A 56,264-nucleotide genomic window follows, 5' to 3' on the forward strand; every position below is an offset into this window, starting at 1 on the left:
GCCGCATCGTCGCCTCGCTCACCGTCGAGGCCGAGAAAGAGTGGCCGCACAATTCCTCCGTCACCGCCTTCACCTTGCGGGTCGAGACGCCCTGCACGTACATCTCGACCAGCGCCGACACCAATGCCTTCTCCGAACGCTGGTAGCGCTCAAACAACTCCGTCGAGAACCGGCCAGCCCGATCCTGCGGAACGCGAAGCTCCAGCACCCCGACCCGCGTCACCAGCTTGCGTTCGTAATAGCCGGACCGGTAACTCGTCCGCTCCGCCGTCCGCTCGCCTTTCTCGGCCCCGATCGCCTCCGTCATCTCGGCTTCAAGAACCTCCTGCACGACACTCTGCAATGCCTGGCGAAAGCCGTCCTCATCCGACAACAGCAACGCTTTCAACTCGCCTCTGCTCAGTCTAACGTCTCGATTGGTCATGGCACTTCCCCTTCCACGGGAATCGGTGATCGCAACGTCACCACCGTGCCATGGCCGCTCGGCCCTCAGAGCAAGCCCCGTTCTCTCTCCAAAACTTTTTGCAGAACCTTCAGCACACTATCACCGCCGGCAGCACTGGCAGCAGCGTCGGCCAGCCAGGACAGGCCTCAAGCCGTCAGCCAAGTGGCCACATGTCGGGCTGGAAGCCAAGGCTTTTCAGTGTCGAGATGAACGACACGATGAACGTCGTCAACAACGACAGCACCAGCGGGTCGAGCACGGCGGCATAGCGCACAGGCAGCCTGCTGCGCGGGGTTTTCATGGTCATTTGGATTTCCCTGAAGCATCCGGTTCGTCGCCTTGCACCCATTCGCCGGTATTGTCGGCGTAACTGCCCGGAACGACCGGGGTGGATGCGTTGCTTCACGTCAGACGCTTACGGAGCGGCCTTCGGCCCTCATGCACCGTCTAGCTGCCCTCGCTGGCGAACTCAATCCTGCTGGTGCCATTTTCAGATACATCGTAAGATATATCTTGACTCGGCCGTGGCGGGCACTTAGTTGAGATATATCGTAAGACATAACTCAAGGAGCAGACAATGCACAAAGACAATCATTTCAGCCATCATCGTTTCGGCGAACGCGCCGAGCGCGTCTTCATGCATATGGCCGGCAAGTTCGGCGGACGTGGCGGCGGCTTTGGCCCGTTCGGGCATGGCATGAGAGGCGGCGGACGCGGCGGGCCGGGCGACATGTTCCGCGCCGGCCGCATGCTGGCCGACGGCGATCTCAAGCTGATCACGCTGTCACTGCTGGCCGAGGCGCCGCGGCACGGCTACGACATCATCAAGGCGCTGGAGGAGCGCACCAGCGGCGTCTACAGCCCGAGCCCCGGCGTGGTCTATCCGACGCTGACCTTCCTGGAGGAGGCCGGCTACGCCGTTTCTGCGGCGGAAGGCAACAAGAAGGTGTTTTCAATCACCGAGGCTGGGCAGGCGCACCTCAACGAAAATCGCGAGATGATCGACCACGTGCTCGAACATCTCGAGCGCTTCGGCCGCAAGATGGCCAAGGCGCGCGACTGGTTCGGCTGGAACGATGACGGCGACGGTGGCCGGCGCGGCCGCGGCCGCTCGGAAAAGCGCGACGAGTTTCGCGCCGTGCGCCACCGGCTACGCGCCGCGCTCGGCGAGATCGTCGATGCGCCTGAAGCAAAGCAGGCCGAGGCAATCAGCATATTGGAAGCTGCCGCGGAAGCCCTGGAAGCACTGACGCGCGACTGACCTCTAACGGCAAGCCGCAGGCGGCCCTTGCCGGTCCAGCCAAGGACCGGTACTGAAAATCATCCTGCGTCGCGCTATGTGGTGCAGGATGATTGCCGTTGGAGGATACCCCATGTCTTTTCTGAAGCGTCTTTTCGGCGGAGGCAACGAAGCCGCCGAGCCAAAGACAGCGGCGCCTGTAAAGCAGATCGAGCACAAGGGATTTTTGATCAGCGCCACGCCCTACAAGGCGGAGGGCCAGTACCAGACCTGCGGCGTGGTTTCGAAAGAGATCGACGGCGTGATGAAGGAGCACAAATTCATCCGCGCCGACCGCTTTGCCGGGCTTGATGATGCCGTCGACATCTCGATCAAAAAGGGCATCCAGCTGGTCGACGAGCAGGGCGAAAAGATCTTCGGATAGATCGGCTACTACAGCCTTGGGTCGATTGGCTCGCTTTCCAACGCCAGCACGGCGAAGACACACTCGTGAACCCGGCGTAGCGGCTGCTTGGCGACAAATCGCGTTAGCGCTTCGTGGCCAAGCGCGAACTCCCGGAACGCCAGGCTGCGCTTGCCGGCCAGGCCGCGTTCTCGGAGGCGGATGAGATTGTCGGGTGCATCATATTCGGGACCATAGATGATGCGCAAATATTCCGGGCCGCGGACCTTCAGCGCCGGCTGGATGAGCCCCTTCTCGCCACGGCTGACGAAGTCGCGTGGTTTGACCACCATGCCTTCGCCGCCTGAGCCGGTCAGTGCTTCCCACCAGGCGACGGCCTCGGCACACGCGCTGCCGTCGGCGAGGTCAACCATACGCCATCGAGTCGGCGTGACCACGCCGCCACGGGCAGCCAGACGGTCCGCGAGCGACATGTGCCAGACATGGTCCTGGTCAAACCAAACACGTCCCTCGCTGGCCAGCAGGTGGAAAGGCGCGGCCTTAAGGTCCTCGACGCCCGAAACTGGCCATACGTAGGGCGCCCAGGCGGTGGCGTATTTGGCTGCGCGGACGGCCCGGTCTTCAAGGCGTGCGTTCAGGCCGGCTGCATCGACGCCGCGCGCCATCGCACGGGCCAGCGCCTCGTTGCTGGCCTTGAAACCGGCGGCAGAGGATATCGCCACAGGCGCATACTGGCTTTCGATCAGACTGCCGGCCTTGGCGGACCAAGGCATTATCTCGGCGTCCAGCAGCAGCCAGTCGCTGTTCAATTCCTTCCACAGATCCGCCGCGTCGACCTCGGTGCGAAGACGGGCGAGCAGGTCCTCCGTCATGGCACTGTCATTGAAAAAGGAGCGTCCGGTGCGGGTCCAGATTGCGCCGGTTTCGTCGCCAGGGACCCCGAAGCGGCTGCGTGCCGCCTGCGCGTTCCGGCAGAGCGCGATCACTGCCCGCGAACCCATGTGCTTCTCCTCGCACACGATCTGCGCAACGCCGCGCTCGCGGAAGTAAGCGAAGGCATCCTCCGGACGTTCCAGCCAGCCGTCCTGGCTGCTGGTCTCGGACGGCGACATGGTCGGCGGCAGATAGATCAGCCATTGCGGCGAGAGCGCGAAGCGGCTCATCACCTCCAGTGCTGCCGACGCGTTCTCCTCGGCCACGACAATCCGGCCCCTCAGTCCGGTCTCGATCCAACGGCGACCGGAGACATCCTGATAATCGAGCACGCCGTCGGCGTCGGCCTGTGCCGATTTACCGGGACCGGACCCGCCCAGCGGACGTATCGGCTCCGACCAGGTCTCGATTGCCGGCACCTCGACCAGTTCGCGTTCCGGCCAGCGCAAGGCCGTCAGCTTGCCGCCGAATACGCATCCGGTGTCGATGCACAGGGTGTTGTTGACCCATTCGGCCGATAGCGTGGGCGTATGTCCATAGATAATGCCCGTCTTGCCACGATAGGCCGCAGCCCAGTCGGCACGGACGGGCAGCCCGAACTCGTCGGTCTCGCCTGTGGTCTCGCCGTACAGAGCGAACTCGCGCACAGCGCCGGAACCGCGTCCGATCATCTCTTCCTTGAGGCCGGCATGGGCGACGGCGAGGCCTCCGCCATCGAGCCAGACATGGCTGCGCAGGCCGTCGAGAAAGGCCGGCAGCGCCTCGCGCAGGCCTCGGTCCTGTGCATTTAGCTGATCGACAGTCTGCTGGAGGCCGTGAGCGACCGTGACCTTGCGGCCTTCTAGCCAGCGGCTGAGTTTGCGTTCATGGTTGCCCTGGACACAGTAAGCCGTTCCAGCCGCGACCATGCTCATGGCAATGCGCAGCACGTCGGGCGAGTTGGGGCCGCGATCGACGAGGTCGCCGACAAAGACGATCTTGCGGCCCTCTGGTGGAACCACGGTGACCATTCGGTCGCCCTGATGCTCAGACCAGGCGACGCTGTAGCCCAGTCGAGCGAGCAGGATATGAAGCTCATCCGAACAGCCATGGATGTCGCCAATGATATCGAACGGGCCATGGTCGTCGCGCTTATCGGTCCACAGCGGCTGTCGCGACACCTCGGCCGCGTCGATGCTGGCCTCGCTGGTAAGCTTCCAGACCTGGCGGAAGCCCTCGCGTTGGAGGCCGCCAAGACCCTTGCGGACCTCGGTTGTCATGCGCCGGGCGACCCCGGCGCCGAACTGCCGGTCGGCTCGCACCGCATTGCGTGCGACGCACACCTCGACGCCTGGATCGAGGACCACGGCGACGGGCAAAGCGTGCCACTTGCGCGCCAGCTCAATCCAGGGCTTGCGGTCGGCGGCTCGCACATTGGTGGCATCGATGACGGCCAGCCTGCGGTGTTTGAGCCGCTTGCCGGCTATTTCGCGAACCAGATCGAAGGCATCCGCAGAGACGTCCTGGTCGGTTTCGTCGTCGGAGATCAGCGCCCGGCACTGGTCCGAGGAGATAATCTCAGTCGTCAGGAAATGCCTGGCCGCGAAAGTCGACTTGCCCGATCCGGTCGAGCCGATCAGCACGACGAGGGCGAAGTCAGGAATGGTGAGGTTGGTCTTATCAGGTTCTCTCATCGGGTGAACACTGCCATCTGGGTGGGGGCGCCGAGGGTCGGGTCCTCGGCTCCGATACCGCTGAAGGTGGCTGCATAGCCATAGATCTCGCCGATTTTGGCCGCCCAGGCTTGGAACTGAGCCCGGCTCCATTCGAAACGGTGATCGGGATGGCGAAATGCGCCAGGGACCAGTCTTGGAAACAGAGCGTTGTAGTCCGCATTCGGAGTGGTCACAATGACGGATTTGGGCGCCGTCTCACCGAAAACGATGCGTTCGACCAGGGGCAGCCTGTCCTCGTCGAGATGCTCGATGACCTCGACCAGAACGGCGACGTCGGCTGCGGCCCAACGGCTGTCGCGGTAGGTCAGCGATCCATGCAGCAGCGTGACCCGGCCCTCGGGCGGCCCGCCTAATTCGTTCAGCTTGAGACGCTTTGCGGCCCATTCCAGTTCGCGCGCCGCCGGATCCAGACCGAACAGCTTGTGAATCCATCGCTCGCGCACCAGCCTGTCGAGCAGCTTGCCTTCACCGCATCCCAGGTCCGCAACCGTGGTTGCACCCGTTGCCTGGATGGCTCGGACAACAGCTTCCATGCGCAGATCGTTGAGCCGGATCGGCGTCTCCAGCGCTTCCTCAGGTGTGACACGCAGTTCGGGCGGCAAAGTCTCCCTGGCCGTTTCAGGAACCAGTCGTTCCAGAGCGATGCGGGCCAAGGCACCGCGGTTGCGCAAGTATCGGCGAACTATCAGGTCCTTGGCGGGATGTTTTTCCAGCCAGCCCTCTCCCTTGGACAGCAGCTTGTCGACCTCTGCTTCGCCGACCCAATAATGCTTGGCATCGTCCATCACCGGGATCAGTACGTAGAGGTGGTTCAACAAGGCGCTGAGCCGGCCCGTGCCGGTCAGCTTCAGATGGCCGTACCGGGACTCGCCTGCACCAGACCCGATTCCCTCGATTGGCGTCAGATCGACTGTCCAGCCCAAGGGTTCGAACAGGCTTCGAACCAGAGCCTCACCGCCGCGCATCGGCAGTGGAGTCACGACTGCCTCCAGCGGCAGTTCGCCGCTAGCCAGTTCCTGGCGCTCCTTTGACATTCCGGTCATCGCCGTCCGCAGCATTTTGTTTAGCGCCACGGACAGGAAAGACGATGCCGCGTAAGGCCGGTCGTTCACATATTGGTCCAGCAAGCCTTCCGCCCGCCCCTTGCCGCGCACTAGCCCTATCGGGTCGACATCGAGCAGGAGTGCTGCCTCGCAACGCTCTTCGGTCGCTTCGGGATAGAATAGCCACCCTTTGCCAAAGGAGAGGTCGGTCTCGTGCAAACGATCGGGATGCTTGTGCAGCAGGAAACCGAGATCGGTGGCCGGACGGTGCGTTGTGGCAACGGACAGGAACATCCGCGACCGATAGCGCAGACAAGCGGAATAACCGATGGCAGTTGTTGGCCCACCACAATAGGTTGTCGCCAACGACAGCAAGGGCAGGCACCGAGCGCCTGCCCTTGTTCAATTCAAACGATGCTGGCTTTACGCCGCGGCGGCGACGCGCTCGGCGCTTCCGGTTGCAGCCACAATGGCGTCGACCTTGGTCGAGGCCTTGGCCAGCGCTGCTGCTACCGCATCGGCGCCCATGCCGACTCCTTCGATGCGGATGACCTCCACATCGGTCATGCCGAGAAAGCCGAGCACGCTGCGCAGGTAGGGAATGGCATGATCGAACTGCACGGCCGCACCTTCGGAATAGATGCCGCCCGAGGCCAGCACGATATAGACTTTCTTGCCGGTGACGAGGCCTTTCGGGCCAGCATCGCCATAAGCAAAGGTTTTGCCGGAGCGGGCGACGTGGTCGACCCAGGATTTCAGCGTCGACGAGATGTTGAAGTTGATGAAGCCAGTGGCGAGAATGACGGTGTCGGCCGCAAACAGCTCGTCCAGTACAGTATCGGAAACGCCGACGACCTCAGCCTGGCGCTGGGTGCGCGCTTCGGCCGGCGTATAGATGCCGGTCGAATAGTCGGGGTCGATATGCGGCAGCGGGTTGGCGACGAGGTCGCGGGCGACAAGCTTGGCCGAAGGATCGGCGGCAAGCAGTTTGTCGGCGAGTTCGTTGGCGACGCGGGTCGAGTGCGAGGCGGCGCCGCGTGGGCTGGATGTGACAAGAAGGATGGACATGGTGACTCTCCAGGGTTGGATTAAAATCTCCCGCCAAATATGTGTGCGCAGACCCATTTGAAAAACTGGTATATTTTGTATATGATCCATCTAAATTGTGGATTGAAAGATGCAGCCCAACCCGACGCTTGACCAACTGCAGATCCTGGTTGCGGTGGCCGACACCGGTTCCTTCTCGGCTGCCGGCCGTAAGCTCAACCGCGCGCAGTCGGTCATCAGCTACGCCATTGCCAACCTCGAAGCGCAGCTTGGGCTGAAGCTGTTTGAGCGTGAGGGCACGCGTGAGCCGCAACTGACCGATGTCGGCAAGGCGACGCTGGAAGATGCGCGGCGCATGGTCGGCGTGCTGCAACGCATCCGCTCGCGTATCGACGGATATCGGCAGGGATTGGAGGCGGAAGTTGCGCTGTCGGTCGACGTGACGCTACCGTCGCCGGTGCTGGTTCGGGTGCTAAAGGCATTCGAGGTGCAGTTTCCGGCCGTGACACTGCGTCTGCATATCGGCTCGCTTGGCCTTATCCTCGATCATGTTGTCCGCGGACAGGCCGATCTCGGCATCGGAGGGCTTCTGGGCGAGGCGGACGTGAATCTGCTGCGCATCGGTTTCTTCTCCCTGGTGCCGGCCGCAGCGCCTGATCACCCGCTGGCGCTGCTGCCCAGACCAGTGGCGCTGGAGGATGTCCGCGAACACATCCAACTGGTCGTCTCGGACCAGTCCGAGCGTACGCGCGGGCGCGACTATGGCGTCTTCGCCTACCGCACTTGGCGGCTGACGGATGTGCGCACCAAGCACGTGCTGATGCGCGAGGGGCTGGGCTGGGGCGGGCTGCCGCGATGGCTGATTGCCGATGATCTGGCGAACGGCCGGCTCGTCGAACTCGATCTCGAGCCTTACAGCGAAGTCCGCTCGCCGCTTTATGCCATGCACCGCGCCGATCGCAGCCCGAAACCGGCGGCCGCCTGGCTGATCGATCAGTTCAAGCGCCAGCTTGGTTGTTTCAACGAATTCGAGCCGGGTGAGGTGCCTAAGGAGGAGCCGGAGACAGACCGTCGATCAGCGCGATGAGAACGGCGCGATAGTCCTCGATCGATGCTCCAGCTTCAATGGCGAGCGCTGCGCGGTCGAAGGCAGCGGCGAGCAAAGCGGTCAGAGCTTCCACAGGCAATCTCGTCATAGAGTGCGAGCGCATCGCGGCAACAAGGCCCTCACGCAGCGAACGGTTGCCATGGCGATTGTCGATCGCATCCATGGCGGCGCGGCCGAGCACGGCGGGGCCATCAAGCAGCAAGAGCCGAGTTCGGCCGGGGGCGCGCATGGCAGCCAGATAGGCATCCGAGCCGGCAATCAGCGCATCGCGGGCAAATAGCGAAGGCGGCGACGCGCGTTCGATCTCTTCCGCCACGGCTTGCGCCTCCTGTTCGACCACAGCGGCAAACAGCGCCTGTTTATCTGCAAAGTGATGATAAAGCGCGCCGCGCGTTACGCCGGCAGCGGCGACGATCTCGGGTGTGCTGGTCTCGGCATAGGATTTTTCGGTGAACAGTTTTCGCGCCGCGGCGATGAGCTCGGCGCGTGTCGCTTCGGTGCGATCACGGTTGGAGCGGCGAGCGGATCGCTGTTGCATACATTCAGCCTGTATGTTAGTTACATTTACATGCAGATTGTATGTTGTTCGCCGGGAGAAGGAAAGATGAGGACGACGAGCTATTATCCGGTGCTGATGACGGGCGATGTTGCCGGCACTGCAGCCTTTTATGTCGCGCATTTCGGCTTCAAGCCGCTGTTCGAGGCCGACTGGTACATCCATCTGCGCTCAGCCGAAGATCGCCGCGTCAACCTCGGCATCGTCCAGGGCGATCATGAGACGATCCCGGAGGAGGGGCGGGGCCGCGCGTCTGGCGTGCTGATCAATTTCGAGGTCAGGGACCCGGATGCCGTCTATGAGCGGATCACCGCCGCCGGCCTGCCGATCCTGCTAACGCTGCGCGACGAACCCTTCGGCCAGCGCCATTTCATCACCAAGGATCCCAACGGCGTGCTGATCGACGTGATCAGGCCGATCCCGCCGAGCCCGGAATTCCTGGCGCAATATGCGCAGGGTGCTGCAGCGAGCTAGCTTGCCCTCGCCAACGGCATCACCGTGACCTGGGCAATGCCGGAGCGGCGCACCACCGTGCACAGTGTCTCGCGGCCGATGCGCTCGGCGTCGAGCATGCGCACAAGATCGTCGACGCCGGTGACCGGGCGGCCGTCGATGGCGGCAATAATGTCGCCTTCCCTGAGACCGGCCTTGTCCGCCGGGCTGTTCTTCTCGACGCTGCGCAGGCGCACCGCCGTGATGCTCGACACTTGCGACAAGAGTGCTGCGCGGCGCGGCAGGTTGGTGGTGTCGGCGGAAACGCCGATGAAGGCGCGGCGCACGCGGCCGAAGCGGATGATCTCCGAGATGACGAAATTGGCGGTGTTGGAGGCAACCGCGAACGCGATGCCTTGCGCTCCGTGGATCATCGCGGTGTTGACGCCGATCACCTCGCCGGCCGAGGACACCAGCGGTCCGCCGGAATTGCCGGGGTTGAGCGCGGCGTCAGTCTGGATGACGTCGTCGATCAGCCGGCCGGTGGAGGCACGCATCGAGCGGCCGAGCGCCGAGACGACGCCGGTGGTGACGGTCCATTCGAAGCCGAGCGGGTTGCCGATGGCAATTGCAATCTGGCCGCGCCTCAAACGCTTGGAATCGCCAAGCGGCGCAACGTCGGCAAAGTTGCCGTCGGCGCGCACCAGCGCAATGTCGGTGTCGGGGTCGCGGCCGAGCACGCGGCCTTCCCTGGAGGCGCCGTCCGGCATCGACACGCGCACACTGCGCGCATCGCCGACGACGTGGAAGTTGGTGACGACCAGCCCGTCCGGCGCGATGACGAAGCCTGAGCCATGGCCGCCCGGGCCACCGACACGCTCGATGCGGCAGACGGCGGGCCCGATGCGGTCGACGGCATCGGCGACCGTCGCCGAATAGGCATCGAGAAGGGCATCGTCATATTGCAATTGCTGGGCGGGCAGGGCCATCTGCGGGGCTCCGTAGCTTTTGGAACAAGATGAACAATGCCTATATGTGCGGAGCGGCCGGACCGGCCGCGACCTGACCAGATGGCCAGTCAAACGCCCAACTAGCCGTCAGGCGAGTATCCGCCAACGCCCTGCCGGGCGATATCTGGGTCACGAGGAACCCAGGAGACAAATCATGAGCGATTTCAATCTGAGCACATTTTCCGACGCCATTGCCGACATCGCCGCAGCCGCGGCTCCAGCGACGGCCAGCTTCGCGACGCACCACCACCGCACGTCTACCGCTTTCCACTGGCAGGACGACTATTTCGTCACTGCCGAGGAGGCGGTCGAGGCCGGCGAGGAGATCGAGCTGACGTTTCCTTCGGGCGAAACCGTCAAGGCCGAGCTGGTCGGCCGCGACCCGTCCACCGGCACGGCCGTTTTGAAACCCACCGGCGCACCAAGCGTGCCGTCCCTGGTGAAGGCGGATGCAGTGCGGCCGGGCAATCTGGCGATCGTCGCGGGCAATAGCGACGGCACCTCGCTCGCTACCTTCGGCACGGTCGGCGAGGTCGGCCCGGCCTGGCGTTCAATGCGCGGCGGCACGATCGACCGGCGCATCAACCTTGCCGTCAATGCCGGCGGCCGTTTCGAGGGCGGCCCTGTGCTCGACGCCAAGGGCGGACTGATCGGCATGCTGCTGTTCGGGCCACGCCGGCGGGCGCTGGTCATGCCTTACGAAACGATCGAGCGGGCAGTCACGACGCTGCGCGAGAAGGGTCATGTGGCGAGGGGCTATCTTGGTGCCGGCCTGCATCCGGTCCGCAATGGTGATACACAGGGCGCCATGGTGATGAGCCTTGACGATAGCGGCCCGGCGAAAGCCGCCGGTCTCAGTCTCGGCGACATCATCGTATCGTGGAACGCAGAGACGGTGCATGGCCCGCGCGAGCTGATCCGCAAGCTCGGGCCGGACAGCGCCGGTGCCTTGGTGACACTCGGCGTGGTGCGCGGCGGCGAGAACCGTGAGGTCTCACTGACCATCGGTGAAAAACCACTGAGCTGAGGGATAGATGGTAAGCGGTGAGGTCGCTGGCAGACGGCTGACGGTGCTGATCGTGCTCCGTGACGTCGAGCGCGCGCGAAGTCTGTCCGCGGCTCTCGCTGCGACCGATGACCTGCAGCCTTTTCTGGCGGGCGAAGTCGACGGGCGTTGGGCGGCGGATGTCGCCATCGTCGATGATCATGGGGTGCAAGGCGGGCTCGTCGACGCCGCTATGCCTCGAGTGCTGCTATCGTCGCGAGCGGCCGGGGAGCGGCCGGCCGATACAGTGTTTGCCGTGCTGCCGGTGGCAGCGGACGACGTGCTGATCGCCGCTGCGGCGCGGCTGGCGGCGGCTGGCTACCGGATTTCGCGTGACAGCCACGCTCTGTCAGACGGGCACGATTTTACCTTTCATGACAGCGACCGGTTCGACGAGGAACCGAGTAACGAGCAAATCGTCCGGCCGACGCTTTCGCCGCGCGAAAGCGAGGTGCTGGCACTGCTCGCCGAAGGCGCGCCCAACAAGGTCATCGCGCGGCGGCTGAACATCTCCGTGCATACGGCGAAATTCCACGTCGCAGCGATCCTGACGAAGCTCGGTGCCGCCAACCGCACCGATGCGATCGCCATCGCCATGCGGCAGGGCCTGGTGCTGGTCTAGCCGTGGATCAAACAGCCGGTTCGATGTCGGTCAGCCGGAAATCGTCACCCTTGAACAGCAACGGCATGGCTTCGATACGTGCCGCAGCATAGGCAATGCAGTCGCCGAAGTTGAGGGCGGCCGGATGCCGGCCCTTGCCATAGCGCAGGAACGCCTGACGAGCGACCGCGGCGTGGTCGGCCGTGAAGGGGATCGTCTCGATCGAGGCGGTGCGCAAAAAAGTTTCGAAGCGATCGATAATCTGGTCCTGCCAGCGGCCGACGAGCACCATTGTCGTTTCAAGCAGTGTCGGTGCCGGAAGCAAACGTCTTTCAGCCTGGGTGATCGCCAAAACGAAGCGGTCGTAGCCCGGCTCCGTGCGTAAAATGGCGACCAGCGCCGAGGAATCGATGATCATCGCGTCGGGATACCCAGTTCGTCATAACCGAGAATTTCATCGTCGCTCATCGCGTCTTTGCGCTCCGGTATTCGTGCAGCTCGTTCCGCAATCGCCATCAGACGTTGAAAAAGGTCACCGGTCTCGTCGCGCGGCACAAGCCGCTCGCGCGCAACCTCGCGCTCGAGGCTTTGACGGATGGCCTCCGTCACCGATACCTGGCGCCGGCGGGCGAGCTCACGTGCCAGTTGCTCGACTGCCATATTCTTGATCGATAAGGCCATTTATATATTCTCCCTTTTCGTATAGAATATATACCAACTTGCCCGACAGATTCAACGCGCGCTCCCGCGAAATCCACGACCCTCCGTAGCGTCACACCACCGCTGCGGGTTAAGGGCGCTTGTATCCGCCGGCGGTGCAGGCAAGGATCGCAAGGAGAAAAGATGGTAGAAAAGAGAGTAGCACAGGGAGGGGCGAGGATGTCGCTCAAGGGAAAGACGCTGTTCATCTCTGGCGGGTCACGCGGCATCGGGCTGGCGATTGCGCTGCGCGCCGCGCGCGACGGCGCCAATGTGACGATCGCGGCCAAGACCGCCGAGCCGCATCCGAAGCTGCCGGGGACGATCTACACAGCGGCGCAAGAGATCGAGCGGGCCGGCGGCAAGGCGCTGCCGGCGCTGTGCGACATCCGCGATGAAGCGCAGGTCGCCGAAGCCGTCGCCAAGACCGTGGAGACGTTCGGCGGCATCGATATCTGCATCAACAATGCCAGCGCCATCCAACTCACCGGCACGCTGGAGACCGACATGAAACGCTACGACCTGATGCACCAGATCAACACGCGCGGTACTTTTCTCGTCTCCAAAATGTGCATTCCACACTTGAGGTTGGCGGAAAATCCTCACATTTTGAATCTGGCGCCGCCGCTCGACATGAAGGCCAAATGGTTCAAGAACCATGTCGCCTACACGATGGCGAAGTTCGGCATGTCGATGTGCACGCTGGGCATGAGCGCCGAGTTCGCCAGGGACGGCATTGCGGTCAATTCGCTATGGCCGATCTCGACCATCGACACGGCGGCGGTGCGCAACCTCCTGGGCGGGGCGACGGTGGCGGCGATGAGCCGTTCGCCCGACATCATGGCCGATGCCGCACACGCCATCCTGGTCAGGCCGTCGCGCGGGGCAACCGGTAATTTCTACATCGACGAAGAAGTGCTGCGCGCCGAAGGCGTCAGCGATTTCTCAGCCTATGCGCCGGGCGCGACAGGCCCGCTCGCCGGCGACTTTTTTGTGCCGGACGAGGTGTTCGAGCGGACTGATACCAAAATCAAAGGTATTTACTGACGGAAAGCATCTAGCTGACAGGCGTATCTCTTAAAGACCGGCACAGACGCGTGCTCAGCCTTCGGCTTTCTTGGCTTTGCCAAGACCCATCAGCCGGTCGATATAGGCAAGCATCAGTGCCGACAGAACGAAGGCCAGATGAATGATGGTCAGCCACATCAGCTGGTCGGTCGTGTAGGAGACCGAGTTCAGGAAAACCTGCAGGAGGTGGATCGAGGAGATGGCGACGATTGTCGAGGCGACCTTGACCTTCAGCGAGCCGACATCGATCGTGCCCAGCCAATGCACCTTGCCGTCATTTTCATCGAAGCGGCTTACGAAGTTTTCGTAGCCCGAGATGATCACCATCACCACCAGTGAGGCGACCAGCGCGGCGTCGATGAGGCCGAGGATCTTCAGGATGGTATCGGTGTCGTCGAGCGTGAAGGCCACGAAGACGAACTCGAACAGCTTCTTGCCGAAGGACACGGCATAGATGGCAAGCGCCGCGCCCAGTCCGAGATAGAAGACGACCAGCAGCCAGCGCGAGGCGAGAATGATCGATTCGATGGCGAGTTCGAGGCGCTTCATGCGGCGATTCCGGGCTCCGTTGTCGGAGTGCCGTATTTCGGGCAGGCTGCGGCGGTTTGCAAGGTTCTAAAAAACGAAACCCCGCCGGGGAGGGGAACCGGCGGGGCTCGTGTGTCCCGCTGGAGTCGGGACGGGGCAGGGACGCCCTTTCCAAAATTTGGGATTGGTGACCTCGCGTTTCAAGATTGGTGACCGCGCGATTCAATGGTTGATCGGATCGCGCGGTTCACATTCCGCTTATTGGGCGCTGGCCACCGGCGCCACCAGCGAGGTGATGCGGCGGATGGCGACGCGGCGGTTCTCACGGTTGGGTCCCGACGTGTCTACCTTGAGATACTCCTCGCCATAGCCCTGTGTCGTCAGGTTCTCCGGCGGGATGCCGAAGGCATTGGTCAAGGCTTCGGCGACTGCCTCGGCGCGGCGGTCGGACAATGCAAGGTTCGCTTCCGGCTTGCCGACTGCATCCGTGTGGCCTTCGATCAGGAAGGTCTCGGCCGGGTTTTTCTTCAGCAGCTTGTCCATGGCGTTGGCAACACCCTCCAGCTTCTGGACCTCGGTGTCGGAAATCGAAGCCGAACCGAATTCGAAGTTGAGCGTATCGAGGTCGATGCGGCGGGCAATGTCGCGCACGCGGGCCGAGCGTTTGACCTCGTCGATCGAATAGAGGCGCTGGACCTTCTCCACCGGCGGTCGTTCGAGGAAGGTGTAGTAGTCGTCCGGATCCTCGACCTCTTCGGAATCCAGAATGTATTCCTCTTGCGGGATGGTAAGGCGCATCGGCGGCAGGTCGTCGCCCGGGTCGCGCCAGTCTGCATCACCGTCATAGTTCCGCTCGTCGACATAGCTCAGCACATATTCGCGTCCGTCAGGCGCGATGCGTGAACGCTGGATCACGTCGCCGTAGCGGTTGCGGATGGTGACGATCCGGAAACCGTTGTCACGCTCCACGATTTCCCGGGTGCGATCGCCCGACAGGTCCTCATAATAGACATTCCTGGCGCCGCGGTGCATACGCGGGGCGTCGCTGCTTTCGACGAACGTCTGGTTGTTGAACTGGAGGATGACGCGGTCGCCGAATTCCCTGAGGACATTGGTGCCTTGCGGGCGCCGCCGACGACGAACATCCTCGAAATCGGCTGAGCGCTCGACGCGCTTGCCTTTTTCCTCGGTCACGGGAGCGATCTTTTCAGGTTTGATCTCCTGCTGCGCTGCCCGGTCGTCGGTCGGGGGCGGCCCCTGGTCGACCGGAGCCGGTTTCGAGACTTCCGCCTGGTTGCCGTTCTCCTCGACGGGCTGGTTGCCTTCCTGACCACCCGTTTTGCCGCCATTTTGGCGACCCGCGTTTTGGCCGCCTTGGTCCTTGCCGTGCCTGCGCCTGACATCCTTCTGACTGTCCAGTATGGGCGCCTCGTTCGGGTTGGCCGCGGCTTCGCCCGAAGCAGGGGGCCCACCCTCGGCGGGTGCTGCCTGTTCGCCGGTGGCGGGTTGCTCACCGGTTGCGGGCTGCTGTTCGCCTGTCACCGGCTCTTCCCCAACGGGCTTCTTGCCGCGTTTCTTCGTCTGGTCCTGGGGCTGTTCGGCTTGAGCAGGAGCGGCTTGCTTGTCGGTTGGAAGTGGCTCGGCCTGTGGGAGAGCCGGCGCCGCCTGCTGGTCCTGCTTATTCTTCCTCTTGCGCGGATTGCCCTGCTCGTTGTCGTTTGCAGGGGCAACCTGCTCGGCCGGCTGTTCAGCAGGTGCGGCTTCCTGCTGTTGCTGGTCGCGCTTCTTCCTGCGCTGCTTGAGCTGCTGCTGAACGTCGTTCGCGGGCGCAGCCTGCTCGGCCGGCTGTTCAGCAGGTGCGGCTTCCTGCTGTTGCTGGTCGCGCTTCTTCCTGCGCGGCTTGAGCTGCTGCTGATCGTCGCTCGCGGGTGCAGCTTGCTCGGCCGGCTGTTCAGCAGGTGCGGCTTCCCGCTGTTGCTGGTCGCGCTTCTTCCTGCGCGGCTTGATCTGCTGATCGTCATTCACGGGTGCAGCCTGCTCGGCCGGCTGTTCGGCTTCGATCTGCTGTTGCTGCCTCTTTTTCCTGCGTTGATTGCCCTGCTCCTCTCCGCCCGAGGGCGCGAGTTGTTCGGCGGGCGCGGATTCGGTCTGTTGCTGCTCGCGCTTGTTCCGGCGCGGCTTTTGCTCGGACTCGCCCGATTGTTCGGCGGGTGCTTCGGTTCGCTCCTGCCGTTCGCGCCTCTTGCCGGGCTTCTGTTCCGGCTCCGCCTGCCCGCCTTGGGCACAGGCTTCGGCCGACTCGCCTTCGGCGCAATTCGACTGCGCCGGGATAAGCACTGCGCTGTTCCGAGCGGGGCCGAATGCGGCGCTGCCTTGCAGCGGGAACGCGCCTAACGGCGCGGACGCCATCAACAGGCCAAGCGCCGTGCCTGCCAGAATCCGTGGTTGGCGTTTCATCATAAACACTCCTTGTGGCGTCCCATCCCTGCCCAAACTTTCAGCAACCATGTTTGGTTCCTGTTTGTAGGTCTTAGCGGTGGCACAGGGCGATTGACCGGCGTTTTGAAGGCGACTTCATGTCATTCGTATGGTCTTGGCGTATGGTCCCGGCGTATTGTTCGGACGAGGGTGCATGGGTTGCTGCGCTTGACCTTGACGCCTCCGAGGTCCACATGCCGACGATGGAAAAGCCGTTCTGGAAAACCAAGACGCTGGAGGCGATGACCCCGGCCGAGTGGGAATCGCTCTGCGACGGCTGTGGCAAATGCTGCCTGTCCAAACTCGAAGACGAGGACACCGGAGATATCTACTGGACCAGCGTCGGCTGCCGGCTGTTCGACGCTGGAAGCTGCCGCTGCTCCGATTATACCAACCGGCTGGCGCGTGTTCCGGATTGCGTCGGGCTGACGCCGCAGAATGTGCGCACCATCAGCTGGCTGCCCAAGACCTGCGCTTACCGGTTGGTTGCCGAGGGCCGCGATCTCTATTGGTGGCACAGGCTGGTGTCGGGAAGCGACGAGACTGTGCACGAGGCCGGCATCTCGATGCGCGGCCGGGTCAGCGCCAGCGAGACGGAGCTTGCCGAGCCGGAGGATTATTTCGACCATATGCTTGCAGACGAGCCTTAGGATTTACTCCGGAATCGAGGACCCAGAACCGACAGCAAAACGGACGTTGCCTATCCGCCCATGCCGGTCCACCCTATGTAGGACCGCCGTCCATAGCACCGGTTCCGGAAGCGAGAGACTATCCCGGTTCTGCCGCATGAACCGGAGATGAACGGCCGGTTCGCAAAAAATTCAGACAGGCGGGTGCATTCTCCTCCCATCGGTTCGACGAAAACGGGTGGAAACCCTCAAACAAGGAGAGAAGACAATGTTCAACACCATCAAGACGGCGGCTCTTTCGGCTCTTGTCGGCCTTGGCACGCTTGCTGCCATCCCAGCCCATGCAGAGAGTATCTATCTCGGTTTCGGCAACAACCAAGATCCGCGCGTCGGCGTCTATACCGGCGACGAAGATGATGGTTACTATCGCGAACACCGCCGTGAGCGCAACTGGCGCCGCTCCTGTTCGCCGGAGCGTGCCCTCGACAAGGCCGAACGTATGGGCCTGCGTCGCGCCCGCATCGTCGACATCAACCGCCGCACGGTCAAGGTCGCTGGCCGCCAGTACGGCGACCGCGTGGTGATCGTATTCGCCAACGAGCGCGGTTGTCCGATTATCTATCGCTAAGCCCGTCGAAGCTTTGCGGCCGGCGTCTTTCAGCCGGTAAAGTAGCGGAGCCTCTTTCCGCCAGGACGGAAAGGTGCGGCTCGAAAACCCCGGAGGATCGGTCCTCCGGGGTTTTTCATGCGCTGCGATCGACGATCACTTCAGTTCGAAAGTCACCGTCACCTGCGCGGTATAGGAATTCTCGCCGGCCTGCACGGGGACCGATGCGCCGGCCGCATCGAAAGCCTTGGCGTCGATTGGCATCGGCGGCGGTGCGAAATTCTGGTCGGTGATTTCCAGAACCCGGCCGATGCCGACGCCGGCCGCTTCGGCCAGCGTCTTGGCCTTGGCCATGGCATTGGCGACGGCCTTCTTGCGCGCTTCAGTGACGGCTGCCGCCGGATCGTCGTTGGAGAAGGAGATGCCGCCGCCCTGGTTGACGCCGAGCGACACCGCCTTGTCGAGAATGTCGCCGGTCTTGTCGATGTCGCGGATGCGCACCGAAAGCGTGTTGGTCACCTGATAGGCGACAAGTTCGGCCTCCTGGCTGCCGTCGGGCTTGTTGGTGTAGTTATAGCGCGGGTTGATCTGGATGCCCGCGGTCTGCAGGTCGCGCTCCTTGATGCCGGACGATTTCATTGCCGCGATCACCGCGGCCATGGCGTCGTTATTGGCATCGAGCGCGGCACGCGCCGTCTTGGCCTCGCGCATGACGCTGAGCGTCAGCAGAGCCAGATCGGGTGCTATCGCCGCCTCGCCTTCGCCGGTGACGACGATGCGCGGCGGCGGCGGCGAATCGGCGGCGCCGGCGATCGCCGGAAATGCGATTGCGGCGGCAATCGCCAGTGGCAAAATACGTCTGGTCATGAAATCTCCTCGATCTGCGATCCCAAGACTGCCGAGTGTCGAGCGGCTCCAATGGGGGACGTGCAATAGGTTATCAATATGGGCTGATTTGGGCGGTCTCGGCCAGCCCCCTCGGAAAGCCGCTCTGAAAGCCTTGTGCGGTTCAGGGAAAAACACTAATCCAACGCCGTGGGGCCTGTAGCTCAATGGTTAGAGCCGGCGGCTCATAACCGCTTGGTTGGGGGTTCGAGTCCCTCCGGGCCCACCATTGGCTTTTGTGGCCGTTGATTTAATTGGATTTTTTGGCCATTTTTGTCCCACCTCTTTCAACCCCCTCAGAAAGTGGGACAATTTTGTTCTCTTTTCGATCGATAACCAGCAGGTATTTCGCCGCTCTCGCTACCTTCCGGCGACGCGCTTTCTTGATGTAGTGGTCGGGCTGCTGGTACGTAGTCCACCCATATATCGCCTTCAGCTGCTCGTGCGTCGCGCCGTTCTCAGCGGCGATCGTCGCGCCGGCCTTGCGAATTCCATGAGCACTGCAGTGCGGCAGCTCAGCTTGATCACACCACTGGCGCATCTTGTTGCCCAGACCGTTCTCCGAGAACGGGCGACCATACTCATTGACCAGGAAGGTCATCTGGTCGGAGGGCGTGTGCTCAAGTTCCGCCTCTAGTTCGGGCAGAAGCGGGAGCTCCACCAACACCGCATCCTTGTTACGACTGGTCTTCCCAGGCTTAATTCTGATCCAGTTCTCCCACTGCTCGGTCTCCTCGTTGTAGACGAGCGTGATGTGCTGTCGACCGAAGATCGCGACGTCGGACAACCGCAGGCCAGTAAACATGAAGATCGAGAGCGCACGTCTGGCTGCGGTACCCAGCGGATGCCGCTTCTCATATTGAACGATCTCCGACACGTCCCATGGGTGCCAGCCGTCGCCGCTCTTTAGCCGTCTGATGCCGCGGGCGGGATTGGAGTCGACGCCCGGAATCTCTGTGTCCTTTGCCCACTCAAACATCGCGCTGATGGCTTTTACGATATTGTTTGCCGCGCCAAGGGCGTCGAGCCTGGTGTCCCTGATCTCCTTAACATGAGACCGTTTCATACCGGCGAATGGCAGAGATCCCTTGGTGGGATACTGAGGATCCGGGTCACCTTCGAGGGGATGAGGTAATTCGCATACGCGCTCCAGAATTGCTCGTCGGCGCGCCATAGTGTCTTGGGTGATTTCCGTGCCGCCCCGACGGTAATACTCCTGGCAAAGCCACAGCAACGTGCCTTTCTTCGCTGGCTCGGAAGGCTTGGGGAGGCGCCGGCAAATCTCGGGAAGAGTGCCGGGCCGAACATAAGTGACCTCGGCGCGCGCGCACCGCAGTTCCTCGAGGAACTCGTCGCTGCCGGTCGGTTCACGGAGCCGGACCTTCTTCCGACCCGGTGCGCGAAAATAGTACCGATCATTGCCGTGGCGATCAGTGTCCTTCACTACGCCCTTAAGATCGATTTTCACGGGCTCATCCGTCATGTTCGTGGTTTTCGATCCCAAGGATTGTCTAGTGGCGGCGAATCTTCGTCAAGCTTTGGTGCTCCTCCGATTTGGCGGTGAGGGAGCTTTCGAAAGGCCAATACAAGTTCCTCGACGTCCCAAACAATGCGCCCCTTGCTCGGCATTCGTGGCTGGGGCATCCGGCCGTCCTGGACCATTTCATCAAAGGTCGTTGAGCTTACGCCGATGAACGTCGCAGCCTGCTCGCGATTGATTCCTACCGGCGGGAGCGAGGGCGGCAAGACGCTCGGGGTGCGTAGCATCGGTTTAGCGCGTTGAAAGCGCGTTTTTGACGCCTGCCTGTCTTCCTATGTACCTGTCCGAATATGGCAGACGCTCAATCATGTCCTAGCCCTGTGCTTGCAGGCTCACCCTAGGTCTCCAGACCTCAGGATCGCTCAAGACACCGGACTCTTTTCCAGCCTTTGTGTACGATGATGGGTATCTTAATGCGCTCGAGGCCAAGAACTGAATGGGCGGCGACTTGCAAGGGCAAAATGACCGCGGAACCACGTATCTGAGTCAGAGGCGCAATCCAACTGAGGAAAGTATGGCTGTGTTTTCAGACGGTTATGACTCTCATGCATGCGTAACAACCAACAAGAATACCAACAAAATGTTTCTGTGGTTACTTTCATTCCTCATGGAATGCGCGACTGATTTGGTCCGACAGCGGCTTCACAAAATAAGAAAGCGCCGTACGCTCGCCCGTCTGGATCATCGCTTCGGCCGGCATGCCGGGCACGAGCGTCAGGTCCTTGAGCTTCGTCAGTTCCGCATGCGGAACCGACAGACGCACCAGGTAATACGAAACGCCGTTTTTTTCGTCCGTCGCCAGATCGGCTGCGATCCGGCTGACATATCCGTTCAATACCGGCGTGGTCCTCAGATTGAAGGCTGACATCCGCAGCACGGCCTTGTGACCAAGCTGGATTTGGTCGATGTCCTTCGGGGTGATTCGTGCTTCAAGCGCAAGATCGTCGCCTTCCGGCACGATTAGCATAATCGGATCGGCGGGCGTGATCACTCCTCCGACCGTATGAACTGCGAGTTGTTGAATGGCGCCTGACTGCGGCGCGACAATATCGATCCGTCGCAGTTCCTGTTCAGCCGCCACCTTGCGCTCAACATACTCCCCAACCTGCGCCTGAACCTCTCTGAGCTCCTGGCCGACTTCCGTCTTGAAATCCGGATCGATCTGCAGGATCTGCAGGCGCGTTTCGGCTATGCGGGCTGCCGTCTGTGCCTGATGTGCAATCTTCTCACCGCGTTCGCCGCCGAAAGTGGCAACCTGCGTCTTCAGGCTGTTCAAGCGTTGGTCCGAGACAATGCCTTGGTCGCGCAGCCCACTCAGGGCAGCAACTTCCTTTTGGAGAATCTCGGTGCTTTTCTCAGAAGCGATTTCCTGCGCCTTGAGCCCCTCGATCTCGTGCTCATATTGAGTGATGCGTTCCGCTAGCTGCGCCTGCCTTCCGTCGCGGGATTGTCTGCGGAATTCGAACAGCCGCGTCTCGCCATGTACTGCCGAAGCTACGTCCGGAACATCTCTGCGGGCGAGCAGCCAGTCCGGGAAGGCGATCTCCGCCAGATCGTCACGCTCAGCTTCGAGTCGTGCCAGGTTGGCGGCCAGCTCATCGAGCCGCTTGGTGACTACAGCGAGAGTGGCGCGCGTCTGGGTGGCGTCGAGCCGCATGAGGATGTCGCCGGCTTTTACTTTATCACCTTCGCTCACCAGGATTTCTCCCACCACCCCGCCGGTCGGGTGCTGCACCGTCTTCACATAGGAATCGACGACAAAGTGTCCGGACGCAACAACCGCGCCGGAGAGATTCGTGAAGGCCGCCCAGGCTCCGGCTCCTCCCACAAAGATCACGCTCGCCAGCAGGCCCGCCACCAGGTGCCGGCGAATGGAGCTGGAAACGTCATTGTTCTGATGAATGCCGGACACCGGGATCCTCCATGTCAGCGCGCTCGTTATCCTGTGTAGACTCGATGGCCTTGACCCCAGCGCCTGATGCCATCGCTGCCCCCTTAAGGACTTTGGAAAGCGCTTCATCACGCGCACCGAATGCTCGCTGCCGTCCACCTTCCATCACCAACACCAAATCCACGGCGCGGATGGCGCTCGGCCGATGGGCAACGACAACCGCAATCCCCTTGCGCTCGCGCACGGAGGCGATCGCCTTAACGACCGCAGCCTCGCCTTCCGCATCGAGATTGGCATTGGGTTCATCCAGCACAACAAGGAAAGGGTCTCGATAAAGAGCACGGGCAAGACCGATACGCTGGCGCTGCCCGGCGGAAAGTGCCGATCCGGCCTCACCAATCGGAGTTTCGTAGCCGTGCTCAAATCGGAGGATCAGTTCGTGCGTGCCCGCTGCCTTCGCCGCGGCGACAATAGCCTCAGGGTCAGGATCGTCTTCAAAACGAGCGATGTTTTCGGCAATGGTGCCGTCGAACAGTTCAACACCTTGCGGCAAATAGCCGATATGACGGCCTAGCGCTTCCCGGTCCCATTGATCGAGGCTTGCGCTGTCGATGCGAACCTTTCCGGCGACCGGCGCCCATGCGCCGACGATGGCGCGCGAGAGTGTCGACTTGCCCGAACCCGATGCACCGATGATCCCGAGTGCGCTTCCCGCCTGAACGGCAAACGCAAGGCCGGTCACGGTCGGCTTCCTTTCGCCGGGCGGAACGATTGTCACGCCTTCGAGGCGGAGTTCGCGTTCAGGTGCAGGCATTAGCATAACAGGAGCGGTTTCAGGAACCTTTCCCAGGAGGTCCTCCAGCCGCGCCCAACCCTGGCGCGCCATGAGGAAGGGTTTCCAGCTTGAAATGGCCAGATCGACCGGAGCCAGCGCACGCCCCATCGTGATCGAACTGGCAATCATGACCCCGGCCGTAGTCTCCTGCCTGATGACAAGGTACGCGCCGACGGCAAGAATGGCCGATTGCAGCAGCACGCGCAGCGACTTTGAAATGCCACCCAGCCCACCTGCCACGTCCCCGACTTTCCGGTTGGCGGCCAGATACTTGGCATTGGCCTTGTGCCATCGGGCAGCGATCCGCTTTGCGAGACCGAGAGCTTGCACGACCTCGGCATTGCGGCGCGCTGCTTCCAGTAGACCATTGCGTACCATGTTGTGGTCAATGGTATCGCGTATCGGCCCTTGCGAGAGAGTGTTGGTAAGGAGTGTCAGAGATGTGAGACCGATCGCTCCGATAAGTGCCGTCATGCCGATCCAGAAATGAAAGAGGAAGCAAATGCCAAGATAAAGCAGCATCCATGGCAGATCGAAGAACGCTGTCGGGCCGTTTCCACCTAAGAATCCGCGAACATTGTCGAGATCGCGTAGCGGCTGCAAGCCGTCGCCCGGCATGCGCGTTAAAAGCGGAAGGCGAACGATCGCATAGTGAACGCGTCCGGAAAACTGTTCATCGAAACGCTCGCCAATCCGCAGCAGCACGCGGGCGCGCAAAACGTCGAGCAGGCATTGGAACGCATAAAGCCCTGCAGCAAGCACGACGAGCCCCACTAGCGTCGATACGCTGCCACTTGCCAGAACGCGGTCGTAGACCTGAAGCATGAACAGCGGCGAGATCAGCGCAAGCACGTTGACCACGCCGCTGATCAACAGAATTCCCCAAATAGCGGAAGTTAGAGGGAAAGGTCTCAAAGCTGAATCCTTCAAGGAATGGTTACTCACGTAGGTCTCCGTGAGGATCTGGCGACCCAGCTCCCTATATTGCTCCCCGAGCGGCAACCGACTGCATCCGCTCGCTGATTCAGGATCAGTGCTCCCGCCGAATGTGTTTGGTTTGGCATCTAATGGAGCGGGTCAACAACAACACCGTCCGGCTGAAGGTTTGGAAGGGCAACGTCATCGTGGCCGGCCGCAAGGGCCCGAACAGGCTTCCGCCTCCACGCCTTCAGGGAGATTTCGGTGTACGACCAGCGCGACGTGCAGGGCTTCGTCAAGCTGTACACGCTGCGACTGCTCCCGGGCGCCCCGGCCCATCGCAAGTAGCGGAAACGGAAAGCGCCCGCCCAGGGGGGCGGGGCGCTGTTCCGTATGGGTTTTCTGGATCAAACGAAGGTGAAGTCCGACGCGGTCAGGCCTAGGTCGGCCACGGTGACCACACCGCCCAGGTGGGCGAACTCATGCGCGCTGTCGTCGGCGGTGACATAGGCCAGAGTTGCGACTCTGTCGGTGTAGCTGCTTTGGTAGACAATGATGTCGCCGGCGTGCTCGCCGGAGATCGCACTCGCGGCTTCAGAAGCAGAGTTGAAAGATTCGCCAGTGATTACCACGACGTGTTCGCCGTTCGCACCCGAGGCCGCACCACTGTAGAAGCTGCTCACCGGGTAGCCGGACTGTATGCTGGCGTTGTTGACGAAGTTCGCGCCAAAACCGTCGTTGTAGAGGCCCACCGCATCGAAGGCGAACTTGTCCTCCGCCGGGTTGAAATCGGTGATAGTGGTAATGTCCGGCTTCGACCCGACACTCGGGTCGACCCCAGGCACCGGATTGTGGAACTGGAACACGAACGTGTCATTGTCGGTGCCCCCGGTCAACCTATCCTGGCCGTCACCCACGTAGAGGACATCCTGGCCGGGACCGCCGCTGAGCCTGTCATTGTCCTCACCGGAGATGCGCGCGTTGAAGCGGCCGTTGTCGCCGGAGAGATCGTCCCAGCCATCTCCGCCGAAGATGCGGTCGTTACCCTTGCCGCCAATGGCTCGGTCACTGCCCTGGCCAGCCGAGATCTCGTCGTTGCCGGCACGACCGTCAATCCAGTCATTGCCCTGGAAACCCTCCATCCAATCTTCAAGCTCGGTGCCGAGGAGTGTTTCGGAATCCGGGCCACCCTCGATAATCTTTGCCATCAAAAATACTCCTAATGATGCACCCTGCCTGACGCGTTTCATATTCCTCATCGGATAATTAGAGAAATCGATTGCTTGGATAGACACACATTTACGAGATGGATGCACTCACGTTCACTTCGCCCTTCTGCTGAGCAGTTGCGGGCTCGCTGGCGGCCGGGAAGCTGGTCGCCCAAGCAATCGATCTGAAGATTCGACACTCAAACCGGACCAGGACAACACTTCGTAACGGGGCCGTCCTGGTTGGGCCCCAAACGTCTCTCTATTTGCTCGACGCCGGCATACCCGCACCTTGAGCGCTGGACGAGGACAAGTTCCGCTGGCGGAGAACGGCGTGATCGGCTTGCCGCGCCGAAACTGATGGCGCTCGTCGAAGGCATGGACTGGACACGCGTTCGAGCCGAACGGCGACGGCGTCCGGCGGAAGGCGGTGGCGAAGTGACTCAGGCGCAAAAGGCGGGCTTCAGGCCGTGCACAATAAGCTTCTGTCGGCGTCATGACGAGAAGCGCTTCGGCCCGTCCCCACGAAATCGATACGCTCAAGGCGATGTTCGTCGCCATGGCGGCGGAGAAGGCCAAACTGCAACAACTCCGGAGCGAAACACTCAAGGCCGAGATCGTCCGGATGGCGACACTCAACGAGCCTGCCCAGGAGCGGATCGCCGACCTTCATGGGATCGTCAAGCAGCTGGAGCGCGCCGCTTCGGTCGCAGCTCCGAGAAGCTCGAACGTGACCAGCAGGCCTTCGCCTTCGACGAAATCCAGACCGGGCTCGGCGCGATTGAGTCCGAGCTCGAGGCCGCAAGACCGACAGGCGAGCCGCGACGTGCTGCGCGACCGCGCAAGGCGTTCCCGGCGCATCTGGAGCGGGTCGAGATCGTCATCCAGCCCGAGCCATGGGGGAAGAAGCGCTCCCGCAGCCAATGGTCCAGTCCGTCAAACGCGGTCGGCCGCACAGGCTTGCGAAACGGAACAGTCCCGCTCTCGCTTAGATACCGAGGCACCGTGTTGCGCGCGCACCCGAATTCTTTCGCCCGTCGGTTCATTCCCCAGCCAAGCTCATGCAGCCGCAGCATCGCTGCCACCTCTTCATGCTGAAGGATCTGCTCTCCCTGCATCGTTCTCGACAATGCAGGAATCGCCCAATCCCAATCGCCATCCATTCCTCCTCTCATAACCGAGGGGGTCAGTTTCTCAATTCGACCGACAACTGAGACGTCCGGTGCTCTTAGGCGGGGTAATCATACGAGATGCCTCCTGCAACATCATTTCCCGCATCCATAGGCTTGCCGGATCATTATTGTGAAGCGCAGGCCATTGGACGGCCTCCGTGAATGCGGCAGGAAGTGGCGGCGGAAGTTCGACAATCCGCAGGGGTGTTAATTTTGCGAAATGCTGCGCCAGCCGTAAGGGCATTGTCCCGATGCGGTTGGTGCCTGATAGAAGGGGCGGGATCATGCTAAAGCCCTGTACGACGACCTCGATACGTCTCTCGAAACCGTTCTCGAGCAAATACCATTCCTCGATGGAGGGCTGCCGGGTGTCCCCGAATTTAAGCACAACCTGCCCCATCGACAAGTATCGGTCGAATGTAAGTGGCTCTGACAGCTGCTTGTTCGTGCCGCAGCCTACGCATACGAGCATATCTTCGAACAGGGCTGCGCGAGGATGTTTCGACATGAACACTTCCGGCATAATCAGAAAATCAACGTCGCCGCGCCGGAGAAGCTCCTCGGGGTCGTCGGAAATAAGCAGACATTCGAAGCGGACGGCGGGAGCTTCCCGCGCAGCACGCTTTACGATCTTCTTAAAAAATACGAGCGTGAGGTAATCGGAAAGGATGATGCGGAACCGACGATCCGATCGGGCCGGGTTAAAGGCGTCCCAGGAAATAATCGACAGCTGGATGTGCAGCAATGCCTCCCGGACTGCTGTGGCGAGCCCCTCCGCGCGCGGTGTCAAAATGAGTTCGCGGCCGTTCATCGTAAATAGCTCATCGCTGAAATAGGCGCGTAACCGACCGACGGCGGCGCTCATGGCCGGCTGACTCAGGTTAATACTGCGGGCCGCGGCGGTGACTTTACGCTCCCTGATCAAAGCGTCCAGCACAACCAGGAGATTTAGATCGAGTCCCTTAAAACGCATGTATTGACCTATCCGACGCGTGGATGGGTATCGCCCAAAGAATCAATTTTACGAATGGTGAGTAGCGTCAACGCATCAGCCGACGACGAAATAGAGCAACCGATAGGAAGAACGGCAAAACCGTGTATATGCAAAGCGCGCCGATATGCAGGCCCATGCTGCCGGCCGGACGGCCAAGCATCGCCGGACGAATGAGGTCAATTGCATGTGCGAGCGGCAACAAGGAGGCGACGTCCTGAAAAGCGCCGGGCAATTGGTTGACCGGAAACATCGCGCCGCAAAGGAACAGCATGGGTGTTATAACAAGCGTATTATAAAATATGAAATATTCATAACTGGGCGCAAGCGCCGTGACGACCATCGCTAGACTCGCGAAGGCGAGGCCACTGAGAGCGATGACTGGCAGCAAGCAGAGGATGGATGGCCACGATGTGTAGCCGAGCGTGGTGGCAACGATAGTGATTGCTGTGCCCGCCATCAGGGCCTTGGTGGCTGCCCACGCCAATTCGCCGAGTAAGATATCGCCGAGCGTCAGCTGAGTGCATAGCATTCCTTCCCAGGTGCGCTGGTTGTCCATGCGGCCGAAACTCCCGTAAACCGTTTCAGCAGTCGCCGATGCCATCGCGCTTGTGGCAACCATGCCAGCCGCGAGAAACGCAATGTACGAAGTGCCCTCAATAGGACCTATCATTGTTCCGATGCCAAAGCCGAGACCGAACAGATAGATCATCGGATCGGCGAGGTTGCCGAGAACCGATGCAAGCCCGATTTTCTTCCATCCAAGATAGTTGCGGCGCCAAACCGCGACCCAATTCCACGCATTGGCGGGCATGGCCGCCGCATAACGTTCGCCCATTGTTCAGTCCTCCATCTCGCGCCCGGTTAGCCGCAAGAACACATCCTCGAGATTGGGGGGACGCTGCAGAAGACGCAGACCCGCGCGCCCGCGTAGCTGCACCAGCACCTGCTCCGGATCGGGTGCATAGCAAAAAAGCGTCTCACCGCTCACCTCGATGCGCTGTGCGTACGGCCGGATCAGCGCACCCAGTTCATGCGGATTGCCGCCGTAGACCTCGACCACGTCACAGCCGATCTGCTCGTCAATGAGTGCGGACGGGCGGCCTTCGGCGATCTTGCGCCCCTCCTCCATAACGCACAGCCGATCGCACAGCCGCTCGGCCTCTTCCATGAAATGGGTAGTCAAAAGAATAGTCTTGCCCCGCGCCAGCAGCGATCGCAGCCGTTCCCAGATCAGGTGGCGGGCCTGCGGATCGAGGCCGGTGGTCGGCTCGTCCATCACCAGCAAGTGCGGGTCATTGACCAGCGCACGCGCGAGCGTCAGGCGCCGCTTCATGCCGCCGGACAGTTCGGCGACGCGCGCATCCGCTTTGTTCTCGAGGCGGGCGAACTCCAGCAGCGATGGTATGACCGCTTCGATCTGGCGTCTGCTCATCCGGAAGTAGCGCCCGAACACCAACAGGTTCTCGCGTACAGTGAACGCGGTATCAAGATTGTCGAACTGCGGGACCACGCCGATGCGCATACGTGCCAAACGCGCGCGCGCCGGCACTGGAGCGCCGAGCACAGTAATCTTCCCCGCATCAGGCGATGTCATGCCGAGGACCATACGCGCAATCGTGCTTTTGCCCGCACCGTTCGGTCCCAAGAGCCCGAAGCATTCCCCCGCCGCAACGCGGAACGACAGTCTGTCGACAACGAGCTTGTCATAAGTTTTGCTTACGTCAGTAAGATCGATCGCTACCATGGACATGGGTTCATTTTACCGAGAGGGACGCCAAGACTGGCGGTTGCTTGGTTGCCTGCCGGACCTGAAACTGTGACTCGTCTTCGCCATCCCAGCCGTCGATAACGAACTGATCGACATCACAAGGATTTAGCCCCTGTTCCGCCAAAGCGGCGACAATTGCGTCGAGATTATCGATGGTTTGATAACGCGGATTGTTGTGCCGCTTTTCCTGCTCAACGCAGAAGACGAGCCGTCCATCCTCGACATGGGCGATCGCCCCATCATGGGTCAGCTTGGTACCACAGATGCGCATAGTGTCTCCACGTTAACGGCGATAGATTCGATTCATCAGGAAGTGGAAAGCGGGTTCCGGAAACGGACGAGCAAGCAGTCTTCGTTGACCGACTCGCCCCGACACTCAAGACGCTCTACCTCGATCAACGTTTCGTTCAGCATGGCGATGACCGGCTCAGCACCAGCGGCGTGACCCCAGCGACGGCAATTAGCATCCCTTGCCGATCCGAAGATCAGATGCCCGCCTGGCGCAAGCACCCGCACCAGGTTTTTGACGGCCGCGCGCATCTCGGCTATGTCTTCGAGGTAGTATAGGACCTCCGCCACAACGATCAGGTCAAACAACTCGTCGGTCGAAAACTGTTGAACATCGGAGACTATCCAGTTGATGCGCGACGGCTCCTTTATCCGTTGACGTGCTCGAGCAATCGCTTGCGCCACGACATCGATGACGGTGAGCCCTTGGCAGTAGGGAGCTAGTTTTTCCGTGAATGCGCCGGCAGCGCACCCGACTTCGAGGGCATTTGTAATGGAGCCTTGGGCAAGCGCCAGCTGGAGCATTTGCGTGTGGCGCTCCCGCTCGAACGGATTGCCGTCGAGGCGCCACGGATCGTCTGCGGCCAACTCCCGATCGAGCAACTGATGATTCATGTTCTGGGTCAAACTCGTCCACCTCTCGTCCACCTAGGTAATTAGCGATCACTCGTCGCCGCAGATGTTGCTCGACAGCGCTAATCCCGAAGAATCCGCGCAAGATTGAGCCTGCGAAGCGGAGCCGCATGCGGTGAGAATTCTGCCCTGCTTGATCCAGTGATCGGAGTTTGGGTGGGGGCCTGTTTTCCCCCAGTGTTCGATGTAGCGACAGCAGAGCTTCGCGACAGCCAATCGCTATTGCTCAATGTACACAGCGCGTAGGCCTTCAAGGGAAGTAAGAGAAAGATGTTGATGAACGTGTGCAGGGAAAAGCCGAGAAATCGAAACTGTCGAGCACGAACTGCTACCACGCTGCATCGGACCATGGTCATGGACACAATCATCAGTCCTGTCCACCAAGGCACAGTGCCTGTCAGTGCGAAATGTGCGAGGCCCGTTAGTACCGATAGGGCGAGGAGTAGCGGCCCGAGATTCTGTCCGACCACGTCCAACGTGAGATAGCTATTGAGGCCGGGCAGCAAGCGCAGCCCAAGCAGCGTGTCCCGGAATGTGCTTCGTGCCCAACGGAGTTGTTGGCGCAGATACGGTCCGAGTCTGTTCGGAACGACTGTGGCCGCGATGGCGCCCGGAACGTACTCGGTTCGAAAGCCTGCTTTCAGCATGAGGATAGTGAGATGGCGATCCTCCCCGAAGTCGCTTGGCTTGCCCCGAAAAAATTGCGACTCGTACTGGTCCAGTAACAAAAGGAGCGCAGACCGGCGGTACATGGCACATGGGCCGCAACAGCACATAACGGCACCGAAGCGAGCCTGTGCCGCGCGCTCCTCGTTGCAAGCCAGCCAGTACTCCATGTCTATCAGCCTTGTCAGCCAGCTCTCGCTCCGGTTACTGGCAATCAACTGACCCATGACTGCGCCGACCGCTGGATCTCGCATCTTCGGTACAAGCTTGGTGATGACGTCGGACGCGAGTATCGTGTCTGAATCAACGTTAAGCACCAAATCCCCGGATGAGCGGCGTATCGCGGCGATCTGCGCCTTGCGCTTTCCAACATTCTCGGGAAGCAAAATGATGTCGAACCTAGGGTCGCGCGCGTAGGTTTCGTGGACAGTTCCTACGGCTTCGCGATTTCCAGAACCGTCATCAACCACATAGACCCGAAGTCTTCCGGCGTATTCTTGGTCTGCAATGGAAGCCAGGCACTCTGAAAGCGTGCGCGGATCCTCGTTGAAGCAGGGGACGATGACATCCACGCTGGGCAGTTGATCGGAGCCGACGAGATCCTCCAACGCCGATGAGTCGTTTGTCGGCAGAGCATAAATCCCCTGCATGCTCTTATAAGCAGTCGAGAGCAGTGCATAAAGCGAAATGGCCACAGTGCTGGTTGTACCAAGAAGAGTCATGGGATCTCGTTTGTTCAGTGATGTTGAGGAAGTGAGCGGATTACAAATCCGCGCTCATGAAGTGCTGGAATCAGACGGGACAGCGCCGTGACCGTCTGGTCGCGCAGACCGGCGTGAGCGCCCTGGCTCAACTCGCCGGGAGGGCATCCGTCGTGCAAGAGTACGATTGCGCCCGGCCGGACAGAGGCGAGCACGGTATCGATAATCGCGTCGACCCCAGGGCGAGACCAATCTCGAGGGTCGACGGACCAATGGAGGCCCGTCAGCCCGGCGATCTGTGACGCTGTGAAGACTTCTTCGCTCCAGGCGCCGTAGGGCGCGCGAATATAGCGCACCGAGGCCTGAGGGCACGCCCTCATGATGGCGCCGTTCGCTTCAAAGATCTCACGTTGCACTTCGCCGAAGCCGCATTTGTACAGATCCGGATGAGTCATCGTGTGGTTGCCTAGCTCGTGCCCTTCTGCAAACATTCGTTGGATTAGATCCGGGTGCTCTAAGGCGTAGGCGCCGATGACGAAGAAAGTCGCCGGCACCCGCTGCTCTGCCAACACATCCAGAATCTCCGGTGTGAAAAGTGGATTGGGACCGTCGTCAAACGTCAGATAAACGCTGCGACGGCCGGTGCCGTCAGAGCACTCACGGCGCACTTCGTACAAGCAATCGGGACGGCTCATAGCTCTGGTCCGTTCCGATCGATCATCGTGCCCGTGGGCCATTCGCTGATCGGCCGTCCAACTGGCAGAACAATGGTGAGTGCGTCATCAATGCGTGTGGGCGGCAGGTCGAGGCGCGCCTCTGGTCGGGTGGAGCGCACGCGAATTCCCGACAAGACGGCCAAAGGGCTGTATCGCCGCCCGAACCTCTCAACATGATTCCGCAGCGCGTGCCGGACGGTTCCGAAAGCGAATGGAACGCCAAGCTCCTGCAGTATTGGAAGCACGACATGGATTGAATGGGCGATTCCGAGACTCTCAAGATCCGGACGTACCCCGTACAGGCCCAGCTCAGCCACCAACAGATCGACCGCGTCAACCTTGATGAAACGGCGCAGTATGCCCATGTGAGCCGCTACACCGTTCGAATCATAGGCGATTGCGCGGAGTTCAGGCCTGGCGCCGGCCCAGCTTCGACTACCTTCGAACGGTTCTGCGTTGGACGCCCCAGTCGGCCCGTAGGTATTACGAAAGAACTGGGCGAGCTCGACGTGGTCCGAGAGCTGCAACTCGTTTTCCCAGCACAATTTCCACTGCACCTGAGGGCGCATTCAGGACCTCTCTTCAAAATAGTTTCTTGCGGGCCGCATTACCCGGCCAAAGCGGCGGCGTTGTTGGCTGCACTCAACCGTTGTCGTTAGCGAAGGTGAGCCAGCCGGTGGGGCTCGCCAATGAGCTCTCTCGATGTTCCCGCCCGTCGCGGCGCCGTCGATTTGAGCTTGACGTCGGTCATTTACGTTCCTCTAATGCATGGTTCGTAAATTCGTAAAATTGATTGTTTAGATGATGCCCATCCACACGCTGGATAGATCAGGATATGCGGTTTAAGGGGCTGGATCTGAATCTCCTCGTTGTGCTGGACGCTCTGATCAGGGAGCGTAAAGTCACTGCCGCGGCCAACAGTATTAACCTGAGCCAGCCGGCCATGAGCGCCGCCGTCGCTCGGTTACGCGCCTACTTCAGCAATGAGCTATTTACGATGAACGGCCGCGAGCTCATTTTGACACCGCGCGCGGAGGGGCTTGCCCCAGCAGTCCGGGACGCATTGCTGCACATCCAGCTATCGATTATTTCCTCCGACGCCTTTAACCCAGCCCAATCGGATCGTCTCTTCCGAATCATGCTTTCCGATTACCTCACGCTCGTGCTTTTTAAGAGGATCGTAGAGCGTACTGCGCGGGAAGCTCCCGCCGTCCGCTTCGAATGTCTGCCTATTTGCGACGACCCCGAGGAGCTTCTCCGGCGCGGCGACGTTGATTTTCTGATTATGCCGGAAGTGTTCATGTCGAAACATCCTCGCGCAGCCCTGTTCGAAGATATGCTCGTATGCGTAGGCTGCGGCACGAACAAGCAGCTGTCAGAGCCACTTACATTCGAGCGATACTTGTCGATGGGGCATGTCGTGCTCAAATTCAGGCACACCCGGCAGCCCACCATGGAGGAGTGGTATTTGCTCGAGCACGGTTTCGAGAGACGTATCGAGGTCGTCGTACAGGGCTTTAGCCTGATCGCGCCCGTCCTATCAGGCACCAACCGCATCGGGACCATGCCCTTACGGCTGGCGCAGCATTTCGCAAAAACAACACCCCTGCGGATCGTCGAACTTCCGCCGCCACTTCCTCATCCCGCATTCACGGAGGCCGTCCAATGGCCCGCGCTTCACAATACTGATCCGGCAAGCCTGTGGATGCGGGAAATGATGTTGCAGGAGGCATCTCGCCTGGCGCCTTTGCTTGAAAGCTATTGAGCGTCTCGGGCTTCCTGGAGGCGGTCGCGATCGCGTAGGAGCGGTTGCCATTCGGGCGTCAGGCCTTTGGCTCGGCAGAGCGGCGCAGTTCCTTGCTGAGTACGAGGGCCAGGAACGAGCAGAACACATGCCCGGGTTGGTGCTGAGTTGACTGCCGCCTCCGATTTCGCGTGCGAAGTCCCAGAAGATGTCTAGCCCCACTCAAATGCCAACTTTGCCGGCCTTGCCGCGGCTTTTCACGCGCGGCCAGGCGAGGAGATGCCGGTCGACGAGGTCAATCCCAATGGACTGTGCCGGCCTCGCTCGGCTACTGGCGTGAGGCATCCTTGACGACACCGCCCTGGACCGACAACGTCGAGATGTTGGCAATGAAGCCGGTCGCGACCTCGCGCTTCCGCCTGAACGCGTGGCCGATCCGTTCACCAATTGGCGCTTCATCCTGGGCCGCGGCTGAGGCCTGTGGGGTGCGGCTACCCCGCGTGGATGGGATCATCAATCAACTTTCTCTCATTTATGAAAGGAAACTTCCCCGCTTACGATAGAAGCCATCAGTTTCATATATTTTCCGGCAGATGAATATCGAACGGCAGAAATGTCTGTCCTGGTGTTTCAGCAGTGCCGGTCTCGATAGCCCGCGTCATCAGCGTTATCAGCTCCTGGGAAAGCCGGCGCATTGGCGTGGCGACCGCCATCGTGATGATGTTATCAGCGAGTGCCGCCCGAGATTCCGGCGTGATTTCATTCACGATCGCGACGAGATCGCGACTTTTACCCTCTTCCCGGACCGCGGAGATGGCGCCCTCCATGCCGCCCCCGGCGACATAGAAGCCGACGAGCTCGGGTTCCCGCTGCATGAGATCAAGCGTTGCCTCGTAGGTGACCTGCCGTTTCTCCAGGTTCACAAGCGGATCGAGCACCTCGAACGTCGGCGCGTTCTCACGGCAATAGGAGCGAAAGCCGACGTCACGGAGCTCGTGCCCCTGGAAACGATGGCTACCGACAAACACCGCCACCTTGCCGGGCCGTTTTGCGACCTTGGACACCATCCAAGCGGCCGTGCGCCCCACCTTGCGGTTGTTGAGGCCGATATAGCCCTGTCGCACGCCGGCGGCGAAGTCGGAAAGCAGCGAGAAAACCGGAATGCCTTTGGCCTTGAGGTCCTCAACCGCTGCTGTAATTTTTGGGTGGTCCGGTGCCACCATCGCGATCGCATGGCAGCGTGCGCCCAAATCCTTGAGCGGTGCGATTAGGTCGCTCGGCATATGTGACGGGGCGAATTGGATGAGCGGAATGCCGTGGAAGGACTGGGCCAAATTGACCGACGCTTCGACCTCGCGCGCAAAGTCTTGGTAAAAATGCTGGGCCGGTTTTCTCAAGATGAAGCCCAGACGGTAGCACGGTAGGTCTCGCCGCAAGCGCTGCTTGATGAGCCCGGCAGCATGATAGCCGATCGCGTGGGCGGCGTCGTGGACCCGCCGCGCGGTCTCCTCGCGCACCGGATGGCGGGCGTTCAGAACCCGATCGACCGTTGCTACGCTGACTCGGGCTTCGCGGGCGAGATCGGCAATTGTGGGGCGCTTGGTCATGGGTCCTATTCTGATTGGTTTTTGACGCAGGCTGGCTCTCTGTCACCTAGCGCGATTCGACAATGGTTTCGGGTGGGCAAAGTGAAGACGCCCGCATACTGAATGATCGACAGCGTATTGGACTACTCCAGACGTAGACCGGCCGGGTATAACGGAAGGTTCATTCGCTTAGGGCGGCGACGATTTGCACTCACACATTTAGCGCTTCTGATACATGGTCCGTGAGGCGCCGTTTAGAGCCTGCGAGTCGATCGTTCAGGTCATGTGACCAGCTTGGCGAAACCGGTCGCGGTGCGTCGCCCTTACTCGGCGGAGGATAGCCGGTTTGATGCCTCGGCAAGCTGATGACCGGAGAAGGCGGCTTTCATCTGCGCTCGGTCCAATTCTCCTTCCCAGCGGGCAACGACGAGGGATGCCACTGCGTTGCCGACGCAATTCGTCAGCGCCCGGCATTCGGACATGAAGCGGTCGATGCCGAGTATCAGTGCCATCCCAGCAACGGGAACACTCGGAACTACGGCGAGCGTAGCAGCCAGGGTGATGAAGCCCGCACCTGTTACACCTGCAGCGCCCTTGGAGGAAAGCATCGCAACGAGCAGCAGCAGCACCTGATCGCCGATTGACAGATCCGTGTTCGTCGCCTGCGCGATGAAGAGGGCCGCCAGGGTCATGTAGATATTCGTGCCGTCCAGATTGAACGAATATCCGGCCGGGATGACGAGACCCACAACCGAACGCCTGGCGCCCGCCTTCTCCATCTTCTGCATGAGCGAGGGGAGCGCGGCCTCCGAGGAGGACGTTGCGAGGACAAGCAGCAGCTCTTCCTTGATGTAGCGAATGAGAGAACAGATCGAAAAGCCGTTGTAGCGGCAGACCGCGCCGAGAACCCCGAACACGAAGAGGAAGGCGGTGAAATAGAACGTCGCGACCAGCATCGCGAGGTTGACGACCGAACCGATGCCATATCTGCCGATGGTGAAGGCCATTGCGCCGAAAGCGCCGATCGGCGCGGCTTTCATCAGAATGCCGACGAGCTTGAAGACAGGCGCGATGAGCGCCTGAAGGAAGGAAACGACAGGCTTGCCCGTCTCTCCGGCCATCGCGAGCGCCATGCCGAACAGAACCGAGAAGAACAGCACCTGCAGGATGTCGCCTTCCGCGAAGGCGCCGACTATCGTTGGCGGGATGATGTTCATCAGGAAGCCGGTGACCGACTGCTCGTGGGCCTTTGCGGCATAGGTATTCACGGCCTGGACATCGAGCGAGGCCGGATCGATGTTGAGGCCGGCGCCAGGCTGGACGACATTGGCGACGATCAGGCCGACGATCAGCGCGAGCGTCGAGAAGGTGAGGAAATAGACCATTGCCTTGCCGGCGACCCGGCCGACCTTGTGAAGATCGTTCATGCCGGCAATGCCGGTCGCAATTGTCAGGAAGATGACAGGCGCGATGATCATCTTGACCAGCTTGATGAAGGCATCACCCAGCGGCTTCAGGCTCTCGCCGGTTCCCGGATAGAAATAGCCAATTGCGACGCCGAGGGCGATGGCGGCAAGCACCTGCGCGTAAAGCTTGGCATAGAAGGGTTTGCGGGGCGCGGGACTCGCGCCGCGGACTTGTGCAGCTGACACTGTTTCTCTCTCCCTGACCGGATCGAGGTGGCGTGACTTCTCCCGGGCTTCTCCCTATCGCGGCGCTCCGGTCGAACGCTGCACCAACGCCGCCGCAATACCCATGCCAAATGGATCCGCATGACCTGAACTGACGTTGGGCTCGCCAATGATGGGATGAATACGGTGGCACAAGACGGGAATGACAAGGCCGCCGTCCAGCACGCGCTTGATGTTCTCCGGCAGATTGCCGGTCGATCTCTCTGGCTTGCGGTTTTGCTGCACATCGTGGTGGGCTCCTCGGTTTGCCGACTTTGGGAAGGGCCGCATCGCTGGCACCAGAGCGGAGAATTGCCGTGTTCTTTGCCGCGCTGCCGCTGCAGCGACAGCTTGAAAGCGACGTCGAGACGTAGGGATTGACGCCGCTGGTGCTGACCGCGACGATGCGGTTCAGAAGTTCCGAGCACCGCCGAGAAAGCCGCGCTCGACCGCCACCTTCGCGCCTTCACACGCGACGCCGCCGCCTTATCTGTGTCATCAATATCGAGGAAATGGCGGTTGCCGCGACCGACCAGTGTCGTCGGCAGTGATTATCGCTCCCGCCCCTGGTTCGCAAGCGCTGGTGAATGGCACGGCCCGGCAATTTATACTCGGCGCGGTCAGCCGCTCAGGCACCGCATCGCCGGCGCCGTATTTCTGTCGTTCAACATCGCCGACAAAAAATTAGAACTGATGAATTCTATCATAGGCCGCGAGGTTTCCTTTCACGAATGAAAGAAAGCTCGATTGACTATCCCGCCTCGCTCCAGTCTTTTGAAAATCAACGTGTGGTTGCCCCCGTGCAAGCCGAGAACGTGGCCAAGCTTCGTGGAGGGAGAGCCAAGCGATGCGTCAGGGGTCGACCCGGTTTGTACTCGACCACACGGCGGTGGCACGAGTTCACGTCAGAACATTTTCGCGCTTGCCCGCGACGTCGCGGGCGCACATGCCGCCGGCATGCATTTCATGGCGCGAGATCGAGGATCACATGCACCACAACATTCCCAAATCAGAACAAAATGCCAGCGAGTGCCGCATTTCGCTTCCGGATGCGAAAAGGCCTTACCCAAAGTCCGAGACGAACACCGCGGTCCCTTTTGTGCCATCGCACGAGCACGCGCTTACCGGCATCTTCGAAATATCGAAAGTACTCACCGACCCCGCCCGGCTCGAAGTCACGTTGGCCAAGGTCGTCGATCTCCTGCCCTCGTTTGTGCAGATGCGGCACGGCATCATCGCTCTCTTCGACGCTGAGGGCATACTGGACATCACCGTAGTCACCGGCTCCGACGAGAACAGCGATGAGCGCTCCCGGATGCGTCTGCCGCGCAAGGCAATCGATCGGATTGTGACGACGGACACGCCGCTCGTCGCCGAGAACATAGCGGTGCATTCGGCCTTCACTGCCGCTGACATAGAGGTGCTTGGGGCCTCCGACCCCGTGTCCTTCATCGGCGTTCCCATTCGTGTTGATGGGAACGCCGTAGGCACGCTGACTATCGACCGCGCCTTGGACAGCAGGTCAACGTATCGGCTCGATTATGATGTTCGGCTGCTCACCATGATCGCCAACATGGTGGGACAGACAGTCAAGTTGCACCGCTTCTCCGCGGGCGACCGCGAACGACTGACAGAGGTGGAAGATCGGCTGCAAACGCAATTCTCTGATGTCAAGCACCCTGCACCGCAGCGCAAGAAGGTTCACGTCAAGGGGATGATTGGCGATAGTCCGGCGCTAAGCGCGCTGCTCGAGAAGATCGCAGTGGTAGCTAAGGCAAAGACCACGGTTCTGTTGCGAGGCGAATCCGGTACCGGGAAGGAGCTGGTCGCCAAGGCAATTCACGAGTTGTCGCCGCGCGCCAAGCGGCCCTTCATCAAACTCAATTGTGCAGCGCTGCCAGAGACAGTCCTGGAATCCGAATTGTTCGGTCATGAGAAGGGTGCCTTCACAAGCGCGTTCAATTCCCGCAAGGGTCGCTTTGAGCTCGCCGACAAGGGGACGTTGTTTCTGGATGAGATCGGCGAGATCTCGGCCTCCTTCCAGGCAAAGCTACTGCGCGTGCTGCAGGAGCAGGAGTTTGAGCGCGTCGGCAGCAACCAGACCATCAAGGTCGACGTTCGCGTGATTGCCGCCACGAACAGGAACCTTGAAGAGGCGGTTGCAAGGAATGAGTTCCGCGCCGACCTATATTATCGCATCAACGTGGTTCCCTTGCTGGTGCCGGCATTACGCCAAAGGCGCAGCGATATTCCGCTCCTCGCAGCTGAGTTTCTCAAGAATTTCAACGATGAGAACGGCCGTACGCTGACCTTCGATGCGCGTGCGATTGAAGTACTGATGAAATGTGAATTTCCCGGCAACATTCGCGAGCTTGAAAATTGCGTGCACCGGACAGCGATCCTGGCGGAGGGACGATCAATCGGGAGAAACGACTTTGCGTGCTCCCACGACCAATGCTTTGCCGAGGCGCTGCGGAAGAGCAGATCGGGCAAGGCCGCGCTGCAACCAGCGCCAATCCTGCCAGAGGCAGTGAATCCGGCCACGCCTCCGGATCCGGCCGCTCGTTCGGCCGCCACCACAGTCCCGCCTGCCGGAGCAACCCACTCATTGGGCGCGAGGACCACCGACGCCGAGCGCGTCATTGCTGCCATGGAAAGATGTGGCTGGGTGCAGGCAAAGGCGGCGCGCCTGCTTGGACTGACCCCGCGCCAGATTGGCTACGTGCTGAGGAAATACGGCATCGAGGTCAAGCGTCTGTGAAAGCATGACTCAGGCGGATTAGCTGAGACCGCTTAGCGGCTTGGCCCGCGCAGGGATGCAGATCCGCGTCCGCGTCAAGTCGATCCGACCGAGGACAGCCTGGCCGAATTCCCGTCGTGGCAGCCGGCGTTGCGACCATCTTGTGAAAGGCGACGCTGCCATCGTCAATCCGTCCGCCATGTTGCTCTCGTTGCGAGCTCATACGGATGCCCTGTGCGACTGAAACGGAGATAAAATATGTCCGATGCAAAACTGCAAGCTGTGCTTTCGTCTCTTCCGCAAGGGACGCGACAGTTAGATGCTCTGCCGTCCAACGGACCAGCGCCGGACAGAAGTTTTGTCAAGCTGAATACGAATGAGAACCCGTTTCCGTTGCCGCCAATCATAATGCAAAGTGCAGTGGCGGCCCTCCAGCGCCAGTATCTGTATCCGGACGACGATAACATCAGCTTGAGGGAAGCAGCGTCCAATACCTATGGCGTATCCACGGATCAGGTCATCGCAGGCAACGGGTCGTCTGAACTGCTCGGACTCATCTACAGAGCTTTCCTCGCCCCTGGCGACAAGGTGGCGATGATATCGCCAGGGTTTTCGTTCAACCGCAAACTTGCCATGTTGCATGGTGCTGAGTTTCTCGAGATCGGATGTCAAACTCATTCGCTGCCAATGGACCAATTGCTTTCCGGTCCGGCAAAAGACGCCAAGTTCATTCTGGTGGCCAATCCAAACAATCCGACCGGAACATTCCTCTCGATAAGCAATATCGAACGCCTCGTGGCACAATCGGATCGCCTGGTCGTCCTTGATGAGGCCTACGTCGACTTTGCACCCGATCACGGGCTGCGCCTCATCAACCGTTATTCGAACCTTCTGATCTTGAGAACATTTTCGAAGAGCTATGCCGCCGCCGGCATTCGCGTCGGTTTCGGTTTCGGTCACCCTGAGATTATTGGCAGGCTGCGCAACATCCAGAACGTCTTCAACATGAACGTGATCGGGCATGCGGTTGGTATCAGCGTGCTTGCGCATCGCGGCGCCTACGCAGAGAACCACAAGCACATCAGACATGAACGACAGCGAGTGACAGCCGCACTGTCGCAACTTGGATTTTCCGTAACGCCCTCCCACGCAAATTTCTTGCTAGCCCGTGTGCCAGCGGGACAGGACGGCTCATGGTGGCAAGCAGCCTTGGAGAGGCAAAAGATACTCGTTGCCTACTTTCCGGACAGTGGTTTGGAACATTGCATCCGCGTCAGCATCGGCACAAAAGAGCAATTGGATGCATTTCTTGCTGCCGCTCGCGATATAGTTGGAAGCTTAAACATACCAAGCACCACGGGCGGGGGAGCGTCAGGCTCTGCTCGTTCGGTACGCTGACCCTAATCCGATATCACACATTGCTATCTTTAGACTTGCTTGGTCACCCAAGCACGACAACATTTTTCTTTAAAATCAGGGACAATATCGAGTGACAAACGTCTTTCCTTCAAACCTAGCCTTCGGCATCTTCGATCATCTGGACGAGGACGGCCTCGATATCGCCCGGCAGTACGAAGATCGCCTGATATTAGCAGAGGCGTGCGATCAGCTAGGGTTCTATGCCTATCATCTCGCAGAGCACCACTGTACCCCCCATGGGAGAGGTCCATCGCCGAATCTGTTCTTATCGAGCGTCGCCCAGCGCACCCGGCGCCTGCGTCTCGGACCCTTGGTGATGCTGCTTGCGCTTTATCATCCGCTGCGTGCGTTCGAAGAGATCTGTATGCTGGACCAGTTGAGCGGTGGCAGGCTCGAACTGGGCATAGGGCGCGGTGCTCTCCCGATCGAATTGGGTTACTTCGGGATTGGTGCGGACGCGGTGCCGGGCCGCTATGCGGAAGCCAGCGAAATTCTTGTTGAAATACTTGTTAATGCCATGAAGGTTGGCACGCTGTGCTATCAAGGCCGCCATTTTGAGCTCAATGACGTTCCTTTGACGCTAAGACCTCATCAGCGTCCACATCCGCCGACATGGGTCGCCGCCAATCGACCCGAGTCCGCAGCCTGGGCCGCTGCGAATGGAGCAAATATCGCGTGTGTAGGACCTTCCTCTTCTGTTCGCAAAACTACTGATGCGTTCCGCGCCTATCAAGAGGACAACACTGGCGCGGGCGATCGAGCGCCATTTATTGGATTGCTCCGCATGGTCGTGGTTGGGCGTTGTGACACACATGCCTATTCGCTCGCGGCACCTGCTTACGAACGATGGCTCAAGAGCTTCCAATTCCTTTACGAGCTTAACGCTATCCCCACTCCACCCAACCTGCCGCTGACCTTCGATGCGGCAGTCGAGAGTGAATTGTGCGTGGTAGGATCAGCAGCGTCTGTGCGAGAAGCTCTGCTCAGTCAGTTGGAAGAGGCAGGTGCTAACTACCTTCTTTGTCAACTGGCATTTGGAAATCTGCCCCTAGATGCTTCCCTGTACACCGCGACGACCATTCAATCCGAAATCATGGCTCGACTTGGCTGACCATGAAATTCGCGGTCTGATCCGAAGGTAAATCGTTGTAACAGCGCTCCCTCACATTGCTCGAGCGTGCACGTGGTGGGGATTGGGAAATCGTGAGGGAGGCCAAACTGACGACGAGCCGGCGGCACAGATTACCAGGTTTGTGCGTTGGCCGGCATCTGGGCAAGGTGTGAGACTGCACGATCCTAAGGAGATGATGGCCGAGCGCGTCACGATGCCGGCACGCATCTGCTCGTCGCGCTCGCGCTAGTCGTTGCCCATAGCCCGCCGCAAGAGGTTCTTCTCGACCGGGGCGGCGCCGGTGGCGGCTCCCGCATCCAGCTTCATCAGCGGCTCGGCGGTAGCAAAGCCGTCACTCGCTACGGCGCTGTTGAGGGCGCGCTCGCGAGCGGCTTTGCTACGCCGAGCGACACCACCTGGAGCGAGTTCGCCCGATGTCGCGGCGTGCACCGCGGTCGGATAACGACGCTGGAGGAAATCGTTCGCAGCCGGTCTTCACGATCCGCGCGAGTGCTTTGCATGAATGCTGCCTGCTTCCTCGTCTGCGGCGGCCTGAGTGTCCGCCGGCACGCCCGAAGTCAATGTCAGTACCACAAGGCCGCCAAGACGTCAGGTCTGGGAGCCGGCTTGTACGGTCGTATCGTGTTCTGGAATATCGTCAAAGGAGGCGTAGTTGAGATTGTAGAGTTTGGAATACAGGCCCCCCATGGCTATTAGCTGATCGTGGTTGCCAGTCGCAATAACTTGGCCATTCTGAAGCACGATGATGCGGTCGGCACCCCGGATCGTGGCAAGACGGTGGGCGATGACGAGGCCAGTGCGCCCTTCAAGCAGCTTTATCAGAGCCTTCTGAATCTGCATTTCCGTGTAGCTGTCGATGTTGGCGGTAGCTTCGTCGAGCACGAGGATCTTGGCGTCGGCGACGAGGGCGCGGGCGAAACTGATAAGCTGGCGCTGGCCGAGAGATAAGTTGTCGCCGCGTTCGCCAAGTTGGGTCTCATACCCGTCGGCGAGCCTCATTATGAAGTCGTGGGCGCCGACCGCCTTGGCGGCCTCGATCACCTTGTCGCGCGTGGCTTCCGTCTTGTGGTATCGAATGTTCTCGAAGACCGTCCCGGTGAACAGGAACGGCTCCTGCAGCACCATGGCGACCTGGCGGCCGAGCGATTCCTGGGTGAGATCGCGCACATCATGTCCGCCGACCAGCACTTGGCCCTGCTGAACATCATAGAAGCGGTGGACCAGGGCCATCGCGCTCGATTTGCCAGAACCGCTCGGCCCGACCAGTGCGACCGTCTCGCCGGGATTGACCCGGAAGGAGACATTTTTCAGCACCGAACGGTTCGGATTGTAGCCGAAGGTGACGTCCCTGAACTCGACCGAGCCGTCCATTTCGGGCGAAAGCACCTCGGCATTGGGTTTGTCCTGAACATCGATCTTGACGTCGAGCACATCGGTCAGGCGCTTGCCTGAGGCCATGGCGCGCTGCATGACCGAATATTGCAGGGTGAGTGAGCGGATCGGGTCAAAGAAGCGCTGGATGTAAAATAGGTAGGCAACCAATACGCCCACATCTATGCGGCCATTCATGACCATCGAGCCGCCGACCACAATAACGGCGGCCATGGCGAGGCCGGTGAGGCCATCGACGATAGGCACCATGACCAGTGCATATTTGGCAGCGATCAGGTGGGTCCTGAGGTTGGCATGGGCCTTGTCGTCAAAAAGGATGAAATTCACCTGCTGGCGGTCCATTGACTGGACGGTGCGCACGCCGTGAATGGCTTCGGCCAGCGCGCCGTTGACGACGGAATTAGTCTCGTGTGCGGCCATGAAGGCGTCGCGGGCACGCGGCAGCCAGACAATGCGGACGATCACCAGGACCGGCAGAACCGAGAGCGTCAGGAGGCCGAGGCGGAAGTCGAGCCACAGCATTACGAAAACGATGCCGAAGAGAAGCGCAACATCGCCTACGGAATATACCGAGGTTTCGAGGAATTCCTGTATGGAGTTGACGTCGCCTTGCAGGCGCGACATGAGGCGTCCGACCTCGGTCTTGTCCATGAAGGAGAGCGAAACCTTCTGCAGATGGCCAAACATGGCGCGGCGGATGTCGAACAGGACAGTTTCGGCCACTTTCCCAACCACGGTTTCCTGCATGTAGCCGGCAGCGAAATTGACCAAAATCGCCAAAACGAACGCGCCGACGGCCGCGAGCTGGGCTGAGCGATCGGTCCTTGCCGGGTTCATGCCCTGGTCGAGCGCGTAGCGGATGATCAACGGGATGAGAAGCTGCGTCCCGGTGAAGATCAGCATTGCTGCAATCGTGATGACTACCCTGGCCCGATAGGGACGGACGAAAGCCCAGATGCGCCGGAGGATGCTCTTGTCGAAAGCCCGGCCGAACATCTCCTCCTCGATGCGGTGCGAGCCGACAACCGCGCGCGGAGGGCGTCTGCCGTCGTCACGTTCGGCTTCGACTTCGCCGGCGCGGCCCTGCGCCATCAGCGGGCGCCCCCATACTGGGTCATATTGTCATGACCCGGGCGCGTCTGGAGATCGTAAAGGGCCCTGTAGCGTCCCCGCTTCGCCAAAAGCTCTTGATGCGTGCCGCGTTCTACGATTTCGCCGTTATCGACAAAAAGGATCTGATCGGCATGCACAAGCGCACTCAGCCGGTGCGCGATGATGATCGTCACCCGATCCTTGGCGAAGCGCCGCATCGCCGCGCGGATGCGCTGCTCGGTGCCGGCATCGATCGCGGCCGTTGAGTCGTCGAAAACGACGACGGAGGGGCGCAGCATCATGGTGCGAGCAATCGTGAGACGCTGGCGCTGGCCGCCAGAGAGAGAGACGCCGCGTTCGCCCACGACCGTCTCGTAGCCCGCTGGGAGCCCGAGGATGTAGTTGTGGAGCTGGGCGAATTCGCCGGCGCGTTCGATTCGCTGTCTCTTCGCCCAGGGATCGCCATAAGCGATGTTGTTCTCGATCGTAGTGGTGAATAGGAATGCATCCTGCTGTACGACGGCGACCGCCTTGCGAAGCGTCGCGAGGGTGACATTGCGTATGTCCTGGCCGTCCAGCGTGATGGCGCCACCGGTCACGTCATAAAAGCGGGGGACCAGATGAGCTATCGTCGATTTGCCCGAACCCGGCGGACCGACGATCGCGATCGTCTTTCCTCTACGGGCCTCAAAGCTGAGGTTCTTCAGAATGGCGCGGTTTTCGGCGCTGGGGTACGCAAACGAGACATTGTGGAAGCGCAGAGTGCCGTCGCTTATCTCGAGCGGTCTGGCCTCGAGAGCATCCCTGATTGTGATCTCCTGGTCGAGGAGACCGAAAAGCCGCGAACCGCAGCTAGAAGCGCGGGCAAAGGCATTGACCATGAGGCCGATCTGGCGGACTGGCATTTGCAGGATTGTCATGAAGGTCAGGAAGGTCGCCACCGTTCCGACGCTTATCTCGCCAGCGACGAGCTTGCTGCCACCGATCCAGAGCACCAATCCAATTGCGAAAAAGAAGGACAAGGTCATCGCCGACGTGCTGGGCACGTAGATGTCAACTCGGTCGTGGGCGAGGTCGAGCGCGTTCTTGGAAGCGCCGTCGAACTTCAGCATCTCATAGGCTTGAGCCGCAAAAGCGCGGACCACGCGGATGCCTGCGAGATTTTCCTCCATCACGCGGCTTAGTACTGAAAGCCGCTCATGCAGGTCGAGCCAGGTGGCGCGCAGCCTAAGCTGTGTGGCCGATGAGCGCCAGGCGACAAAAGGCACGAAGCTCAGCGCGACCAGGCCGAGCATGGGATCCGTCGAGATCATCATGTAGGCGCCGATCCCGATCAGTATGGTGAGCAGGAGCACGCGAACGAGCGCGGTGGAAAAATACATCCGCACGCCTTGGAGATCGAGCATTCCGATGGTGATCAGATCGCCTGAATGGACCCGGTCGTGAAAGGAAAAGCTGAGACGCTGGATCTTGTCGTAGTAGGCGAGCCGCAGTTCGTACGCGACATGATGCCCGACGGCTTCGGCAAAATAGTTCTGCGCCATCGTGAAAAGGCCGCGTAGCGCGCTGACGGCGAGCAGCAGGAGAGCCGGGGTCCAGAGCGCTTGTCCTGCCGCGGTCCCCGCGACACCGCCCCCGATGGCTGTCTGGGTCTGGTCGACAGCCCGGCCGAGAAGCTGGGGAATGAGCAACTGGAGGATTGCCGCCATGATCGTCGAGCCCATAGCGAAGGCGACCTGCCAGGGATGCCGCAAATTCATACGCGTGATGCGCAACAGCGTACTCAAATCCCGGCCCCAGTGCGCCGCTTCCACATCGGTCAACGAATTCAGAGCGTTCGTTGCGCTGCCGATAGCATCACTGCTCACGGTTGATTCCCGACTGCATTTTGCGCCTTCGAGGCAAGCCGAAGGACCAATCATCAAAGGGTCCCGCCATTGTTAATCCTGTCCACCACCTGCAGCAGGGCGCGTTCCTATAAGCCGAGCCGCGGCTTCACCTACTGGCATGTCGATCACCGTGACTCCGCTTGCCGCAAGGAAACGCGCTTCGTTTCTGGTCAGCGTTTCCGCGTCCATTACCGCGCAATATGGACCTCGGGAGCGCTTCATGATCTGCCTGGCGTAGGTGCGCAGCATCTGATCGTTGAAGCGGCAGCCAACGAAGAAAAATCCACGGGTGATGCGCCGTTCCTTCACCAGGTCTGGGATCGGTGTCTGGATATCGATTTCGGTCAGGACTTCGACATAGTCGGAATCTGCGACGAGAAAGTTTTGCGCCGGCCTAATACTCCCGTGAGGTGTATAGAGAACCGTCTTTGCCCCCGATCGGGGGTCGAGTTCCCTCCCGGACAAATCGTAGGTTTTCGTCCAAATGTTACCGATTTCGTTCGCCCGCGTGACGCCTTGTATCTCAACGACGTCCGTTCGGCCGGTCTCTACGAGAGCCGTGCGCATCGCGCCGTCGTACCAGCTGTCGACGATGAGGGAGAGCGGCAGCCTTGCGAGCCAGGCGTGGAGGAGGGTCGGCGCCACCGGCGCTGCGAATATGTCGGTCATCCAAGCTTGAAGCGTTCGGCGATGCCGGCGCTGTTCGATGAACTGCGCAACCGACCACATATTGGTGCGGATCCTGGAAGGGGCTGGCGCCCGTGCATTGAGTGCCGCGGCAACGACCTCGGGCGTATGCGGCACAGGCGGTTCCGCACAGTTGAACCCAAGAAGACCCGGACCGAGATAGGGGATCACCTCATCGGAGGCGAGCGCTTCCTTCGCAAGGTCAAGCAGCTTTTCGGCAAAACTGTCCCGCACGATGACCAGGTGGCCCGATGTCAGGATTGTGTTCATGCTCGTTTCCTCGCGACGCACCTTATGAACGGGCAGCATCAGTCCTCTTCGGAAACCTTCCTTGCCTCGACGGTGATCGGCAGACGCGTATCCCGTGGAAGATCGGGTAGGAGGAGCCGCCACCCGTTCCTGAGCGTCACAGTTCCGCCCCACAACTCTTCCTTCTCGAGCTTGATGATCGGCTCTTCGAGGTCCTTCTTCGGGACATACGCCGACAAGCCAGCATCGGTCCTGCGGATCATGACTTTCATCTGGCCGTCCCTTCATTGGTATTGCTATCAGCACTGCAGGGCACCTCGGCTTTGTCGAGGCTCATCAGTTCACGCGCTCGCATGCCGACGACTGTGCCACGGTCGATCCATTCGACCGCATAGATGAAGAACTGCTGGAGAAAGGTGCCAATGTCGCGCACATATCCCTCGTCGCCCTTCCGCACGAGATTTTCGCCGATCTCCCTGCCAGGATAGGTGCCGTCATTCTTTATGTGGCGAGTGGCACGTACCCGCTCTCCCGGCATGAATCGTGGAGGCCTGCGGATTTCGACCTCCTCTTCGCGTCCGAGCGACATGTCCGTTCCCTGATTTCTCTTGAGGCTGCAGATTGTGAACAAAGGCGTTCCAGGCGTCCTGCGAAGGCATCCCCGACCATGTCGGCAGCCCAATGTCCGTCACGCAGGAACGCAGGTCTTCGGCACCGGGCATACCGAGGCACATTGCTGCGCATCGAAGACCCCCTCGCACTCAGTGCACTTGTGCGGCTCGATCACGTAGCTCTCGCCTTTGAACTTGATCGCGCCGGAGGGACATTCGAATTCGCAGGCACCGCATTGGGTGCATTGGGATGCGATGATCTTGAAAGCCATTTTAACTCCTGGTCCGAATGATGAGACAGCTCAGGCCGTCGCCGCGAGTGCGGGGGTCCCACACGCGGCGGCGTAAATCGCGCTGATTGCGGTCTCGATATAGTCGTGGGCATATGCGTCGGTGGCTTGGATTCCAGCGTCGGCGAGCTGATCCTGCGGGCAGTTTCCGATCTTGGCGCACAGCACGATATCTATGCCTTCAAGCGCTGCGATGACGCCATCGAGGGCGGCTTCTCCGCCCCAGCCGCCGAGGCAATACTGCTCCACCTTCCGATGCCCGACAAAACTGATCCCTCTCGGCGAGGCTTGATAAACCTGGAATTCCTTCGCATGGCCGAAATGTTCATTGACGCGGCCGCCGCCCTTGGTCGCCACCGCGAAGAGAAGGGACTTGCCGGGGCTCGCTGCCTTGACCAATCCGATCGCTTCTCTCCTAGCCGCCACGTGATCACGGCGCTCCTCCGCGACCAGCTCCCGATAGGCCTTGCGATTGCTGGCATCGTAGGTGACCTCGCCGGGAATCCGGTCGACTGTGAATTCCTGGCCACGATCCTCACCGAGCAGGCCGACGGCATCTGCCCGGCACTGCCGGCAGTGGCGCATCAACTGGGCGCCGCCTTCGACACGATCCTGAAGAGCCTTCATCTCCATTGCGTTTGGGCCGCGTTGCCCGCTCAGTCCGTAGTGCGTGCCGTGCGCCGGGTCCGAAATCAGCGGCATGAGGTTGTGCAGGAACGCGCCTCGCTCCTTGACCCATCTATTCACCTCGATCAGATGCTCATCGTTCACGCCGGGGATCATCACCGAATTGATTTTGGTGAGGATGCCGCGCGCGGTCAGCATCTCCAGACCCAACATCTGCCGCTCGTGCAGGATCCGGGCGGCTTCGATGCCGACGTAGCGGCGATGGTCGTAAAAGATCCAAGGATAGATCTTTGCACCGACCTCAGGGTCGACCATGTTGATGGTGATCGTCACGTGATCGACATTCATGTCGGCAAGCTCATCGACATGGTCCGGCAGCGCGAGCCCATTCGTGGAGATGCAAAACTTGATGTCTGGGATTTCCCTGGCGACTCGTTCGAACGTTGCCTTCGTCTTCTTCCAGTCGTAACAGGCATCGCCAGGTCCGGCGATGCCGAGCACGGAAAGCTGCGGCACCTCGTTGGCGACCGCGATCACCTTGCGTAGCGCCTGGTCGGGCGTCAGCTTTTCGGAGACCACCCCAGGCCGGCTTTCGTTGGCGCAGTTATATTTGCGATTGCAGTAGTTGCACTGGATATTGCAGCCGGGCGCGACCGCGACGTGCATGCGCGCGAAATAGTGATGCGCCTCTTCTGAAAAGCAGGGGTGATCCTTGATCTTCTCCCAGACAGCCGGATCCGTGTCGTCCGGCTTTATCGACGAGCCGCAGGACGAAGACGCGCAGGCACCGTCTTTCACGGTGGCAAGCAACGGGTCACCGAATGTCGTGCTGAGGCTCTCAAGCGAAATTGCCGGTGCGGACATCGAACGGCTCCGTTGCTGGGTGAATGTCGCAGTTCAAGCCGCAAGAGCTATGCCAGCTCAAAGAGCGGTTTTGGTTCACGAATTGGCTTTCGTGTCGGATTCCGTCGGGTTGCTCCGACACACCTTTGTCGGGCTTCCGACAGTGGACAAGCAAATCGGGTCGCCAAGGCTACCAGCCTTGGGCGCGCAGAGTGTGAGGGAGACTACTCCGGGCTTGCGTTTGACGTCATCACAACGTCTAGAATTTCTTCACCTCGATGCCATGTCGGCGCAGCGCGTAGCCGATTTGCCGCGGCGTGAGGCCGAGGATACGAGCCGCCCTGGCCTGAACCCACCCGGCTTTGTCCATCGCGTCGATCAGCCGGTCGCGTTCCGTCAGACACGGGGGACAAGCGGGATCGTTCGGATCGCCGGCCGTAAGGGGAGATACGTTGCCTGCGGAGGCACCGATGCGACTGGCCGGCAGCCGCAATCCGACCGGCCCTGCGTTGACCCGTGCGAGATCGTCGATGGTATTGCCGCCATTCGAGCGGTCGGCTCGCTTCCAGAGGAGCCAGGAAAGGCACTGGCTCTTCTTACAGGCGAAATCGGATGGCGTGATCGTCCTTGAACGCGCAAGTGTGGCCGTCCTTTGGACGCAGTTCTCCAGCTCGCGGACGTTACCAGGGAAGTAGCATTGCGAGATCAGGTCAAGCGCCGACGGCGCGAAGGCGAGTGCGCGATCGTTCTCCTTGTTGAATCGGTTGAGGAAGGCGTTCGCAAGGCGTGGAATATCGCCGGGTCGCTCTCTGAGCGGAGGCAGGATAATCGGCACCACATTGATGCGGTAATAAAGGTCGGCCCTGAACTCCCCTTTTATGACGGCCGTCTCGAGGTCCTTGTTGGTGGCGCATATGAGGCGCACGTCGACCTGTAGCGTTTTGGTGCCGCCGACTCGCTCCAACTCGCCTTCCTGCAAGACACGCAACAGCTTGGCTTGAAAGGCCGGCGAAATCTCGCCGATTTCATCAAGTAGCAGCGTTCCCTCATTTGCCAATTCAAAACGACCGGCGCGCTGGGAGATAGCACCCGTGAAAGCGCCCTTTTCATGCCCAAACAGTTCTGACTCCAGAACGCTTTCAGACAGTGCGGCGCAGTTCAATTTGACGAAAGACTTCTTCCTCCGACGTGAGAGCTTATGGATGGCTTGCGCAAAGAATTCCTTGCCGGTGCCGCTTTCACCCCGCAGTAGCACGGTGGAATTGGTCCCTGCTACGACCGAGACGGTTTCGAGCACCTGCTTGAGTGCGGGGCTTTCCCCGATGATCCCGTCGATTTTGACATCCGCATGCCGGGCAGGGTCGTAGGTCCTCCCCTCGTTGGGCGATTTCTCCGGTCTCCATTGCTCATGGACAGACCGCTGACGATCTGTACTCAGGATGCGATGGAGACGGATCGTCCGGCCGACAAGGTTGGCGACCATGGTCAGGAAGTATGTGTCCTCGTCGTCGCGAAAGTCGGTGGCGCCGTCTCCGGCGCGGTCGATCGACAATGTCCCAAGGATTTTATGATCAGCCTTTAGCGGGATACCGATAAAGGCAATTGGGATGGTGCCGCTGCTCGAAGATGTTTGAAGGTCAGCCTGAAATAGTTGGGACTTGCGGACGTCCGGTATGAAGAGCGGCGTCCCCGTAGCGACGATTTGATCTGTTATGGCCTGTGGTATGACGCGGCGAGTGCCTGATTGAGGTGCGTGGGTATTGCCGGCAGTTGCGGCAATCTCCGGCTCTCCTTCAGCGTCCAGGACGACGATTGCTCCGTGACGCATCTGCAGAAACGAAGGCAGGATGTTCACGACATTGGCGAGCGTAATCTCCAGCTCGCTGGGGGCGGTCAGCACCTTCGATATCTCGTAGAGTCCCCTGAGCGCGATATCTGCTTGGGGCATGCTTTTGATGGGCGGTTCAGGGCGGGTATCCCGAGGTGCTACCTCGTCGACCCGATCTTGCGGTACGTGAGCCATGGAAACACCTCAGCGGTTGTCGTCCAGAGTGCTCCTCCTTTCGTGTCTGAGTCTGAATTGTGAAAGCACAGTATTCACGAGCTTCTCTTCGTGGCGCGGCAATTCAAGCAAAGATAGACTTGGCGTGGTCGCGACCTCAGGTGTACCAAGATTGACCCTCTTGATACGGTGCGTGCGTCCTCATCCGAATTTGAAGAGGACTCCGAAGCCGCCGCGTGGATAGTTCCACTCGATCTCGCCACTGGTCTCGCACAAAATCCGGCAGGTGCCGCACTCCATGCAGCCGTCGGCAGTGATCTCCACTTGACCTTTGTCGTTCAACTCATAACATTTCGCGGGGCAGACGTGGGTCAGCGCGAGCAAGTTCGCGCTTGGCCTCTCGTGCGGTCGCACTTTGATATGCGGACGGCCAGAATCCACCAAGTAGCGGTTCTGGTAAAGCTTGTCCTCGACACGTGACTTCGTCACTGCGATCGTCATTTCGTCTCCCCTCAGCGCCACGCCAATGCAAGGCGGACCGCGTCGCTGACCAGCCCCCAGCGCGAGCGCGCCTTGATGAAGGCCGCCGTGGTCGCCTTTTCCTTCTCGATCTTCGGCGTGCCGTCGACACGCATGAAGTTCTGCGCGGCTTGCGACATCAACCGCGGATAAGCCGTGAAGTAATTGCAGGAATTGGTGTGGAGCAAGGCCGGCATGTCTTTGTATTTCCTTAGGTCCTTGACCACGAAGGACTTGTCCAGCATGGCTTTGTAAAGGGCGAGATTCCGTTTGGTCATAGGACCGTTGCGGCTCTTGACCTCGATGATTGCCTCAGCCGCGATGCGGCCGGAGGTCATGGCGAGGTTCGAACCCTCGCGGTGAATGGCGTTGTTCAGTTGCGCGGCATCGCCGACCACGACCCAACCGTCGCCAAAGAGCTGCGGAATAGCCTTGTAGCCGCCTTCGGGAATGAGATGCGCGGAATATTCTTTCACTTCCGAGCCGGCGATCAGCGGCCGGATCGAAGGATGGGTTTTTAAGGCGTCGAGGAGGACGTAAGGGCTCTCGACCATCGCGGCGAAATCGGAGACGAGGCAGCCAATGCCCAGTGAGATCGACTCCTTGTTGGTATAGAGGAAGCCGAGCCCGGCCATGCTGCGGGAGGTCGTGCCCACCGCCTCGATCGCGCAGCCTTCATCGCCTTTGAGGCCGAACCGCTGCTCAATGACCTCTTCGGGCAGGAAATGCATTTCCTTGACGGCGAGCGCCACGGTTTGCGGCTTCGGCATCTCGCGCAGGCCGGCCCGCGTGCCAAGCAGTCCGCATACGCCTTCTGCGAGGACGACCACGTCCGCGTAGATGGCTCCGCCGGCCCGGTCTGTGCGGACGCCGATCACCCTGTCCTTGGCGTCACGGATGAGTTCCGTCACGGTGGTCTCGCACAGAACCGTCGCGCCGGCCTCGCGCACCTTACGCGAAAACCATTTATCGAACTGGGCACGGATGATCGTGTAGCGGTTGGGCTTCGCCTCATTGAAGTCGTCCGACCGATAGTGAATCCCGGTATGGGATGTGTCGTCCATCACCCAAAGCCGCTGTTCAACCAAATGCCGCTCGAGAGGCGCATCGTCCCGGAAATCCGGGATGATCTTCTCCAGCATGTTCGCGTACATGATGGCACCCTGGACATTCTTGGAGCCCGGATATTCACCCCGCTCCAACTGCAGCACCTTCAGGCCGTGGCTGGCCATGGTGTAAGCAGCTGCGTTTCCGGACATGCCGGCCCCAATAACAATGGCGTCGAATTGTTCCTCAATCATGTCCATCCCTTAGCTCGCAAGCTTGTCGCGACTGTGGGGCGACAGCCGCCGGGTGAAGGCTTCCGTCAGTGCGGGCAGGAAGCGGATCGCGTCGGTGACGATCCCGAGGTGAGCGAAATCGAAAATCGGCGCGTTCGGGTCGGTGTTGATGGCCACGATGAGATCCGCCCCCTCGACGCCAACCCGATGCTGGACGGCGCCGGAAATCCCGGCCGCTATGTAAAGCTTCGGCCGGATGGTCTTGCCAGTTTGGCCGATCTGCCGATCAGCTGGCATCCAGCTCTTCTGGACCAACGGGCGCGAACAGCCATGCTCGGCGCCGATTGCCCGCGCGAGATTCTTCACAAGCTGCAGGTTCTCCGCCGCGCCTAGACCGAGGCCTCCCGCAACCACGACGTCGGCATAGGCAAGATTTGCCTTTGCCGACTGACTATCCGGCAGGAAGCCGAGGATTTTGGTAACGATCTCGTCCTCGGCTACCGAGAGCTTGTGCCGGATGACACGCCCAACCGGTTTATCCGCCCGCTGCGGCATGGGCATGACCCTCGGTCGCACTGTCGCCATCTGGGGGCGGAAATTGAGCGTATAGATCGTGCACAACAAGGAACCGCCGAAAGTCGGACGGGTGGCGGCGAGCGAACCGTCGGTATCCACATCGAGTTCGGTGCAGTCGGCCGTGAGCCCTGTCTGCAAGGTCGTCGCCACGGAGCCGGCAAGATCCCTGCCGAGTGTGGTGGCACCGAGAAGAAGGATCTCGGGTTTGTGGGTATCGACCAGATCCGTCATCGCCTTGGTGAATGGCTCGTTCCGATAGTCGGCGAGCAGCGGCGCCTCGACGATGTAGACAAGGTCGGCGCCATAAGCGAACGCTTCGGCAACGGCGTTCCCGATGGCCTCTCCCGGCGGTCCAAGCACGACGCCCGCAAGCTGGACCTGAAGCTTGTCTGCTAACTTGCGGCCTTCGCCGAGCAGTTCGAATGATACGGGATGGACCTGACCGCGTTCGAGCTCGATGAAAACCCAAACGTGCCGGTAGTCCTTGAAATGCGCGGGCAGCTCCTTCTTTATTCCGGCACGGCCGGCGGCAGGGCGAGGGGTTTCTCGGTTCGCGTTCGACATCGTCTGATCCTTGCCCTCTCACGCGCCGCCGTTGAAGGCGAGCTCATGTTCCAATGCCGGCTGGCGGGTGAAGATTGCCGTGATGAGTTCGTCAGCGACATCGCGCAAAGCCATCTCGGCGGTGTCGATTTTTGCCGCCTTTTCCGCCCGCGCAGGAGGGGCGAAAACGCGCTTGACGACCGTCGGTGAACCGCGCAGGCCGCATTTGGTGAGATCCTCAATGCCGGCGTCGGCCGCACTCCATTTCAAGACCTGGCTGCGCGCGGCGCACAGGGCGTCCTGGATCGAGCCCCGGCGGATCTCGTTTGTGCCTTCCAGCATGGTGATGAGGCAAGGGAGCCTGCTCTTCAGCATCTGTGTGCCGCCTTCGGAGCGGCGCTCGACCTTGATCTCGCGTGCAGCAAGGTCAATAGAGGCGATCTTCGCGACATAGGTCAGTTGCAGGAGTCCGAGGCGCTTGGCGATGCCGGGCCCGACCTGGGCGGTGTCGCCATCGATCGTCTGCTTGCCGGTGAAGACGAGGTCTGGCGTGCCGAACGTCTCGCCAACCTTCGCGATTGCCTGGGAAAGGGCGAACGAGGTCGCCAGCGTGTCGGAGCCGGCAAAATAGCGGTCGGTCAAGAGCACCGCTCGGTCGGCGCCGTAACCGAGCGCCTTGCGCAGCGCGTCCTCTGCCATGGGCGGGCCCATAGTGAGCACGGTGACTTCGCCACCATAGGCGTCGCGCAGTCTGAGGGCTTCTTCGAGGGCGAACAGGTCGTAAGGGTTGATGATAGTCGGAACACCCTGGCGCATGATCGTGTTCGTCACCGGATGGACCCTTATCTGTGCCGAGTCCGGCACCTGCTTGATGCAGATTACGATGTGCATTGGCGGTTTCTCCAGGCTCCTGTCGGATGCGGGCTTGGCGGTTATCTCCTAGGTTTGCATCATTCGTGCCAACTGTTTTGCTGCCCCCTATTCCTAGAACTTCGGTTGGTTGCTTCTGAAGGCGCCGTACCGTGGTGATGACCCCATTTGTCGGCTTCTCGACATTGTCGCGTCGCAACTCGTGTCGCGGTCATTCCTGTCCGAACCGCTTCAGTACGGAGTCCAACGGGACAAAGGTGCGGCCCGGCGTGGCAGGTTTGTTCGGATCGTGGTCTTTGAGCACCTTGAAGACCCGATGGGTGAGCGGCGAAGAAACCGCGAAGTCCTCGTAAGCGCGTTCGAGCGTCGCGCGCACCCGCGCGGCAATCACCTGGTCGGGCAGACCGGAGAAATCTTCTTCGGCAAGGTATTGGCCCACGCGCTTCATGATATGGAGCCGCGAGACATTCAGCACCTTCGGATCATAGGAGACGCCAAGGACTGCGAAGAACTCCTCCGCAGCCGACAGGCGCTTCAGTCGTGCGAGGATGTCGGTGACATCGATGGGGCGGCTGTCAGCGGAACAATTCATTGCATTCTCCCTGGTCGGAAAACTGTGGTGTCGGTGCGCTCGCGCACGGCTGACCTGGACCCGCACAGCTCCGCGAGGGATGCCTCGCTGCACATTCCATCGTAGAGCT

Annotated in this window: 56 protein-coding genes, 1 tRNA gene and 3 pseudogenes (1 of these 60 running past the window's edge); 16 read left to right on the plus strand and 44 right to left on the minus strand. The window is 60.6% G+C overall.

What is annotated here, in order from left to right:
• Together NKJ93_RS23370 and NKJ93_RS23375 are read right to left on the minus strand one after the other, a co-directional pair.
• On the minus strand, positions 1-424 hold a 424-nt coding region (locus NKJ93_RS23370; RefSeq protein WP_352591309.1), incomplete at its 3' end, for a transposase.
• Positions 425-599: 175 nt separating this feature from the next.
• Positions 600-752 carry a DUF2798 domain-containing protein gene (locus tag NKJ93_RS23375; RefSeq protein ID WP_352591312.1) on the minus strand — a complete coding sequence of 51 codons (153 nt, stop codon included), beginning with the start codon at positions 750-752 and terminating at the stop codon, positions 600-602.
• Positions 753-1,022: 270 nt separating this feature from the next.
• Between NKJ93_RS23375 and NKJ93_RS23380 the strand changes: the two genes are divergently transcribed.
• Positions 1,023-1,706: a PadR family transcriptional regulator gene (locus NKJ93_RS23380; RefSeq protein ID WP_352491496.1), complete on the plus strand. Its 684-nt coding sequence runs from the start codon at positions 1,023-1,025 to the stop codon at positions 1,704-1,706.
• Between the two features lie 112 nt (positions 1,707-1,818).
• A complete protein-coding gene (locus tag NKJ93_RS23385; RefSeq protein WP_023719334.1) occupies positions 1,819-2,109 on the plus strand; it encodes an HlyU family transcriptional regulator in 291 nt (96 codons plus the stop codon).
• 8 nt (positions 2,110-2,117) lie between these two features.
• Here the strand turns inward: NKJ93_RS23385 and NKJ93_RS23390 are convergent, their stop codons facing one another.
• The 3 genes from NKJ93_RS23390 to NKJ93_RS23400 form a co-directional block, all read right to left on the minus strand.
• Positions 2,118-4,694, minus strand: coding sequence for a polynucleotide kinase-phosphatase (locus tag NKJ93_RS23390; protein ID WP_352591315.1), 2,577 nt, complete (start codon positions 4,692-4,694; stop codon positions 2,118-2,120).
• Positions 4,691-6,073 (minus strand): 3' terminal RNA ribose 2'-O-methyltransferase Hen1, encoded by a 1,383-nt coding sequence (locus tag NKJ93_RS23395; protein WP_352591318.1) that lies wholly within the window; start codon positions 6,071-6,073, stop codon positions 4,691-4,693. The genes NKJ93_RS23390 and NKJ93_RS23395 overlap by 4 nt, the downstream gene beginning before the upstream one ends.
• Before the next feature lie 129 nt (positions 6,074-6,202).
• Entirely contained in the window at positions 6,203-6,847 is a 645-nt protein-coding gene (locus NKJ93_RS23400) for an FMN-dependent NADH-azoreductase (RefSeq protein WP_023719333.1), read from the minus strand.
• A 109-nt stretch (positions 6,848-6,956) separates the two neighbouring features.
• Between NKJ93_RS23400 and NKJ93_RS23405 the strand changes: the two genes are divergently transcribed.
• Complete coding sequence (locus NKJ93_RS23405; protein ID WP_023719332.1) at positions 6,957-7,913, plus strand: LysR family transcriptional regulator; 957 nt, start codon at positions 6,957-6,959, stop codon at positions 7,911-7,913.
• Here NKJ93_RS23405 and NKJ93_RS23410 read toward each other — a convergent pair.
• Positions 7,873-8,472 (minus strand): TetR/AcrR family transcriptional regulator, encoded by a 600-nt coding sequence (locus tag NKJ93_RS23410; RefSeq protein WP_023719331.1) that lies wholly within the window; start codon positions 8,470-8,472, stop codon positions 7,873-7,875. The two genes, NKJ93_RS23405 and NKJ93_RS23410, sit on opposite strands and share 41 nt — an antisense overlap.
• 66 nt (positions 8,473-8,538) lie before the next feature.
• On the opposite strand from NKJ93_RS23410, the gene NKJ93_RS23415 reads away from it, so the two are divergent.
• The gene (locus tag NKJ93_RS23415; protein ID WP_352483190.1) at positions 8,539-8,964 is read left to right on the plus strand and encodes a VOC family protein; all 426 of its coding nucleotides are present in this window, start codon (positions 8,539-8,541) and stop codon (positions 8,962-8,964) included.
• Here NKJ93_RS23415 and NKJ93_RS23420 read toward each other — a convergent pair.
• A complete protein-coding gene (locus tag NKJ93_RS23420; protein ID WP_352591321.1) occupies positions 8,961-9,911 on the minus strand; it encodes a S1C family serine protease in 951 nt (316 codons plus the stop codon). The genes NKJ93_RS23415 and NKJ93_RS23420 overlap by 4 nt on opposite strands.
• Before the next feature lie 175 nt (positions 9,912-10,086).
• On the opposite strand from NKJ93_RS23420, the gene NKJ93_RS23425 reads away from it, so the two are divergent.
• Both NKJ93_RS23425 and NKJ93_RS23430 read left to right on the plus strand, forming a co-directional pair.
• Positions 10,087-10,959: a S1C family serine protease gene (locus NKJ93_RS23425; RefSeq protein WP_352591324.1), complete on the plus strand. Its 873-nt coding sequence runs from the start codon at positions 10,087-10,089 to the stop codon at positions 10,957-10,959.
• A gap of 7 nt (positions 10,960-10,966) precedes the next feature.
• A complete protein-coding gene (locus tag NKJ93_RS23430; RefSeq protein ID WP_023719327.1) occupies positions 10,967-11,599 on the plus strand; it encodes a helix-turn-helix transcriptional regulator in 633 nt (210 codons plus the stop codon).
• Between the two features lie 7 nt (positions 11,600-11,606).
• On the opposite strand, the gene NKJ93_RS23435 is transcribed toward NKJ93_RS23430, so the two are convergent.
• Both NKJ93_RS23435 and NKJ93_RS23440 read right to left on the minus strand, forming a co-directional pair.
• Complete coding sequence (locus NKJ93_RS23435; RefSeq protein ID WP_023719326.1) at positions 11,607-11,996, minus strand: type II toxin-antitoxin system VapC family toxin; 390 nt, start codon at positions 11,994-11,996, stop codon at positions 11,607-11,609.
• Positions 11,993-12,259 carry a type II toxin-antitoxin system VapB family antitoxin gene (locus NKJ93_RS23440; protein WP_023719325.1) on the minus strand — a complete coding sequence of 89 codons (267 nt, stop codon included), beginning with the start codon at positions 12,257-12,259 and terminating at the stop codon, positions 11,993-11,995. Before NKJ93_RS23440 ends, NKJ93_RS23435 begins: the two co-directional genes overlap by 4 nt.
• 198 nt (positions 12,260-12,457) lie before the next feature.
• Between NKJ93_RS23440 and NKJ93_RS23445 the strand changes: the two genes are divergently transcribed.
• Positions 12,458-13,324: an SDR family oxidoreductase gene (locus NKJ93_RS23445; RefSeq protein ID WP_352494950.1), complete on the plus strand. Its 867-nt coding sequence runs from the start codon at positions 12,458-12,460 to the stop codon at positions 13,322-13,324.
• Positions 13,325-13,378: 54 nt separating this feature from the next.
• On the opposite strand, the gene NKJ93_RS23450 is transcribed toward NKJ93_RS23445, so the two are convergent.
• A complete protein-coding gene (locus tag NKJ93_RS23450; RefSeq protein WP_352591327.1) occupies positions 13,379-13,894 on the minus strand; it encodes a TIGR00645 family protein in 516 nt (171 codons plus the stop codon).
• Positions 13,895-14,131: 237 nt separating this feature from the next.
• On the minus strand, positions 14,132-16,330 hold the full coding sequence (locus NKJ93_RS33665) for an OmpA family protein (RefSeq protein WP_502904405.1): 2,199 nt from the start codon (positions 16,328-16,330) through the stop codon (positions 14,132-14,134).
• Between the two features lie 224 nt (positions 16,331-16,554).
• On the opposite strand from NKJ93_RS33665, the gene NKJ93_RS23465 reads away from it, so the two are divergent.
• Both NKJ93_RS23465 and NKJ93_RS23470 read left to right on the plus strand, forming a co-directional pair.
• On the plus strand, positions 16,555-17,001 hold the full coding sequence (locus tag NKJ93_RS23465; protein WP_023719321.1) for a YcgN family cysteine cluster protein: 447 nt from the start codon (positions 16,555-16,557) through the stop codon (positions 16,999-17,001).
• Positions 17,002-17,248: 247 nt separating this feature from the next.
• Positions 17,249-17,608, plus strand: coding sequence for a hypothetical protein (locus NKJ93_RS23470; RefSeq protein ID WP_352591335.1), 360 nt, complete (start codon positions 17,249-17,251; stop codon positions 17,606-17,608).
• Positions 17,609-17,743: 135 nt separating this feature from the next.
• Here the strand turns inward: NKJ93_RS23470 and NKJ93_RS23475 are convergent, their stop codons facing one another.
• The gene (locus NKJ93_RS23475) at positions 17,744-18,454 is read right to left on the minus strand and encodes an SIMPL domain-containing protein (RefSeq protein WP_352591338.1); all 711 of its coding nucleotides are present in this window, start codon (positions 18,452-18,454) and stop codon (positions 17,744-17,746) included.
• Positions 18,455-18,625: 171 nt separating this feature from the next.
• On the opposite strand from NKJ93_RS23475, the gene NKJ93_RS23480 reads away from it, so the two are divergent.
• Positions 18,626-18,701: transfer RNA gene (locus NKJ93_RS23480), tRNA-Ile, on the plus strand.
• 21 nt (positions 18,702-18,722) lie between these two features.
• Here the strand turns inward: NKJ93_RS23480 and NKJ93_RS23485 are convergent.
• The 4 genes from NKJ93_RS23485 to NKJ93_RS23500 form a co-directional block, all read right to left on the minus strand.
• On the minus strand, positions 18,723-19,940 hold the full coding sequence (locus tag NKJ93_RS23485; protein ID WP_352548196.1) for a tyrosine-type recombinase/integrase: 1,218 nt from the start codon (positions 19,938-19,940) through the stop codon (positions 18,723-18,725).
• A 670-nt stretch (positions 19,941-20,610) separates the two neighbouring features.
• The gene (locus tag NKJ93_RS23490) at positions 20,611-21,924 is read right to left on the minus strand and encodes an HlyD family type I secretion periplasmic adaptor subunit (protein WP_352591341.1); all 1,314 of its coding nucleotides are present in this window, start codon (positions 21,922-21,924) and stop codon (positions 20,611-20,613) included.
• Positions 21,899-23,668 carry a type I secretion system permease/ATPase gene (locus tag NKJ93_RS23495; RefSeq protein WP_352591518.1) on the minus strand — a complete coding sequence of 590 codons (1,770 nt, stop codon included), beginning with the start codon at positions 23,666-23,668 and terminating at the stop codon, positions 21,899-21,901. Before NKJ93_RS23495 ends, NKJ93_RS23490 begins: the two co-directional genes overlap by 26 nt.
• Before the next feature lie 395 nt (positions 23,669-24,063).
• On the minus strand, positions 24,064-24,864 hold the full coding sequence (locus NKJ93_RS23500; protein ID WP_352548198.1) for a M10 family metallopeptidase C-terminal domain-containing protein: 801 nt from the start codon (positions 24,862-24,864) through the stop codon (positions 24,064-24,066).
• Positions 24,865-25,242: 378 nt separating this feature from the next.
• Here NKJ93_RS23500 and NKJ93_RS23505 point away from each other — a divergent pair.
• Positions 25,243-25,683: pseudogene (locus NKJ93_RS23505) on the plus strand (transposase domain-containing protein); the annotation flags it as partial.
• Positions 25,684-25,760: 77 nt separating this feature from the next.
• Here NKJ93_RS23505 and NKJ93_RS23510 read toward each other — a convergent pair.
• The 9 genes and pseudogenes from NKJ93_RS23510 to NKJ93_RS23550 form a co-directional block, all read right to left on the minus strand.
• Positions 25,761-26,027 (minus strand): annotated as a pseudogene (locus NKJ93_RS23510) (hypothetical protein); the annotation flags it as partial.
• 31 nt (positions 26,028-26,058) lie between these two features.
• Entirely contained in the window at positions 26,059-27,009 is a 951-nt protein-coding gene (locus NKJ93_RS23515; protein WP_352548199.1) for a LysR family transcriptional regulator, read from the minus strand.
• A 67-nt stretch (positions 27,010-27,076) separates the two neighbouring features.
• A complete protein-coding gene (locus NKJ93_RS23520; RefSeq protein WP_352457038.1) occupies positions 27,077-27,865 on the minus strand; it encodes an ABC transporter permease in 789 nt (262 codons plus the stop codon).
• A gap of 3 nt (positions 27,866-27,868) precedes the next feature.
• The gene (nodI, locus tag NKJ93_RS23525; RefSeq protein ID WP_352450739.1) at positions 27,869-28,780 is read right to left on the minus strand and encodes a nodulation factor ABC transporter ATP-binding protein NodI; all 912 of its coding nucleotides are present in this window, start codon (positions 28,778-28,780) and stop codon (positions 27,869-27,871) included.
• A 43-nt stretch (positions 28,781-28,823) separates the two neighbouring features.
• Positions 28,824-29,069: pseudogene (locus NKJ93_RS23530) on the minus strand (carbamoyltransferase N-terminal domain-containing protein); the annotation flags it as partial.
• Positions 29,070-29,104: 35 nt separating this feature from the next.
• A complete protein-coding gene (gene nodS, locus NKJ93_RS23535; protein WP_352591521.1) occupies positions 29,105-29,701 on the minus strand; it encodes a nodulation methyltransferase NodS in 597 nt (198 codons plus the stop codon).
• A gap of 80 nt (positions 29,702-29,781) precedes the next feature.
• Positions 29,782-31,107 (minus strand): chitooligosaccharide synthase NodC, encoded by a 1,326-nt coding sequence (nodC, locus tag NKJ93_RS23540; protein ID WP_352591347.1) that lies wholly within the window; start codon positions 31,105-31,107, stop codon positions 29,782-29,784.
• Positions 31,108-31,121: 14 nt separating this feature from the next.
• Positions 31,122-31,781: a chitooligosaccharide deacetylase NodB gene (gene nodB, locus NKJ93_RS23545; RefSeq protein WP_352591350.1), complete on the minus strand. Its 660-nt coding sequence runs from the start codon at positions 31,779-31,781 to the stop codon at positions 31,122-31,124.
• Positions 31,778-32,371, minus strand: coding sequence for a NodA family N-acyltransferase (locus NKJ93_RS23550; protein ID WP_352483781.1), 594 nt, complete (start codon positions 32,369-32,371; stop codon positions 31,778-31,780). Before NKJ93_RS23550 ends, nodB begins: the two co-directional genes overlap by 4 nt.
• Before the next feature lie 266 nt (positions 32,372-32,637).
• Here NKJ93_RS23550 and NKJ93_RS23555 point away from each other — a divergent pair, with 266 nt between their 5' ends.
• On the plus strand, positions 32,638-33,567 hold the full coding sequence (locus NKJ93_RS23555; RefSeq protein ID WP_352591353.1) for a LysR family transcriptional regulator: 930 nt from the start codon (positions 32,638-32,640) through the stop codon (positions 33,565-33,567).
• Positions 33,568-33,874: 307 nt separating this feature from the next.
• Here NKJ93_RS23555 and NKJ93_RS23560 read toward each other — a convergent pair whose 3' ends face one another.
• The 4 genes from NKJ93_RS23560 to NKJ93_RS23575 form a co-directional block, all read right to left on the minus strand.
• On the minus strand, positions 33,875-34,060 hold the full coding sequence (locus tag NKJ93_RS23560) for a hypothetical protein (RefSeq protein WP_352591356.1): 186 nt from the start codon (positions 34,058-34,060) through the stop codon (positions 33,875-33,877).
• 61 nt (positions 34,061-34,121) lie between these two features.
• Positions 34,122-35,153 (minus strand): LacI family DNA-binding transcriptional regulator, encoded by a 1,032-nt coding sequence (locus tag NKJ93_RS23565; RefSeq protein ID WP_023678260.1) that lies wholly within the window; start codon positions 35,151-35,153, stop codon positions 34,122-34,124.
• 302 nt (positions 35,154-35,455) lie between these two features.
• Positions 35,456-36,784 carry a dicarboxylate/amino acid:cation symporter gene (locus tag NKJ93_RS23570; protein WP_352591359.1) on the minus strand — a complete coding sequence of 443 codons (1,329 nt, stop codon included), beginning with the start codon at positions 36,782-36,784 and terminating at the stop codon, positions 35,456-35,458.
• A gap of 54 nt (positions 36,785-36,838) precedes the next feature.
• Positions 36,839-37,048, minus strand: coding sequence for a hypothetical protein (locus NKJ93_RS23575; protein WP_156937379.1), 210 nt, complete (start codon positions 37,046-37,048; stop codon positions 36,839-36,841).
• A 273-nt stretch (positions 37,049-37,321) separates the two neighbouring features.
• Between NKJ93_RS23575 and NKJ93_RS23580 the strand changes: the two genes are divergently transcribed.
• From NKJ93_RS23580 to NKJ93_RS23595, 4 genes are all read left to right on the plus strand, one after another.
• The gene (locus tag NKJ93_RS23580; RefSeq protein ID WP_352591362.1) at positions 37,322-37,537 is read left to right on the plus strand and encodes a hypothetical protein; all 216 of its coding nucleotides are present in this window, start codon (positions 37,322-37,324) and stop codon (positions 37,535-37,537) included.
• A 253-nt stretch (positions 37,538-37,790) separates the two neighbouring features.
• On the plus strand, positions 37,791-39,563 hold the full coding sequence (nifA, locus tag NKJ93_RS23585) for a nif-specific transcriptional activator NifA (RefSeq protein ID WP_352591365.1): 1,773 nt from the start codon (positions 37,791-37,793) through the stop codon (positions 39,561-39,563).
• 237 nt (positions 39,564-39,800) lie between these two features.
• On the plus strand, positions 39,801-40,940 hold the full coding sequence (hisC, locus tag NKJ93_RS23590; protein WP_352591368.1) for a histidinol-phosphate transaminase: 1,140 nt from the start codon (positions 39,801-39,803) through the stop codon (positions 40,938-40,940).
• Between the two features lie 91 nt (positions 40,941-41,031).
• The gene (locus NKJ93_RS23595) at positions 41,032-42,072 is read left to right on the plus strand and encodes an LLM class flavin-dependent oxidoreductase (protein WP_023678254.1); all 1,041 of its coding nucleotides are present in this window, start codon (positions 41,032-41,034) and stop codon (positions 42,070-42,072) included.
• A 246-nt stretch (positions 42,073-42,318) separates the two neighbouring features.
• Here the strand turns inward: NKJ93_RS23595 and NKJ93_RS23600 are convergent, their stop codons facing one another.
• The 15 genes from NKJ93_RS23600 to nifV all read right to left on the minus strand — a co-directional run.
• Positions 42,319-42,522 carry a hypothetical protein gene (locus NKJ93_RS23600; protein ID WP_352457028.1) on the minus strand — a complete coding sequence of 68 codons (204 nt, stop codon included), beginning with the start codon at positions 42,520-42,522 and terminating at the stop codon, positions 42,319-42,321.
• Between the two features lie 159 nt (positions 42,523-42,681).
• Positions 42,682-44,577, minus strand: a complete 1,896-nt coding sequence (locus NKJ93_RS23605; protein WP_352591370.1) for an ABC transporter ATP-binding protein — start codon at positions 44,575-44,577, stop codon at positions 42,682-42,684.
• On the minus strand, positions 44,577-46,445 hold the full coding sequence (locus NKJ93_RS23610; protein WP_352591373.1) for an ABC transporter ATP-binding protein: 1,869 nt from the start codon (positions 46,443-46,445) through the stop codon (positions 44,577-44,579). Before NKJ93_RS23610 ends, NKJ93_RS23605 begins: the two co-directional genes overlap by 1 nt.
• A 72-nt stretch (positions 46,446-46,517) precedes the next feature.
• The gene (locus tag NKJ93_RS23615; RefSeq protein WP_352591376.1) at positions 46,518-47,423 is read right to left on the minus strand and encodes an SIR2 family NAD-dependent protein deacylase; all 906 of its coding nucleotides are present in this window, start codon (positions 47,421-47,423) and stop codon (positions 46,518-46,520) included.
• Between the two features lie 38 nt (positions 47,424-47,461).
• Positions 47,462-47,674: a putative nitrogen fixation protein NifT gene (nifT, locus tag NKJ93_RS23620; RefSeq protein WP_023678250.1), complete on the minus strand. Its 213-nt coding sequence runs from the start codon at positions 47,672-47,674 to the stop codon at positions 47,462-47,464.
• Positions 47,671-47,991, minus strand: a complete 321-nt coding sequence (locus NKJ93_RS23625) for a nitrogen fixation protein NifZ (RefSeq protein WP_352450751.1) — start codon at positions 47,989-47,991, stop codon at positions 47,671-47,673. Before NKJ93_RS23625 ends, nifT begins: the two co-directional genes overlap by 4 nt.
• Positions 47,992-48,090: 99 nt before the next feature.
• Positions 48,091-48,285 (minus strand): 4Fe-4S dicluster domain-containing protein, encoded by a 195-nt coding sequence (locus NKJ93_RS23630; RefSeq protein WP_352457023.1) that lies wholly within the window; start codon positions 48,283-48,285, stop codon positions 48,091-48,093.
• A gap of 30 nt (positions 48,286-48,315) precedes the next feature.
• Positions 48,316-49,794: a nitrogenase cofactor biosynthesis protein NifB gene (nifB, locus tag NKJ93_RS23635; protein WP_352591379.1), complete on the minus strand. Its 1,479-nt coding sequence runs from the start codon at positions 49,792-49,794 to the stop codon at positions 48,316-48,318.
• A 238-nt stretch (positions 49,795-50,032) separates the two neighbouring features.
• A complete protein-coding gene (gene nifA, locus NKJ93_RS23640; protein ID WP_352591381.1) occupies positions 50,033-51,796 on the minus strand; it encodes a nif-specific transcriptional activator NifA in 1,764 nt (587 codons plus the stop codon).
• 180 nt (positions 51,797-51,976) lie between these two features.
• Entirely contained in the window at positions 51,977-52,276 is a 300-nt protein-coding gene (locus tag NKJ93_RS23645) for a ferredoxin family protein (RefSeq protein ID WP_023678245.1), read from the minus strand.
• Positions 52,277-52,287: 11 nt separating this feature from the next.
• A complete protein-coding gene (locus NKJ93_RS23650) occupies positions 52,288-53,595 on the minus strand; it encodes an FAD-binding protein (protein WP_352591524.1) in 1,308 nt (435 codons plus the stop codon).
• A gap of 9 nt (positions 53,596-53,604) precedes the next feature.
• Positions 53,605-54,714, minus strand: coding sequence for an electron transfer flavoprotein subunit alpha/FixB family protein (locus tag NKJ93_RS23655; RefSeq protein WP_352591384.1), 1,110 nt, complete (start codon positions 54,712-54,714; stop codon positions 53,605-53,607).
• Positions 54,715-54,732: 18 nt separating this feature from the next.
• Positions 54,733-55,584 (minus strand): electron transfer flavoprotein subunit beta/FixA family protein, encoded by an 852-nt coding sequence (locus NKJ93_RS23660; protein WP_352466656.1) that lies wholly within the window; start codon positions 55,582-55,584, stop codon positions 54,733-54,735.
• Positions 55,585-55,774: 190 nt separating this feature from the next.
• Positions 55,775-56,155, minus strand: a complete 381-nt coding sequence (gene nifW, locus NKJ93_RS23665; RefSeq protein WP_352591387.1) for a nitrogenase stabilizing/protective protein NifW — start codon at positions 56,153-56,155, stop codon at positions 55,775-55,777.
• Positions 56,152-56,264 carry the 3' portion of a homocitrate synthase gene (gene nifV, locus NKJ93_RS23670; protein ID WP_352591390.1) on the minus strand. Its footprint extends 1,096 nt past the window's final position, so 113 of the gene's 1,209 nt are visible here — the last part of the coding sequence; its start codon lies beyond the right edge, outside the window; it ends in the stop codon at positions 56,152-56,154. Before nifV ends, nifW begins: the two co-directional genes overlap by 4 nt.

The organism is Mesorhizobium sp. M0028 (assembly GCF_040323855.1).
GTDB lineage: Bacteria > Pseudomonadota > Alphaproteobacteria > Rhizobiales > Rhizobiaceae > Mesorhizobium.

Coding starts and splice junctions, on each gene's coding strand:
- NKJ93_RS23375 (WP_352591312.1), bottom strand. CDS start 752: ATGACCATGAAAACCCCGCGCAGCAGGCTGCCTGTGCGCTATGCCGCC.
- NKJ93_RS23380 (WP_352491496.1), top strand. CDS start 1,023: ATGCACAAAGACAATCATTTCAGCCATCATCGTTTCGGCGAACGCGCC.
- NKJ93_RS23385 (WP_023719334.1), top strand. CDS start 1,819: ATGTCTTTTCTGAAGCGTCTTTTCGGCGGAGGCAACGAAGCCGCCGAG.
- NKJ93_RS23390 (WP_352591315.1), bottom strand. CDS start 4,694: ATGAGAGAACCTGATAAGACCAACCTCACCATTCCTGACTTCGCCCTC.
- NKJ93_RS23395 (WP_352591318.1), bottom strand. CDS start 6,073: ATGTTCCTGTCCGTTGCCACAACGCACCGTCCGGCCACCGATCTCGGT.
- NKJ93_RS23400 (WP_023719333.1), bottom strand. CDS start 6,847: ATGTCCATCCTTCTTGTCACATCCAGCCCACGCGGCGCCGCCTCGCAC.
- NKJ93_RS23405 (WP_023719332.1), top strand. CDS start 6,957: ATGCAGCCCAACCCGACGCTTGACCAACTGCAGATCCTGGTTGCGGTG.
- NKJ93_RS23410 (WP_023719331.1), bottom strand. CDS start 8,472: ATGCAACAGCGATCCGCTCGCCGCTCCAACCGTGATCGCACCGAAGCG.
- NKJ93_RS23415 (WP_352483190.1), top strand. CDS start 8,539: ATGAGGACGACGAGCTATTATCCGGTGCTGATGACGGGCGATGTTGCC.
- NKJ93_RS23420 (WP_352591321.1), bottom strand. CDS start 9,911: ATGGCCCTGCCCGCCCAGCAATTGCAATATGACGATGCCCTTCTCGAT.
- NKJ93_RS23425 (WP_352591324.1), top strand. CDS start 10,087: ATGAGCGATTTCAATCTGAGCACATTTTCCGACGCCATTGCCGACATC.
- NKJ93_RS23430 (WP_023719327.1), top strand. CDS start 10,967: ATGGTAAGCGGTGAGGTCGCTGGCAGACGGCTGACGGTGCTGATCGTG.
- NKJ93_RS23435 (WP_023719326.1), bottom strand. CDS start 11,996: ATGATCATCGATTCCTCGGCGCTGGTCGCCATTTTACGCACGGAGCCG.
- NKJ93_RS23440 (WP_023719325.1), bottom strand. CDS start 12,259: ATGGCCTTATCGATCAAGAATATGGCAGTCGAGCAACTGGCACGTGAG.
- NKJ93_RS23445 (WP_352494950.1), top strand. CDS start 12,458: ATGTCGCTCAAGGGAAAGACGCTGTTCATCTCTGGCGGGTCACGCGGC.
- NKJ93_RS23450 (WP_352591327.1), bottom strand. CDS start 13,894: ATGAAGCGCCTCGAACTCGCCATCGAATCGATCATTCTCGCCTCGCGC.
- NKJ93_RS33665 (WP_502904405.1), bottom strand. CDS start 16,330: ATGAAACGCCAACCACGGATTCTGGCAGGCACGGCGCTTGGCCTGTTG.
- NKJ93_RS23465 (WP_023719321.1), top strand. CDS start 16,555: ATGGAAAAGCCGTTCTGGAAAACCAAGACGCTGGAGGCGATGACCCCG.
- NKJ93_RS23470 (WP_352591335.1), top strand. CDS start 17,249: ATGTTCAACACCATCAAGACGGCGGCTCTTTCGGCTCTTGTCGGCCTT.
- NKJ93_RS23475 (WP_352591338.1), bottom strand. CDS start 18,454: ATGACCAGACGTATTTTGCCACTGGCGATTGCCGCCGCAATCGCATTT.
- NKJ93_RS23500 (WP_352548198.1), bottom strand. CDS start 24,864: ATGGCAAAGATTATCGAGGGTGGCCCGGATTCCGAAACACTCCTCGGC.
- NKJ93_RS23515 (WP_352548199.1), bottom strand. CDS start 27,009: ATGCGTTTTAAGGGACTCGATCTAAATCTCCTGGTTGTGCTGGACGCT.
- NKJ93_RS23520 (WP_352457038.1), bottom strand. CDS start 27,865: ATGGGCGAACGTTATGCGGCGGCCATGCCCGCCAATGCGTGGAATTGG.
- nodI (WP_352450739.1), bottom strand. CDS start 28,780: ATGTCCATGGTAGCGATCGATCTTACTGACGTAAGCAAAACTTATGAC.
- nodS (WP_352591521.1), bottom strand. CDS start 29,701: ATGAATCATCAGTTGCTCGATCGGGAGTTGGCCGCAGACGATCCGTGG.
- nodC (WP_352591347.1), bottom strand. CDS start 31,107: ATGACTCTTCTTGGTACAACCAGCACTGTGGCCATTTCGCTTTATGCA.
- nodB (WP_352591350.1), bottom strand. CDS start 31,781: ATGAGCCGTCCCGATTGCTTGTACGAAGTGCGCCGTGAGTGCTCTGAC.
- NKJ93_RS23550 (WP_352483781.1), bottom strand. CDS start 32,371: ATGCGCCCTCAGGTGCAGTGGAAATTGTGCTGGGAAAACGAGTTGCAG.
- NKJ93_RS23555 (WP_352591353.1), top strand. CDS start 32,638: ATGCGGTTTAAGGGGCTGGATCTGAATCTCCTCGTTGTGCTGGACGCT.
- NKJ93_RS23560 (WP_352591356.1), bottom strand. CDS start 34,060: ATGATCCCATCCACGCGGGGTAGCCGCACCCCACAGGCCTCAGCCGCG.
- NKJ93_RS23565 (WP_023678260.1), bottom strand. CDS start 35,153: ATGACCAAGCGCCCCACAATTGCCGATCTCGCCCGCGAAGCCCGAGTC.
- nifA (WP_352591365.1), top strand. CDS start 37,791: ATGCACCACAACATTCCCAAATCAGAACAAAATGCCAGCGAGTGCCGC.
- hisC (WP_352591368.1), top strand. CDS start 39,801: ATGTCCGATGCAAAACTGCAAGCTGTGCTTTCGTCTCTTCCGCAAGGG.
- NKJ93_RS23605 (WP_352591370.1), bottom strand. CDS start 44,577: ATGGCGCAGGGCCGCGCCGGCGAAGTCGAAGCCGAACGTGACGACGGC.
- NKJ93_RS23615 (WP_352591376.1), bottom strand. CDS start 47,423: ATGAACACAATCCTGACATCGGGCCACCTGGTCATCGTGCGGGACAGT.
- nifT (WP_023678250.1), bottom strand. CDS start 47,674: ATGAAAGTCATGATCCGCAGGACCGATGCTGGCTTGTCGGCGTATGTC.
- NKJ93_RS23625 (WP_352450751.1), bottom strand. CDS start 47,991: ATGTCGCTCGGACGCGAAGAGGAGGTCGAAATCCGCAGGCCTCCACGA.
- NKJ93_RS23630 (WP_352457023.1), bottom strand. CDS start 48,285: ATGGCTTTCAAGATCATCGCATCCCAATGCACCCAATGCGGTGCCTGC.
- nifB (WP_352591379.1), bottom strand. CDS start 49,794: ATGTCCGCACCGGCAATTTCGCTTGAGAGCCTCAGCACGACATTCGGT.
- nifA (WP_352591381.1), bottom strand. CDS start 51,796: ATGGCTCACGTACCGCAAGATCGGGTCGACGAGGTAGCACCTCGGGAT.
- NKJ93_RS23645 (WP_023678245.1), bottom strand. CDS start 52,276: ATGACGATCGCAGTGACGAAGTCACGTGTCGAGGACAAGCTTTACCAG.
- NKJ93_RS23650 (WP_352591524.1), bottom strand. CDS start 53,595: ATGATTGAGGAACAATTCGACGCCATTGTTATTGGGGCCGGCATGTCC.
- NKJ93_RS23655 (WP_352591384.1), bottom strand. CDS start 54,714: ATGTCGAACGCGAACCGAGAAACCCCTCGCCCTGCCGCCGGCCGTGCC.
- NKJ93_RS23660 (WP_352466656.1), bottom strand. CDS start 55,584: ATGCACATCGTAATCTGCATCAAGCAGGTGCCGGACTCGGCACAGATA.
- nifW (WP_352591387.1), bottom strand. CDS start 56,155: ATGAATTGTTCCGCTGACAGCCGCCCCATCGATGTCACCGACATCCTC.